Raw genomic sequence first — 57,671 nt, forward strand, 5'->3', positions numbered from 1 at the left:
TGGTTTCGATAAGAGCCCGGGTGAATCTGCATAACTAAACCATCTTCTAAGCTCATTTTAGCCATCTCGGTCAACATTTGAGCCCTGAAGAGTTCGGCCTCGGCAGCTGAAAACTCTCCACTTCGTACTTTTTGATATAAGCGCTCGCACTCCCTAGTAGCTAAATCGGCAGTAGCAGCACTTGGGTGTCCATGATCGGTGGAAGTCACTCCCGTGGACTTAAAAAATGCACGCCTAAGTTTCAGCGCCTCTAGATAACTTGAAAAACTCGCGCAATCAAGCTGGGTTATTTCGGCTAGTTTGGCTATGTTGGCGCTAAAGCCTTCAAACTCTGGGTCAACTACAGGATCGGGTCTAAAGGCAGAAATCACCCGACCTTGCCAATCACTGCTGAGTATTTTTTGATGATGACGCAAGTCATCCAAAGGCGATTCAGTCGTTGAAATAACTTCTATGTTGTTACGATCAAATAAAGCTCTGGGCCGAAAAGCCTCGGTTTGCAGAGCTTCGAACATAATGTCGTAATAATGATCGGCGCTGTCTGCGCCAAGTCGCACATCTATACCAAAGAGCTCGCAAAAAACATAGTCTAGCCACATACGAGATGGCGTACCGCGAAACAGGTGATAATGACTGGCGAAAGTTCGCCAGACTTTACGTGGGTCTTTTTCATACTCACCGCCGTCTCGCGGCGCAACGCCAAGAGCTTGCATCGAAATACCTTGGCTGTAAAGCATGCGTAAGACATAGTGATCAGGCGTTAATAACAAGTCTGATGGATTTGCAAAGCCCTGATTATCTGCAAACCACCTTGGATCTGTGTGTCCATGGGGACTAATGATTGGCAGTGATTTAACGCTCGCGTATAGCTGCTCACATATTCCTCTTGCATTGCTATCAGTAGGAAACAAACGATTTGGATTAAGATAAAGCGGCTTTGTCATAATAATATTTTCACTACCTTTAAAATGGCTAATTGTGCTGAGCCCTGTCACATACCAAGTGTTATTGCTAATTTACGGCTTTGGTCTTGTTCGATGAGTTCTTGAAAATCTTCGGCGCTATTAATCGAGGGTGTACCGACTTGCCACACTGAATAGAAATCGTATGAAAGCTCCTGTGCTAAGCTCATATTGTGCAAACTAAAATACGAATGCTCAATACCTTCAGGCGTCTCCCCCACGCTTCCAAAGCCGGTGTGTTGCGAGCGTTCAGAAACCACTGCCATACCCAATAAGGTCGCCTCTTCAGCCTGCTCGCCAAAGGTCGATAATATTGCATGGGTTTCGCTTAATGACTGCTTGGCTTCCAGTGAATGAAAATTAACAATTCCCACCCCTAAATCTGCATGCAGTGGCTGATCAATAGTGATGTGTGCGCTGTAATAATGCTGTCCGGCCCAAATACTTAAGCGCTGTGTTAACTGAATGCTTTGCGCTGCGACAGGAAGGTTTTGATAGTTAAGGCTGAAAATACTGCGAACCGGTCCCTCAGAGATGATATTTACTGCGGTAGATTCGGCGCCAGATAGCCGAATTAAGCTTTGCGCTTCGCCGTTTTGACTAGAGAAGGCTAAAGCCCCTGAACCTAATGAACGACCTACTTTAAGTATATCCATACCCCATGTTTGACGTTCGTGATAGTTTTGATTGATACCGACTCTACCAAGCACCATGTCGGTGCTTGTTTTACCAAAAATATCAAAGCCATTACGTTCGTCAAAATATAGCCTGAAACCGATATTATCGTTTTCCCACGCTGGCCCTTCCATTTGATACTGACGTGAAGATCCTTCTTCTAAGCCTTGTGAAAAACGTTGGAGCGAAGTGAGCTCCTCTATCGCATTTTTATCTTCATTAGTAAATTTTCCAATTTGGATATTGGTTCTAAACGCTTCTTTGCTCACAGGCTTTGCGTTTTCTGAGACCCTAAGTTCAACCACCTGCTGCGACGCTGCATCGATGTTGATTAAAAAAGCCAGTTCATCCCAGCTCCCATCTTGATCAAGGTCATCTAGTTGACTGCTCAAAAGAACAGAATTTGCCAACAAACTCAGATGCTCATTGTCGTTAAGCTTACCTAGTTTATTTTCAACTTGTTGGCGACTTAATACCAAGGGCACGTCAGTAAAGGCTTGGGTATGAGAATTTGAGACAGTAAATGTCTTTGCCACTGGCGCAGGTTGACTGCAAGCCATTAAACTTGAAAGGGCAACGAAGAGTGATACACAAACAATAGATTTAGATTTCATTAGCCGGTTTTCCTATAGTGGCGAGTATACCTCCATCAACATATAGCACTTGCCCATTTACAAAGTCAGATGCCTTAGCTGACAAAAATACTGCTGCACCTTGTAACTCACTAGGGTCACCCCATCTGCCGCTTGGCGTCCGGTTAATAATGAATTCATTAAAAGGATGACCATCAACACGAATTGGGGCGGTAATATCAGTGGCAAAATAGCCAGGGCCAATCGCATTAACTTGAATACCATCGCGCGCCCACTCTGTCGCCATATTGCGTGTCAACATTTTCAAACCGCCTTTTGCGGCGGCATAAGCGCCAACACCGTCACGGCCTAATTCGCTCATCATCGAACAAATATTAATGATTTTTCCGCTACCGCGCTTTCGCATATCAGCCACCACGGCCTGAGCAACCGCAAATGGTGCGGTCAAATCGGTTTCTACAATATTTCTGAAGTCACTCACGGGCATATCCGCAAGGGGCGAACGCTGAATGATGCCAGCATTATTAATTAAGATATCGATTTGGCCATGCTGTTGAATTAAATCTGAAATTTTTCCGTTTAGGGCTTCATAGTCGGTCACATCAAAAATAGCCGAATGTGCATTGATACCCTGTCCTTTGAGCTCCGATACTGCGCCATTTACGGATTGCTCATTGCGACCATTTAAGATAACAATTGCGCCCGCATTTCCAAGACCTGTTGCCATAGCAAGGCCTAAACCTTTATAGCCACCGGTTACTAGAGCGACCTTTCCATTTAAATTAAATAATTCAGCTGACATTAGCGCGCCCTATTTAAAGTCGTTTAAGTCAATAGCATCCATGTCATCAAAAGCTTGGTTTTCACCTGCCATTGCCCATATAAATCCATAGTTACGAGTTCCGGCACCACTATGAATTGACCAAGATGGAGAGAGTACCGCCTGATGGTTTTTCACGACAATATGACGGGTTTCGTTTGGTTCGCCCATCAAATGCATAACTCGGTCTTGCTCTTCTAAATTGAAGTAAAAATACACTTCCATTCGGCGGTCATGAGTATGCGCTGGAAAGGTATTCCACACGCTGCCGGTCTTGAGCAAAGTAAGTCCCATTACTAATTGGCAGCTCGCTACACCTTTTTCATGAATATATTGAAAAATCGTTCGCTCATTACTGGTTTCTAAGCTACCCAAATGGATTGGGTTGGCGTCAGCTTGGGTCGCTTTAGTAGTCGGATATTCTTTGTGTGCAGGGGTTGAAACAAAATAAAACAATGCTGGGTCATTAGCGGCATCGCTTTCAAAAATAGGATCGGCTTCGCCTCTACCAACATATAAGCAGTCTAATTTCTCTAGGCTATAGCGCTGCTGCCCAACTATCACGGTGCCATTTCCGCCCAAATTGATAATACCTAACTCGCGTCGTTGCAGAAAAGAACTCGCACGCAAAGCATCACCTGCGGCCAAAGTAAGTGCTTGGGCTGTCGGCACGGCTGTGCCAGTAATCACTCGGTCTATTTGCGAATACACCAGAGTTACTTCATTAGGCTGCATTAAAGACTCAATCAAATACTCATTGCGTAAGCGCTCAGTATCATAGTGTTTGGCATCTTTTGGGTTGCTTGAATGTCTTATTTGCATAGTCTATATCCGATATTTATTTTGTGAAAAAGCCACATAAAGGACTTTTGTAATTATTTAGCGTGTGCCAAATTTCGATTTAATGTGTTGTTCTAATCTATATCAATACAATAACGAGGCCCTGTTTTCCCGCTCATAATAAACTCTGAATTAGCATCTAATCAAAATCCACAAGTCGCGCTTGCACTCTAGACCAATAAGTCTTGTTTTTAATAATGTCTAATTGAAAATAAACGCTTTCACAATATCTTGACTGGCCTAGGCAAATTGCCCTTGAAATGATAATCCAATCGCCGATGCCAATTCTAGCTGTCCGCCGCTACCGAATAGCTAAGTGCCTGCTCGGTTCGACAATATAAGCGCCTGAATAGACCTATTTATTTTATTGTTTTTAGTTAAATATGCCACTCCATTTGGTAATGTGGCATTACCAATTAATAAGGTATACTGTCGGTTTTTCTGCGTAATTGCAAGTATAAGATTTAACAAGAAACATACATGTATGCAGTTTTACAAATAAGCGTGCGTGTATGAAGATCAATAATTTTTTTGACCATCAAGGGTCTGTTGCTGTTATGAATGAAAAACAAAGCGCTATGTTTATTAGTCTTGTCATCCTGCACTCAGATCGTAGTGCCGCTCGCGGTCATTTTGGCATGACCACTTGACATCATTACCAACGATCGAGCAATATACCTAGCATGTGTAAAAATATTAGTGGGGCGCTTGCTCCATTTAATTGATTATTAATTTAAACGTATTTTGGGGAATATTCGTGATAGAGACATGGCGCTGGTTTGGCCCAAGTGATTCAATTAGCCTCCAACGCATAAGGCAGGCTGGAGCAAGCGGTATCGTAACCTCCTTACATGAGGTTCCCACAGGGAATCTTTGGACAAAAGAAGCAATTCTTGAGCGTAAAGCATTAATCGAGTCCCATGGTTTAACCTGGGAAGTGATTGAGAGCATCCCCGTGCATAATAATATTAAAACTCGCACCGGCAACTATCAGCAACTTATTGAAAACTATAAACAGTCGGTAGTTAATGCCGCTGAATGCGGCGTACCCACCATTTGTTATAATTTCATGCCTGTAGTGGATTGGACGCGCACTAATCTTATGTACAAATTACCTAACAATAGTCATGCATTGCGCTTTGAAATGACTGATTTCGCTGCTTACGATATCTTTATGCTAGAGCGAGAAGGCGCTAAAACATCCTATTCCAAAGAAGTGATTGAAAAAGCTGAGCGCTCGTTTGCGGCAATGAGCGATGAGGCTAAAAATGCATTAGAAAAGAACATCATTGCGGGCTTACCGGGCGGTGAAGGTTCATATACCCGCGATTCCATTCGAAGCGCAATAGAAGAATTTATTGCCTTAGGCACTGAAGGCTTCCGAGACAATTTATTTGCTTTCTTAAACGAAGTGATCCCGCATGCTGAAAAAGCCGGCGCAAGAATGTGTATTCACCCGGATGATCCACCTTTTTCATTATTTGGACTACCAAGAGTGGTTTCTACAGCAGAAGATGCGCGTAAATTACTAGCGGCTTGTCCATCGCCGGCAAATGGCTTGACGATGTGCGCCGGCTCGTATGGCGCGCGCGGCGATAACGACCTAGTAGGCATGGTTAACGAGTTTGGTTCTCGAGTATACTTCGTGCATTTGCGTAACGTAATTCGTGAATCTGACGGTTCGTTTTACGAGTCAGACCATCTAGACGGTGATAATGATATGGTGGGCTTAGTGCAAGCCATACTGTCAGAGGAAAAGCGCCGTGAAACAGAGCAAGGTAGCGAAAATCTTATCCGCATACCAATGCGCCCTGATCATGGACACTTGCTTGACGATGAGTTAAATGACAAAAATGTGAAGCCAGGATATGGTTATACAGGACGGCTTAAAGGCTTAGCAGAGTTGCGTGGTGTGATTCACGCGGTGGGCGCATTTATGCAGGTTCGCTAAACTATTTAGCACCACCTAAAACGCTAAAGACTTCTCTAAATCTGTGTAGGTTGCCAGTGTTGTGTACTAAAAATTTGTAGTTTGACAGTCTCGGACATAGAATAACTGCCGAATAATGGGTAACGAACTTATTATTTGGTGTAATCTACACAACTATCCCTCAAGAGAAGAGTTCATGAAGTCCTTGCAACTAGAAGTGGTTAAAAACGATCGTCTGTATATGAAAGTTGCAGAACAATTACGCAAACTCATTGAAACAGATGTTATCAAACCAGGCGAAAGGTTTCCGTCAGAGCGTGAATTGGCCGATCAACTCGGCGTCAGCAGACCCACTGTAAGAGAAGCGATGATTGCGTTAGAGATGACTGGCGTGATTGAAATTCGCTCGGGCTCTGGCATATATGCACGCAAAGTCAAATCGATGAGCACTTTACTCAAGGATGATTCAGGCATTGGTCCTTTTGAGATCTTAGAAATACGTCAAATTATAGAAGCTGAGGCTTGCGCTTTAGCCGCAGAGCGCATCAGCGAGGAAGAATTAGTCCAGCTTAAACAGACCTTAAGAGAGATGAAAGAAGAGGAAAAACGAGAAGACTCTTCCGAAAAAGCAGACCAACGTTTTCACGAAATTATTGCACAATCTTCGCAAAATAGCGCTATTGAATCAGTGGTTAGCTGGTTGTGGAAGCTCAGAAACGAATCAATGTTAAGCACGGCTTTTTTAGCTCGTATTCGCAAAGAAGGGATCCATCCTTCCATAAGTGAACACCAAGCAATTTATGACGCCTTAGCAGCGCGCGATGCAGAGGCGGCGAGACAAGCAATGAAAAGACACTTAGAATCTGCGACCGAAAACGCAGCAAAACACTTTAACAAGTAATCTCTTGGCTCTCAGTTTACAATAGGTATAAACTTTTTTCTGTTTTAATCTTTGCATAATCTGGTAATCATACAAAGAGCTGATCACTGGTGTTTTGGAAATGTCGCGATAGTATGTATTGACGCCATATTGAATCTCAAACTCTCGATTGCTATGCACGCCTATCATGTTAAGTTCTTCTCCATCTAAAGAGCCCGAAAGCAAGAATTACTGAATGTGTATCGTCTAGGTAATCATTTGCAATCGCTCCATAATCGAGCACGTTAAATACTTTGCCGCTAGGTTGGGGGAGCTGCATTTCCGCATTTTTTGTATCCTGCGTAAGAATAATCTGGAATGTAACAGTCATCGGGCACTGGATTATTTGATGCATTGTTGGCTTCGCTAAGCAGCTGCACCCAAGCTTAAAGCAAGCCCTAATATTATGAAGATGCTTTCTACGCACATGTATTGCCTCAAAACATCACCTGCATTAAGCGTTTTCATATGCTTCAACTTGTTTAACATCGTTAATATATGCAATCTAGCGAGTATTTCTTGCTAAGTTATTTGGAGTGGTGGTAATGTGGCCTTACCAAAAAAGATGGTATATTGTTTAACAAAATTTGAACATGATGCGCTTTTTAGATCAGCCAAGCCTTGGCAAAATATTGCGCGAAGGATTTTTCATAGCACTTAATTTGGACACAATATGAAGGTAACAAATATTTTAATGACGGCATTAGGTGCTAGCCTGCTGTTTGGTTTGATGGCTTGTGACAAAGTGCAGACGCCTGAGTCGGCTGATACGGTAAACAGCCTTACTAGCGACTTGACGATGGTTATAATCAATAACGAGCGTCAGAAAATTTCTGAAAATTGGCTGTATCTTGAGAATGCCACAACAGTTATAACAGATGCTCGAGCAATGAACGATTGGCAAGCTGTAGACCTTCCCCATACCTGGAATGCCAACGACACCACCGATGTCATAACTGGCTATCGTCGCGATGGCTCATGGTATCGCAAAGCAATTTCACTCAGCCCTTCACCAGACAAACGATACTTTTTACACTTCGAAGCAGCCCAAATGAAAGCAAGCGTTTATGTAAACGGTGAGCGCGCTGGTGAGCACATTGGCGGCTACATAAGCTTTGATGTTGAGGTAAGCGAGTTTCTTCAATCCGGAAAAAATGAAATTTTAGTACGCGTAGATAACGGCGTAGATAAAGATTTAGTGCCCTCACAAAAAGCCGATTTTTTCCAATACGGCGGATTAACACGCGATGTATGGTTGATGAGCACACCACAACAACGCCTCAAGCAAGTACGTATCAGTACTCCAGAAGTTTCAAAACAAAGTGCAAGCGTGACCTTAGAGAATATCACCGACTTTGTCGGAGATTTTACTGCGGCTGGTTTTCGTACGAGCATCACAGCCCCTAACGGTGAAGTGGTTGTTAACACCGATGGACAAAGCTTTACTATAGATAATCCTTCACTATGGTCACCCGATACGCCTCAGCTATATACGCTAAAGACCGAAATGTTAGACGCCTCTGGCCGGGTTATTGACACTTTCGAAGATAACTTTGGTTTGCGTTGGTTTGAATTTAAAGCCAATGGCCCATTTTATTTTAACGGCGAGCGCCTACTACTCAGAGGCACACATTTGCATGAAGGTCATGCTGGTTATGGCTCTGCAATGACCGACGAACAACGTATTGCTGATTTGACAGCGATTAAAGAATTAGGCGCAAATTTTGTACGTTTGGGTCACTATTCCCATGACCCAGTGATCTATGATACGGCAGACCGACTCGGCATTATTTTATACGACGAAGTGCCATGGAATCGTGGCGGCATTGGTGGCGAGCAGTGGCGCAAAAATACCCAGCACATGACCCGTCGAATGATTGAGCAAAACTACAATCGCGCCAGCGTGATCTTATGGTCACTAGGAAACGAGATGTATTGGCTACCTGATGTTATAGGCGGGGGCGACAAAGCACGCGTAGCTGATGAGTTGCAACTGTTGCACAATATTGCCAAGGAGATTGACCCTGGGCGTTTAACCACCATACGTAAATTTCCTGAAGGCGCTGATATTGTCGACGTTTACTCCCCCTCAATTTGGGCAGGATGGTACGGTGGTGGTTATGTGCAATATCAAGAAGCTATTGAGATTGCGCGTGCTCAGCATCCCTACTTACTGCACATGGAATATGGGGGCAGCTCTCATGTTGGTCGTTTTTTAGACCAACCTTTTGGACGTTTCGGTACCTCAGATCCTGAAAATTTGGGTACGGTAGAGGAAGCGGTTAACCAAACCGGTGTAATTTCGGTGGCGAAATCTAAGGTTTGGGATATGAGCTACATGATTGATTTGTTTGATTGGTATTTACGTATATCCGAAACCGACCCCAATTTTGCCGGCAGCGCACAATGGGCGTTCAAAGATTTTGGCACGCCCATTCGCCCCGAGAACCCACTTCCCTTTGTTAATATGAAAGGCCTTGTGCAGCGCGATGGTATTAAAAAAGACGTTTACCATGTTTTTGCCAGTTACTGGAAAAAAGAGCCTGCGTGCTGGATTGAGAGTCCTCAGTGGAACTACAGGGTTGGCAATAAGGGAGAAACGAAAACTATATCGGTTTTCTGTAATACCCATAGTGCACAATTATCATTAAATGGCGAAGCCTTAGAAACCAAACAAAGGGACATCACTCAGTATCCAGCTTCTGGCCTAACTTGGGATCTGGTGTTTGCTGAGGGTGCTAACACGCTTTCTGTGGATGGTTTTGATACTTTGGGTCAGCTAGTAGCCGAACATAGCTACGACCTTACTTACAACACAAATCGAATCGGACGAATGGTAGATATTGTCCTTAGCACTTCAGCCAACAGTGATGGCTCTCTAACGCTATTGGCTGAAGCTCAAGATAAAGACGGCAACAGAGTGGTAAGTATGAATGACCGAGGCTATTTCACAATTGATGGCGGTGGACGTTTTTTACAAGACCATGGAACACCAACAGGAAGCCAAACCAGGGAATTTGCGAACGGTACATCTTCGATTATTGTTTACCCAGGTAAGACTGAGTCAGTTGTAAATATACAAACCCAAGATTACCGCGGTTATTACATCACTATTCCTGCAACACAAAATTAAATCTATATCAGTCTAAGAATGGCGGCAAGGTGAGCGTTCACCTTATCGTTATTGGTCTTTGTTAAGCATTTTCAATCGTCAAAGATTGCAGTAAACCTGGTAAAAAGGTACTCATTGATGAGAAGTTCGTGACTATAATTAAAACTAAAATCACGCCAAACTACAGTGACAACATCACTCTACGTGGGTTTTTCGCTCACAATAGGGATCTTATGCTAGTTCGTTAACATCTTCCCGCATACTTCTTTATATAGCTTCATAGCCACCATCGCAGTGATATTGTTAACATCCCTAACGGGGTTATATTCCACTATATCTGCGCCGATAATTGGTGCCTCAATACTTTGGATTACCGCAAGCATTTGCCTAACGCTCAAACCACCTGGCTCTTGATGAGACACGCCTGGTGCATATGCGGGGTCGAGCGCATCGATATCTATCGAGATATACACTGGGCCAGTGAGCTTAACTTGTTCAGGCCCTTGCCAATGCCTCATTTCATGGATTTCAACATTAAAGCGCTCGGCTTGTTCACGCTGATGTTTGTTTAAAGTACGGATACCTACCTGCACCAAACGAGAGGCCAAGCCATTTTCCATGATTCGAGCAAAGGGCGATGCATGCGAATGAGGGTTGCCTGCAAAATTATCATACAAGTCAGGATGCGCATCAAAGTGTAAAATTGTGATCTTGTCATGGTCTTTTGCTAAAGATTTGATGATCGGATAGGTGATGGAATGATCGCCACCAAGCACCAGGGGTTTAGCTCCCTTAATAGATATTGCCGCTATGGCCTTTTGAATGGCAGGAAAAGCATCGTCGTCTTGGCACCACACTATATCGCCTAGATTTTTGATGTGCGGATGCGCTTTTAAATCCACACCTAATTCCGTTGTGGCATTAGCAAAGCCACCAAAAATGGTATCTCGAATAAGCTTAGGCGCAAGCGCCGCGCCTTTTAATTGCGAAGAATACGCATCAAAGGGCACGCCTATTAGCGCAACGTCATTGGCAACTACACCGCTAAAATCCACACCCATTCTTAAGCCTTTATTGTTATTGCTTACAATCAAATATGCCCGACCAGCAGGGCTTAATCGTCTTTTTCGCTAACCACTAAATCGCTGATGCCGCCTAGATTGGTCACATTAGTAAAACCTTGCGCTTCTAAAAAATCTTTCGCGCGCTCGGCTCTGCCACCAGAACGACAATACAATACGACGGGCTTATTTTTATCTAAACCTGCAAAGCCCTCACCTTCTAAAATTGTAGTATGCGGAAGATGCATGGCTGCAGGATGATGACCTTCTTTCCACTCTGCGTCTGAACGCACATCAATCACTTGTACATCACTGTCAAAAGCTTGGTACTGCACTTTATCTTCTGCCGACACACACATGCTTAACAGCATTGCCATCGCTATCATTACTTTAAAGAATTTGTTCATAAACTTACCTTCCAATTATTTTATTCAGCAAAATTTCAATATACCTTAAAACTCAACAGCCACAATAAAGATCAATATAATGACGCAAACTGTCTGGGTAATCATATAGCCTACATCATCATGCCCGAAAACGCCCTCGCTACTTTAGCATATTGAATAGATCAACTATGTCAGCTATTCTTCGAACACGGTAATATGCACCAAAACACGAGTTTGGTAATCCTCACATTCTACGAATGATGACCCTGCCAATTAAAGACCGTTTTTCTGCACATTTTTCGGACATATCATAATCCGCTGCAAAGTATCAAACCACAAATAGCGATTGACCCTAAACAAGGTACACAGAACTATGTCTACATCATCTAATAATAAAGGCTTTACCAATGCCCTTGTCGTCGCATTAGGCGGGTTCTTGATGGGCTTCGATGCCTCTGTGATATCGGGCGTGGTATCGTTTATCGAAGAAGACTTTCAGTTAGACAAAATTCAGGTTGGCTGGGCGGTTGCATCGCTAACCCTAACTGCCTCGTTAGCCATGCTAGCGGCAGGCCCTTTGAGTCAGCGCTTTGGTCGTGTTCAGGTGCTAAAATTCGCCGCCGCTCTGTTTGCTATCTCGGCTATTTTGTCGGCCTTTGCGCCTAGCTATTTTTGGCTAGTTGCAGCACGTATGCTTGGCGGATTTGGCGTGGGTGCAGCGCTGATCATTGCGCCTATGTACATAGCAGAATCTTCACCTGCAGAACTGCGAGGGCGCAGAGTATCACTCAATCAACTCAATATTGTGATTGGGATCTCAGCCGCATTCTTTAGTAATTACCTTATATTGTTGTTGGCGCAATCAGACGTCGCGAGCATTAACCTTGAAAACGCTTGGCGTTGGATGTTGGGCATAGAAGCAGTGCCAGCCTTGCTGTATTTGTTCGGGCTGTTTTCGGTGCCTGAAAGTCCTCGTTGGTTAATGCTCAAAGGCCAGCCTGAAAAAGCTGAAGAAGTATTGGCTCAACTGATTGGGCAAGACAAAGCAAGAGCCGAAATTACCTCGATTGCGGTAGATTTAGCGCGCCCAAACAGCATTGCGCCTATTAAAGAGCTTTGGCAAAAACCTATGCGACTGGCACTTTTGCTGGGCCTTACGATTGCTATCACTCAACAAATAACCGGCATCAATGCGGTGTTTTTCTATGCACCTATGATTTTTGAGCAATCGGGCATTGGCACCAACGCTTCATTCGTTCAAGCCATTTTGGTTGGACTCGTTAATTTAGTCTTTACGCTGTTAGCCATTGCCTTTATTGATAAAATTGGGCGTAAACCATTATTGGTATTTGGCTTAAGCGGCATCACCTTTTTTATGATGCTGTTGGCCTATCAATTCTCTAACGCCACTTATGTATTAAATGCCGTAGACCTGCAAGGGCTGGACGCACCGATAGTGGCACAACTACAAAGCCTGCAAGCACAGGTATTTAATTCTGACATCGCCTTTAAAGAGGCGCTTTCATCAAGCTTAGGTTTACCAGATGCATTGCGCCTAGAAGCGCAATTGCTCACTGCGGCAATAAGCATTAATGCCACATGGGTACTCATCGGCATATTGGGGTTTGTGGCCTGCTTTGCAATCTCAATAGGACCGGTGATGTGGGTACTATTTTCTGAGCTGTTCCCAAACCGCATTCGCGCGATTGCCGTATCTTGCGTAGGTTTAGTTAATTCAGCCGTGAGCTTTTTAGTGCAGCTTGTCTTCCCGTGGGAATTAGCCAACTTTGGTAGCGCTACTACCTTTGCAATCTATGGCGGGTTTTCGCTGATTGGCTTGTTAATTTTAGTACGCTATTTACCTGAAACCAAAGGGCAAAGCCTTGAATCTATCGAAGCACTCTTGCACACGCCTGCGACTAAGGCTTAGGGCGCATGAGCTTGCGACTATTTGCTTTACTCATATGTTGCAGCCTACTTGGACTTTTGGGAGCTTGCAGCATGGATAGTCAAGCGCAAAGCACAAACGCCATAAAAGTTGAAATCGCGAAAACTGCAACTGGCTATCAATTGCTTCGCGGTGGTGAGCCATATCAAATATTGGGTGCTGGACTCAACGACGCCGACCTTCAGGTATTGGCATCATATGGAGGAAACTCCATCAGAACTTGGTCAGTCAACAGTGGCACACAGCGTTTATTAGACCAAGCACATGCCCTCGGGATGACAGTATCATTAGGCATATGGATAAGGCCAGAGCGACATGGTTTTGATTACGATGATGCAAGGGCAGTAGCCAAACAGCTTGCATCGGCGCAGCAAAGTGTCCTCAAATATAAAGATCATCCTGCACTGCTGTCATGGTTTATTGGTAATGAGCTTAATCTTAATTTTACGAACTCTCGGGTTTACAACGCCGTCGAACAAATTGCCCAAATGATCCACCGGCTAGACCCTAACCACCCGGTAACGACCACCCTTGCAGGATTTGATACACGAGCGCTAGCGATCATCAACGAAAAGGCACCCTCCTTAGACTTTATAAGCTTTCAGCTTTACGCAGAAGTTGTAGACTTGCCTAGGTTTGTTGTGGAATACGGTTTTACGGCGCCTTACATGATCACTGAATGGGGCGCAATTGGGCATTGGGAAGTCGAGAAAACAAGCTGGGGGGCGCCAATAGAAGTCTCTAGCTCTGAAAAAGCCCGTCATTACGCTAAAAGTTACGCAAAAGCCATTGCTAATCAAGGTCAACAAGTGATTGGCAACTATGTGTTTTTTTGGGGACAAAAACAGGAGCGTACACCCACATGGTATGGGTTGTTTTTGGCATCAGGAGAACGCACCGAGTCTATAGATGTGATGTCTCATATTTGGACGGGTCAATGGCCGAACAATCGAACGCCTAGCGTGAGCCCCATTACCCTCGATGCACAGCTTGCATCTGATAATATTCACCTAACACCAAAGCAAATCTATCGGGCCACTATTAAAGCAAACGACCATGAACAAGATAGCCTTACCTATCATTGGGAGATAAGAAAAGAATCGAATGCTCTGCAAATTGGCGGCGACCGTGAAGATATACCCGACCTAATAGAAAATCTAATTAGCAATGCCAAGCTCGAAAGCATTTCATTTAAGGCACCGCCTCAAACTGGCGCGTACCGTTTATTTGTCTTCGTTTACGACGGCAACGGCAATGCTGGGCATGCTAACATCCCATTTTTTGTAAACTAAGATACTGCTAGACTAAGCAATCAAGGTTCTTAAAGAATACCTGATTTATTTGCCAATAATTGGCGAAATACACTACTCCTGCTTTTCACCCGAAATTTTTAATTCCCTATGTATATGTTTTTATGAGATTTATTAACTGGCATTCGAATTGCTAAGTGATTATCTGTAAAAGCTATGTTGAATATTATGCATGCTTAATCAATGGCAACTTGAGGAGAAAGGCAATGGAAGCAATATTGGGGATCTTGTTATTTATAATTGGCGCGGTGTTTTGGCTTATTCCGGTACTGGTAATCGTATGCTCAAGTCGCACTAGTGGTGGTGAAAAAGCCGCGTGGATATTGGCTGTTATCTTTATTTCATGGTTTGCATGGATATTTTATTTCTTACTTGCACCATTAAATGATAATCGGGTGCGCGGATAACATGCACTTACTGAAAAAATCTTTTATTACCTTGCTTGGCGGCCTACTTGTGCTGCTCGGCTTGGTATTTATCTTAGTCCCGGGCCCATCTCTATTATTTATTTTGCCCGGTTTGTTTATTCTTAGTTTCGAATACCCCACTGCTCAAATATGGCTTCGTAAATCTATGAAGCTGATGCAAAAATCTGCTCAATGGATAGACAGACAGCTTCGCGGTAGACACTATCACTAGTGGCAAAAACTAAGCTTATAGATGAATTAATGCAGGTGTTTTAGGCGCATGCATAAATAGTAGAGAGGCGATTGAATAAAAGCAGATTATCGACTTTCAATTTGGTCTATCAAACCCCGTCTAAATTGCGGCGTAACATTAAAATACCAGGTAAAGCTACGATTAGTTTCAGGAGTTTGAATACGAATTTTCTGAATGGGAATCTGCTGTAAATACACCAAATCTTGGCCTACCGCCACTAGTTGATGTAACTGTATAAATGCGTACAAATCGCTGCTGCTATTGATCATAAAAGCCGTCTGGGCCGACTGCCCATCACCTGTTCGCCAAATGGCTTCGATGAAATTATCCAGTACCCAATTATGAAATTGAGAACGGCTTAAATCGCCACTTAAACGCGCACACTCACTGGTGGCAAAGTGAGCGGTTAACGAAGTGTAGTTTACCGAAAGCATTTTATCTGCCACCTGCAAGCAGGCAGAGTAGTTTCCATCTTGCATGTATTGCTCACTGAGCAGCTTGCCTGCAGGCTCAATGTCGCTTTTCGGATCGTAAAATGAGCTCAAAGGGTAAATGTTTAAAATGCGATCAAAACTTGTCGTATCTGCTAGTTTGTTCACTATAGTTTGCTTGAGCGCCAGATAGTCTCTGTCACTTTTCGCATAGTTAACAAGGTCATTTTTAGCACCCGTACTGCTGCAGCCAGATAAGGCAAAGAGCAGTAATAAGTTAACAGTGAAAACAGCTTTTTTAAAACGCAAAATAAATCCCTCTATACTGAGATGCATTGCAAATAGGTATTGCGGGAAAGTGTATCAAAGCACGTAAAAAATGTCTTTTTTTGAGAAACGAAAGTTACTCTGAAATTTATCAAGCTAATCACAACTACGAGAATAAGCACGACCCTCGCGGCAAATGATATCACAAGGTCTGAAAATGATCTCCACGAGACCTTATACGGTGTAAGCAATGACCAAATAAACAGCCCAACCATCCTGAACTTGCCATGCAAAATCCACTAGGATTGGAATGTGCGTTAAAGGTGAGATTAATGCCATTTACAACCCAAATGGCAAGGGGATCATATTTATAGAGGAAGCAAAGGCGCAGTGTTAATAGCGCGTAAATTTCAAGCTAGTTGCACTTGATTACGACCTTGGTCTTTAGCCACATAAAGCGCTTTGTCAGCTCGCTCTATAATTTGGGTCAGCAATTCTTTACCTATTTTTGCAGCACAGCCGAATGAAGCAGTAACAGGTGGCAGTTTCGCACCAGTTTTTTTGTGATTAAACTGTGTTGTGGATAATTTAACGCGAATGTTCTCCGCCACATCCCTCGCTTCATCAATGCTGAAGTTTGGACAAAGCATCGCAAATTCTTCACCACCAAAGCGCACTGGAATAATGCTTTTCGGGCACTCTTTTTTAAGTAATTCACCCACAAACTTTAAGATTTGATCGCCTATTAAGTGGCCATGAGTATCATTAAACACTTTGAATTTATCAATATCCATTATGATCAGCGATAGCTCATCTTCTTTTTCATGGTCATCCATAAATTGGCGATAAATTGCGTCCAATACACGACGGTTAGATAGCCCCGTCAACGGATCGGTATTTGCCTCAACTCTGCTTTTTTCTAATTCCATTTTAAGCTGGTTAATTTCGCTTTGAGCAGAAGATAATTGGCCATGAAACTGCTGGTTGGCATCATAAATTGCGGTAGCATTTGCATTTAATTCAGATAGCACTGGGCGCATCGCTTCGTCGACGTCGTGATTCTCTAATGCTGAAATATTATCTTTTAAGGCGGCAGAGTAGCCGTCAGTTTGCTTGGCAGTGTGATCCAATGAATCAGATAAGTTGTTCACCAGATGCGAAATCGCTTTTTGAAAGTTCTCAAGCTGCTCTTCGTTCTTGTCATCAACCTGACTAATATGTTGAATAAACAGGGACTCACCAATTTTAGCCGGGCAAGTACCATAACGCTCAATGACTTGATCCAATTCTTGGTTCAAAGCGGGGAAGGTTTCAGAAAAGTAGCTATACCAAAGAGTGTAATTAAGAGGGTTGGGCACAATATTATGCTTTACCATAGTCGGTATAGCTTGGCGTAGATAGTTTGCTGCTTGGCCTGAGTCGTCAGAAAATTTCATGTATATTCTCTAAAATATCAATTAAAACATCCATTTTGCTTGATTTTACTGCCTTGTAAAATCCCGTTTGTCCGTGTCTAAGATGATAATTTTACTGTAAATATTTATTTATCATACCTACAGGTTTTCGACATAATAACGACATACTTTAATTATATTATGGGTTTACCCGCACAAACTAGCACGTGCAAAAACTACCCTTTATATCTTCTTTTAATACTAGGTACACTCTGCAATACTTATCGGTCGGATTTGGCTAAAAACAAATATTCCGTTGCCACTTTTTTAGGGTCAGAGCGACATGTATTTTACGCTAACAACCTTAGACTTTTCGGTGGCAATATTGCCTGCTCTGCCGCGAGCAAATACTGATCTACATTTAATTTAACGATAAATATGAATAGTGTGATAACGAGTATTTATTGCTTAAACCTATAGCTAGGCAAATCATCCGCCGACAAAGGTTTGCTAAAATAGAAGCCTTGAAAAATGTTGCAGCCCATCTCTTGAAGCAACTTAACCTGACTCTGCTCCTCAACACCTTCTGCACAGATATCTAAGTGCATGTGCTGACCTATCGCTATTATCGACTGCACTAGGTTACTACTGCCAGCATCAAGTTCATTTACAAAACAGCGGTCGATTTTTATGCAGTCCAGTGGCAAGTCTTTAAGATAAGAAAGCGAAGAGTAACCGGTACCAAAATCATCTAAGGAAACACTAAAGCCCAAACCTCTAAGCGCACTAAGCTTTTGAATGCTGTCATGAACATTTTTAAGCAGGCCTGATTCAGTGAGCTCTAAGTCAATTTGATTTGGCTTAACCTGAGCTTGGTCTAAAATACAAATAATCTGCTCAATGAATTTTTCGCTTTCTAATTGCTTGGCGCTTATATTTATTGCGATACGACCGTTTGGGGAATATCCAACTTCTTTCCATGAATTTATTTGTCGACATACTTGCTCAATGCACCAAAGTCCAAGCCGATGAATTTGACCGCTAGCCTCGGCAATTTCGATAAACTCGAGCGGTGAAATAAAACCATGCTCCTCACTTTGCCATCGACACAGAGCTTCTAAGCCCAGTAGTTTACCTTTGCTGTCGACTTTAGGCTGATAAACTAAAAACAACTCAGCTTTATCAAGCAAAGCGATTTCTAATGATTTTTCAAGTTGCTGCTTGCGATAAATGACTTCAAGTATTTGCATATCAAAAAATTTGAGCTGATTTCGGCCCGCTTTTTTGGCTTCCCTCATCGCAAACTCGGCGCAGCGTGACGCGATCATTTTTTCGGTAGTCTGTTTTGGAAATACAACCGCCCCCGCACTACACTTAAGTCGAATATCACTAAATTCAGTTTTAATTGGCTGCTGAGCCAACTCACTAATTGCATGCCAATGTTTTTCAATTTCTTTGCTGCAGTCGGGATCGACAGTGTTAATCAGAAAGCCAAATTCATCGCCACCGGTTCTCGCGACATAAATACTGTCAATATTGTCCTTTGCATATTGTTTAAAACGCTCCGCAATTGTTTTTAACACGAATTCAGCATTTTCAAACCCAAACTGCAGGTTCACTTGACCAAAGCGATCAAGATCTAAAATAATCAATCCTGACTGTTGCTTGTTAAAGGCATTAAACAATGCGCGCTGTTTTACTTCTTCATTGAAGCTCGTCAAATTAGGGAGCTGCGTTTTAAAGTCAGAATAAGCCATCAAACGAAGGTCAACTTCTAATTTATCTCGCAAACACTCAGTAGCGGCGCGCGATGCAAAGACACGTAGTGTTTTCAGTAGGGTTTCGTCAGGCTCAATGGGGCGCGAATAAATCAACACTATACCCCCCTCTAGAGTGCTATCGGTAGTGATCAAAGGTGCGCCTATAAACGCTTGAGCCTGCAAATTGGTAAACAGCTCAATGTCAGGAAACCTTTCATGAACACTGTGTTTAACAATCACCATCTCTTGTTCACTGATCAAATCTTCAGGGATTTCATCAAGAGAATACGAAAAATTGCTGATTGGCTTTTGGTGATATACCGCAGCTTTCGTTTGCATGTAGCGCTTGTCATTCACTTTTTCTAAAACTGCTAGATATGCCATGTCAGCGCCGCTTAAGCGCTGTATTTCAAGTAATATATCTTGGTAGTATTGGGAGCTCTCTGAGCCCTGCGTACCTTTTGCTAAACTAAATAAAACCCGCTCAAGATTTTCGCTTTTTTGAACCACCTTGAGCAACGACACCGAGCGCTTTTTCAATGATATCGCGATTGTGATGCAGGCGAGTACATTCAGCATCGTAAATGGCAAACCGCTTAGATATATAAAGTTGATGTACTGCAACTGCATGAGCAGACTTACTAAAGTGGCAGCCAATTGCAACACCAATGTAGTCAGTAAAATATATGCGACAACTCGCTGCCCGCGTTTCAGCAAACGCCGTACAATAAATACCAATGTGGTCAATACTAGGCACCCGAAGACATGAAAGCCTGACATGGCTAAACTAGCCTCTCCGCTTAAGCGGTAAAGGGTTTCATTGTTAAAAATGGTATAGCTGATGAGTTCTGGCGCAGAGCTAAAACGCAATCCAAAATCCATGCTCCAATTCACTAACATAAAGATTGAGCTTATTGCGGCTAACAAACTTCCGATAAAAATAGCATTTGGATATTTACTCCACTGCGCAAAAATTAAAAAGTATACGGGCACTGAAGCCAGTACAGCACTTGTCTGCAAAGTGCTCCAATAAAGGGCGCTTTCAAGAACCGCGGAAGAGTGATATTGCCAAGCTGAAAATTGATAGAAAATGGCCAAGGCACAGCCAATTGCAATTGTCGTGAAATGGGTTTTTTGAAGACGAATGCCAGAAAAAGCAATAATAATCGCGGCTAATAAATTAACGCCTATAGATGTTGCGAATATAAGTGCGATAAAAGAAATCATTGCCTTATGCAGAGTATCCTTTGGGTTAAATATGCTTGGCGGGTTTTCGCTTCTGTGCGACCGCCGCGTGCTAAATTATGTGTATATCCAGCACTATTTAACCGCAATAGTCATAAAAACTTGAGAAAATCATAGCGATGCAATAAGCATCTTTAGCACATGTTTACCAAAATAAGGGTTATTTAGTCCTTGTTCGACCCCGGCCGGCTGTCTTTCATAAGCCTATCTAGCGCCAATTGTGCACGCTTTGGGTGGGTTAAATCTGTAATTTCAATCATTTCACATTCGTCTCTAATCATCTCAGCAATGAGACTAGGATAATGTCGGCAGTCTTCTGGCCTATCTAAATAAATACTGCAGGTATATTTGAGGGGAGCGGTGGTGTTTATCGGAGGAATGGTCTCTAAGAAAGGGCATTGTGTTAATTGCAATCCAGAGTCAGGATCAAACCAAATTTCATTGCCTTTTACATACTGATAAATCTCGGGATTAAAGAGCTCCCATAGATCAATTTCTTCCTGCGTGGCACTAAGCGCACCATCGCCATACTTTATACAGCATTTGCCACATTGATTGCAGTCTTTCACAGTTCAGAACATCGTTTCTTCTACGCAACCGTCACTTTAGCAAATCGCAGACGTAAATCATAACTAGAGCGAATTAAGCATGCCCCCAAATTGATAAAAAATCCGGTATGTAAGACCTTAAGATACAAAAAATACTGAGCATAATCGAATAAAATGTAATGCAAATGTTAATGAATAGCCCTCGTAGTGAGTTAAAGGGGGCCTTAAGAACGGTAGAGCGGGTGTTTTGATGAAATCAGATGAGGCGCCGAATGAATTACACAAAGAATTACCATTTGACGCAAACAAAGTCCGACTTGTCTTTTTTAAGTTGTCTTAACACTTAGTTGCTTTATCTTTTCTCCATACTCGCGACATTTACATTTATTGGCTGCTCAAAAATACCTTTAATCACAAATAGATAAAGACTTTAGAGTACCAAATAGTTGAACCCGGTGTTTATTCGATAAGACATTTTCACCAAGCTTCAATCTCAAATACAAGGTTTTATATGACAGCGCATGAAGTCAAAGGTGAATTTTTAAAACGTGGCGACACCGAATATTATGTGATCCGCAATGTTGATCAAATCCCGCCGTTTTTTATTAGCATGGTGTCTGATCAAGACCATTGGCTATTTGCAGGCTCACAAGGCGGTATAAGCGCCGGTAGAGTTTCACCCGAAACTGCTTTGTTCCCATATTTATGCGTAGATAAACTGTACGATAATGCAATGTCCTCTGGCGCAAGAAGCTTGTTCAAAGGCACTCATTCAAATGGCAAGGCTTGGACATGGGAACCGTTTAACTATGAACAAGATGGTAAATATGCAGTAACTCGTAATTTATACAAAAGCGTATTAGGCAACGCGCTTTGTTACGAAGAAATTAACCACGACCTTGAGATTGCATTTGAATACACTTGGTATTTCTCAGACCAATTTGGTCTTTGCCGTATCGCGAAAGCGACCAACTTAAGCGAACAAGAACAAGTCATCGAAGTGCTCGATGGTGTGCAAAATATCTTACCTGCTGGCACTCCTCGATTTACTCAAACGCAGTCTAGCAATCTTGTTGATGCATATAAGTGGACTGAGCTCGAGCAAGGCAACAAGCTTGCCTTATTTACGCTCTATTCAGCAATTACAGACCGCGCCGAACCTGTTGAGGCACTGCGTGCGAGCACCGTATTTTCGTTTGCAGATGATCACAACAAAGCAATAATAGATCCGCTGTGCGTAAGGAAATTTAAACGCAATGAAGCCTTAGACTATCGCGTTGATACACGCGGCGTCAGGGGGGTCTATTTCAATCACCTCACTCGTACATTAGGACCAAAACAGCATAGCTCATGGGGTCTTGCTGCAAATACTGAACAAGATCAAGGACAAATAAGTCAACTGCGTAAGCTATTAGAGCAACCTGAAAAACTCCACCAAGATATTATGAAATCTATTGCGGAAGGCTCTAATCATTTAGCCTGTATCATGGCAAAAGCAGACGGCTTTCAACTTACCGCGGAAAAAGAAGTCAGTGTGCATCACTACGCAAACACTCTGTTTAATGTATTGAGAGGCGGTATTTTTGCCAATCAGTATCAGATTTCTAAGACTGACTTTATTGCCACCGTGCGCCACTTCAACCAAAATATTGCCGACACTTGCCTAAGCTCTTTAAATGCACTCGGCGATTGGATAACATTGGAGCAATTGCAAAGTCTAGCGCAAAGCAATAACAACATGCAGTTGCTACGCTTAGTAAATGAGTACTTGCCAATCACTTTTGGCCGGCGCCATGGCGACCCAAGCCGTCCGTGGAATCAATTCGCAATAGAGCTCAAAGATGGTCAAGGTAATGCATTGCTGTCGTATCAGGGAAATTGGCGTGATATTTTCCAAAATTGGGAAGCGCTAGCACTGAGCTATCCAAAGTTTATCGATTCTATGATCGCAAAGTTTGTTAATGCTTCTACCATGGATGGTTACAACCCCTATCGAATAACCAAAAAAGGGATCGATTGGGAAGTTGAAGAGCCTGATGACCCATGGAGCTATATAGGCTATTGGGGTGATCATCAAATCATCTACTTATTAAAACTACTTGAGGTGTCGCAGAAATTTTCACCAGCGACCTTAACTAAGCAACTTACGACGCCGTGTTACAGCTATGCAAACGTGCCATATCGTATTCGCTCTTATCAGGCCACCCTGGCAAACCCCAAGCAAACCGTTGATTACGACTGGCACGCATCCGAACAAATTGAAAAGCGTGTCGAAAGCTTGGGGGCGGACGGTAAATTAGTCCTCAATCAGCAAGGTCAGGTCTACCAAGTGACGCTATTGGAAAAACTGCTAGTACCTTTAATTACTAAACTAAACAACTTAGTTATTGATGGAGGCATTTGGCTTAATACACAACGGCCAGAATGGAATGATGCGAATAACGCCTTGGTGGGTCAGGGTTTATCGATGGTTACACTTTACTACATGCATCGTTACCTTAAATTTTTACAAGACATATTAGCGCAAGCAAAAGCTTCTGGACTCGAGCAATTTGAGATAACCAATGAGGTTGCTGAATGGCTCGTATCAAGCTTAGAGTGTATGCAAACAACCAATACAAAACTATCACCAGCACGCGCAGAAACTCACTTAATAAAAGCGTTTATGGATACAATGGGTAATGCAGGACAGCGCTATCGCGATGCCATTTATAGTCACGATGGCAGCTTTAAAACTACAATCGTTACGCTAGCGCAAATAATGGACTTACTCAATCAAGCAATGGCACTAGTGCGTCACAGCATCGCTCACAATAGAGATACTGATGGTTTGTATCATTCATACAATACGCTGAAAGTAACCGAACAAACACTCACCGTGAGTAAGCTCTATCCAATGTTAGAGGGGCAGGTGTCAGCTCTGAGTTCCGGAGCACTGTCACCAAGTGAAAGCCTCGGAGTATTAAAAACCTTATTTAACAGCGACATGTATCGCTCTGATATTAATACCTTTTTGCTATATGCAGATCGCACGCAAACTCGTTTTATGAATAAAAACCAGCTTGCCTCAGAAGATATCCAAGAAATTCCTGTCATCGCTCAAATGATTAGGCAAGGGGATGCGCGCATTATTTACCAAGATACCGATGGGATAGCACGTTTTAACAGCCACGTTGTGAATGCAGACGCACTCGCAACATTATGCAATGAGGCACAATCAGATTATTCTGATTTAGCAGATGAGAATGTACAAAAACGCTTATTAAATTTATTCGAATCGACCTTTAATCATAGTCAGTTTACCGGCCGAAGCGGCGGGATGTTCGGCTTTGAGGGACTCGGATGCGTATATTGGCATATGATATCAAAACTCTTACTGGCCGTGTTAGAAGTGACGCAGCAAGCTCATGCTGACAATGATCCTGCGCTAGACAAGCTAATTGCTTACTACTATAAAATACGCGAGGGAATTGGGTACAACAAAACACCAGAACAATACGGCGCATTCCCAACCGACCCATACTCTCATACACCAAAGCATGCAGGCGCTCAACAGCCGGGAATGACAGGACAGGTGAAAGAAGAGATCATTACCCGCTTTGGAGAACTTGGTTGCCAAGTACAAAATGGCTGTATTCAATTCGCTCCGTTTTTATTGCGCGCGCAAGAATTTATGACGCAAGGTTCAGAATTTACTTATCTCAACGTGAATGACAAATGGCAGACACTGGATGTTCCACACAATTCGATTGCATTTACGTGGTGCCAAGTACCTATTATTTATTGTTTAGATGACTCAATTGATGAGCTACAGGCAAGCGTAGAGCACGCTGATCATACTATTTCATTTTCTAAAGATGGCCAACTTGATACGGCTACCAGCCAGCATATTTTTGACCGCGATTCAGAAGTGACCTTGATTATAGTGCGAATTCCAAGCAAAACCCTGTATCAACAATAAAGGCTTATCGTGTGTTGAAATCACTTTTACAGACAGAGAATGAACAAAATGAAATGCACCGACTATCTTGACCAATATTTTTACATGGGATATACAGGAGCGTAACCCATGTATTTTTCTTCCTTAGAAAAACAAATATTAGGTCAAAATATGTTTAAAAGCTTACGCGACAAGCACCAGTTTTTATCAAACTATGCCAGCATGCGCTATTGGCAGGTTGCCTTCTGGGGGTTTTTGTTCGTTGTTAACTTTTTCACCCTCACATTGTGGTACAGCCAAGCGAGCGTCAACTATGTTGTTCCGGTGCTGGTGCAATCTGTGCTTGGTTTGTTATTCTCACTTATCCTGCAGTACGCAATTATTCATTTTTGGCAAACCGAACTCTGGTTAAAATCAGTCATCAATTTAGTCTTAGTGGCAACGGTTTCATTGGCTTGGACCGTGGCTCGAATGTATGTTTTTGAACTTACCACCGGCGAAGCGCATATTTGGACAGATTTTGGCGGTTGGTTTTTCAGTAGCATCTTTATTTTTATTAGTTGGTGCTCGCTATTTTATGGGATTCAGTACTACCGCTTACTGCAAGAAAAAAACAAAGATATGCTTAATGCTGAAGCGAATGCTCGTGAGGCAAAATTTAAGCGTATGGAGGCACAAGCGACTGCTCGAGATGCACAGCTTGAGATGCTCAGATATCAACTTAATCCCCATTTTTTATGTAACACACTCAATGCGATCAATGCATTAATTGAAGTACAAGAAAATGAAAAAGCACAAAAGATGAGCGTAAATCTTAGTCAATTTTTACGATATTCATTAGACAATATACCCGATGGTAAAATTAAGCTTGAGAAAGAACTTGAAACCTTGACCTTATATCTGGAAATAGAAAAAACCCGATTTGAAGACCGTCTGAAACTTGAATATGACATCCAAAAAACCGCCGAAGGTGCCTTGGTACCGAGTTTGATACTGCAGCCTATTATTGAAAATTCCATGAAACACGCCATCGCAAAATGCGAACACGGTGGAAAAATAAGAATTTCTGCTGAAGTAAGAGATGAAAAGATCCATTTATTCGTAGAAGATAGTGGTGGGCCGGACGCATGCAAGAATGGCAAGGTCGTTGATATCTTTAACAATGGAGTAGGTTTAAAAAATACAGAGCAACGATTAAAGATATTGTACGACACCGATTATTCTATGACGGTATCGGCTTCTGACTTAGGTGGTATAAGAACACAAATTATCATGCCGTTGGAATATCCAGAGCAGAAAGGCAAGACTGCGCAACGAAGTTTCGCTAGAGCATAAATATGCAACTCTCTGCTGTTATCGTTGACGACGAGCCCCTTGCACTAGGTTTGTTGCGCTCAAAGCTTATAAAAACCGGTTTAATTAATATTGTTGCTGAATGCAAAAATGGCCGGGAGGCAATAGAAGCGACACTGAACCTTTCTCCTGACATTATGTTTTTAGATATTCAGATGCCGGGTCTCGATGGCTTAAGTGTTGTTAAACGCCTGCAAGACGACGCCGTTCCCTTAATTGTATTTACAACCGCATTTGAACAATACGCTATCGATGCCTTTGACGTTTATGCCGTTGACTATATCTTAAAGCCTATCGACCAAGAGCGTATCGATAGGTCTATTGAGCGAGCAATATTTAGGTTGTCTGAAAGAATATTCCGCTCAAATAAATCTAACATCGTCGGCGCCATAGGCGCAATGCGCAAACACCTAGGCCGAGCCGACACAGAGTCCTCGACTGTGTGGGGTGTTAACCATTCTCAGAAAAAAATAGTAATCAAAGAAAAGAACGAAATTATTCTCTTAGAACAGTCTGATATTGTCTGGTTAGATGCAGCCGGAGACTACGTCTGTATTCACTCCAATGACGAAACTTACATTAAACGCAGTACCTTAAAAGAGCTACTTAGCCAACTCGAGCCGGAATGGTTTAAACGGGTTCATCGCTCTACCATTGTAAATTTGCATTATGTGGTAAATGTAATACCGCACACCAAAGGTGAGTTCTTTTTGGAGTTGAATTCAGATCAAAAAATAAAAGTCAGTCGAAACTACAGAGACGTGGTTAAAGCCTTTTTAGCAGACGGCATTTAAGCCTACCGAAAGTCTCAACCGTATGAGATTTTCAGTGTCTTAAACCAAAAAGCTGCCGTATCAAATTACACCTTATTATGTTTAATGATACTCATATATCGCGCACGTATTGCCGATATGCCTAATAACCGTTGTGACTTAGCGATGTAATTTGAATCTATTAGCCAATCAAAAAACGAGCTCTATTATTGGACTGCTAAGTGTAGTGGTCTTGTTTTTTGGTGCATTGGCGATTCTCCCGTTAAAGATTTCTCAAGAGAGCAACGAGCACGCAAAGCAACTTTCCATAAGCTACTTTGAGGACCAACTGCAGGTCGCAACCATACCTAGCATTCTGACCTTGCAAAATGACGCTTGGCAAGATATCCATGCTCCTGAATTTGGACTATCCGACTCGGCCTTCTGGTTAAGGGCTATTATTTCGCGAGATACCAATGAACGCCAGCGTATTTTGAGGATCAGTTACTCGGCAATCGATACCGTTGAAATTTGGTTTTTCAAGCATGCAGATTTAACTGCAGGGGAACACTCCCCTTCTCCACTTTCCTATCATATCCTAGGTGATCAGCGAGCATTTAGTGAGCGACCTGTGGATCATGAACAACTGATTGTTGACATTCCATTGCTAAAAGAAGATGTCTTTGTGCTGCTCAAGGCCAGCAGCGACGGTTCGTTAAAAGTCCCAATTGAAAAATGGGACAAATTAGAATTTGTTGAATTCTCTGCCCTGTATAAAGGGTTTATGGGTTTATTTTTTGGCTATATTTTGGCGATGATCTTAAGTAACTTTGCAATCTTTGCAATCACCAAAAACGTCAACTTTTTGATTTACACTTGTTACTCTTTGAGCGTTATCTTGGGTGTGGCAAGTCTACATGGTTTTGGCTTTCAATTTTTGTGGCCCAACAACTTATGGCTACAAGAATATAGCGTGGTGCTATTTGTTAGCTTGACGATGATGTCTATTTTAAGTCTGTCGGTTGGTTTACTAAACCTTAAAGAAAAATCACTACGTCTTTACAAGCTTCACAAATCCATCATTGTCGTTTTTGGATTGATTGTGCTTGCTTGTTTTGTCCTACCATATTCAATAGTACTTCCTAGCTTTCTGCTGATACTTATTGTTGCAGCACCGATTGTATTTCTTAGCGGTCTATACATCGCGTTTTCCGGCACCTTAGTCCACAAACTTTATTGCAGTTCATGGGCGGTACTGCTGTTTGCGGGCATGATGGTAGCGCTGCAATCTGCGGGGATCTTAAATACCGATATCAACGGTGCATACATGCTTGCAGTAGGCGGGATTCTAGAGGCGCTATTATTGTCATTTTCTTTAGCGGTTAAATACAACGAACAAACGACCAACGTTACCAACGCAAAGATACTGGCTATGGCAAAACAAGAAGAAGCGATTAGCGCTCGAGATGAACTCATCGTTCAACAAACTGAAAACGAACTCGACCTGAAAAACCGCATTGCCGAGCGCAAAATAGAATTAAGTAAAACCCTCTATAAGCTGGCAGAAAGGAATCAAGTACTCACAGCACTCAGTTCACAAGATACCCTAACTGGACTGATGAACCGGCATTATTTTGATGAACACTACCATAACGAAGCATCAAGAAGCGCTCGAGAAAAAGTACCTTTAGCAGTTGCGGTGATAGACATTGATTTCTTTAAACGGGTAAATGACAACTACGGTCATTTATGCGGTGATCATTGCTTAACAAGCTTCGCTGCGACCCTCAAACAATTAGTAAAGCGCCCTACCGATATTATATGCCGCTATGGGGGCGAGGAATTTGTATTAGTATTGCCAAATACCGATGCCCAAGGTTTATCGAAAATTTTAGAAAGCGTCAGGCTTGCCGCAGAGCGCAAAATTATTCGCTTTGAAGGCCAGAAACTGTCTTTTACTGTGAGCGCAGGAGGTTGCTCCGGCATTATTAGCCAAAGCACTAGTGCATCTAGCCTATTCGCCTGTGCAGATAAAATGCTGTATCAAGCAAAAAATGATGGCCGAAATTTAGTGAGGGTAGATGAATGCTAAGGGCATCTAAGCCGCTACAAAAGAGCCGCTATAGTTCCACAAGAAACTGGCTAATTTATGCTATCGCGTTAACAAGCACATTTATGTCCTGCTATGCTATTTATCATATAAGCTTGCAATCCACAGGTTCATTTGTCGTCGAGCAATACTATCAACTACAGTTACCCGGCCGTAATATTGATTTTGAGCAAGCAATTAATGCCGCCGACCGTGACTGGGTGCCGACCAATACATTGGTGTTCCCCGGCTCAACTGAACAAGTATGGATTAAATTCAAACCACCCATTGAGGCGTCTTTTCAAGACAGTCTCATCAGAGTAAACGACCCACTACTCGATAGTTTTGTTGTGTACTTTGTGCATAAAGAAGGTTCAGAAAAAGTCATTACCGACCCAATCGCGGTTGGCGACGCTGTTTCATTTAGCAACAGACCCGTTTCGCTGCCAAGCGCAATTATTCCATTACCGCCGAATATCAGCGATTACACAGTGTATATTCAGGGTAGCTCAAATATAAGCATTAATCTGGAAATGAGTTTATGGACGGTAAACGATTTTCTCAATTTTAATGACACAGTAGTGCTGTTTATCGCAATATTACTGGGGTATGTATTTGCACTAACGTGCTACAGCATTTTAATGTATTCGACGACACGCCAGCGAGGCGCATTTTGGTTTGCTTGTTTTCTGATCAGCTTTTCCTTTCACATCGTCTCTTTGACCAGCCTTGGATATCAGATGCTGTGGACAGATAACATCGGCTTCCAGTCTGTTTCTGCCACAATATCGGCATGCCTGAGCCTTGGGATATTGGCCAAATTTACCCTATCGATTTTCAATACTATCCCCAAAAACTATGCCCAAGTAGTAACTGGGCTAATTTATCTTTTCGGCATAACCATCCTGGCCCTGCTTATTACCCGCGATGTCAGCATTATAAAATTTGCAATATTGCTTATTTCTGTGTGCGGCGTGGTCATGTTTCTATTAATGCTAACGCTGACCATCAAAAAAATTGAAAACGCCAAAATTTCAACACTTATCTGGGCCGTTATATTTGTATCAGTGTGTGTTGCTGTATTAGATAGACTTAATTTTTTTACCTTACCAATCCAGCCCATTTTTCCAATCATTATCGGCTTTTATTTACAAACACAAATTATGGCAGTCGCATTGATATATCGACATAAGGCAAATATTGATGCGGAATCAAATCATCGAAAAATCGCAATTGCAGAACAAGCAGCAGCCATTAAATCAAAAGATGAAGTGGTTGCGTTAAAAAAGAACGCTCAAATTGAGCTTGAAAAAGAGGTCAAGGCACAGACCATTCAACTCGAAGAAGTTTTAGTACTTCTTGACAAAACCGGGCGTGAGCTAGAGCAAAAAACGAATGTCGACGGACTAACAGGCTTACCAAATCGCTATGCTTTTGAAAATAAACTAGACGATTTTATTGATATTGCAAATACAAAAAATATCGAATTACATTTAGCCCTCATTGATCTGGACAACTTCAAAAAAGTGAATGATACCTATGGGCATATGGCAGGAGACGACTGCCTTAAAGCCTTTGCAAAAATTTTAGCCGAAAAGTTTAAAAACCCTGAGTACATAGTTTGTCGCTACGGAGGCGAAGAGTTTGCTTTAGCTAGTATCGATTCACATAGCAATGTTGCTTTAGCACTGCATCAACTAAAAGATGCCGTACAAGCCTTAAAAGTGCAAAGCCACGAGCATACTATTTCATTTACGACTTCCATTGGTTTGTCAGGCGCCTTAGTTAGCGATCAAGACGAAGCAAAACGTCTATTAGCAAAAGCGGACGAAAACCTATATCAAGCTAAAGAAGACGGTAGAAATCTGATAGTGGCAAAAAATTAAATTGGATACGATACAATACCGCAAAACATACTTAACGTTACTTTTGCGGAGAATAATATGAGGCTTGTATCTTGGAACGTTAATGGCATTCGAGCGGCCATCAAAAAAGACTTTTTTGCGTCGCTTAGGGCATTAGATTGTGATGTGTTATGCCTACAAGAAACCAAAGCACAAGATGACCAGGTAGCCGAGGCTTTAGAAGAGCTTGATGGATACCATATTTATACTAATTCGGCGGTCAAAAAAGGCTATTCAGGCACGAGCATCATTTCACGGGTGAAGCCGACCAATGTAACGCTTGATATCAACATTGCAGAGCATGATCAAGAGGGCCGCGTCACTTGTGCTGAGTTCACCGACTTTTATTTAGTGACTGTGTATACACCTAACTCGGGCAATGATTTGAGACGTTTAACTTATCGCCAGCAGTGGGATACAGACTTTTTAGCCTATATCAAAGACCTCGAGCTGCAAAAGCCCGTGATAGTGTGCGGTGATTTAAACGTCGCTCACAAAGACATCGACTTAGCCCGCCCAAAAGCCAACTACAATAAAAGCGCAGGGTATACGCAACAAGAAATAGACGGCATTGATAAGCTCACCGCTGCCGGCTACATCGATGCCTTTAGACATATGCACCCCGATACCGTTAAATACAGCTGGTGGAGCTACAGGGCCGGTGCACGTGAGCGTAATGTAGGATGGAGAATAGATTACTTTTTAGTTTCACCGCAGTTGAGTACACAAATATCTGGGGCAGGCATTCATAACGACATTCATGGCTCAGATCATTGTCCAGTGAGCGTCGAATTATCTGCTACTTTGCGCTAAGAGGAGACAAATTTTGCTTATCCAATTGAGTTCTGATCAAGCCCGTGTGATTGGTGTGTTGATAGAAAAAGAAATCACCACGCCAGACCAATATCCACTATCGCTAAATGCATTGACCTTAGGCTGCAACCAAAAAAGTAGCCGAGAGCCCATCATGCAATTAACTGAAAGCGATGTGCAAAACATCCTTGATGAACTGGCTGATAAAAACCTGCTGTTTGAACACCAAAGCAGCGGCAGTCGGGTAGTCAAATATAAGCACCGCTTTTGTAATACCGAATTTAGTTCCTTAAAGTTCAGTCCTCAGCAGCTCGGCATTATATGCGTACTTTTACTGCGTGGGCCGCAAACACCTGGGGAGCTGCGCACACGCACCAATCGGCTTGCTGACTTTACCAACGTTAATGAGCTTGAAGCATGTTTAAGCGAGTTAAGTAATTTCAATGGTGACACTCTGGTCGTGAAGCTCCCGCGTGAGCCCGGCAAGCGTGAAGCACGATATGCGCATTTATTCTGCGGTAACGAAGGTTTGCAAGCATCTGGGGGAACAAACAGCTCGTTGCCCGCTCAAAGCGCCGGATTGCCTAATGGCGCTGTCATTGGCTTAGAGGAAGCGCTAAACAGAATCAAGCGCTTAGAAGAGCAAATCGATGCCTTGACTAAACGTCTTGATGATATGCAAGAAACCCTCGATATTTTGTCAAGTTAGTACAATCCTGTTGAGCGCCCTAGATGCTGATAGGGCAGCTTAACAGTAAATTTAACGCGATTAGCCCTCTTATACTCTCCCATTAGATACGAAAACCTGTGCTGACTGCAGACCTTAAGCAAGGTAAAGGACCTTGTTTTAAGTCCAAACAGTGCGGCTATTAAGCTCTTTTATGTTAGCCTAAGTAGTGAATATAACTTTAGCATCGGCAAAAATAATTTAGCCGGCTGCCCTTTTACCTCGCTACTCAATTAATAAGGATTTTACCCATGTGGTTACGCACGAGTTGCGAATTAACGTTCGACATATATGTACCAACTCCTTTCATTTTAATGTTGCGACCTCGCAGTGGTTATCATCAGTGGATAGCGCGCGAAGAATATAAAATAAAACCCAGTGTACCGGTGTATGAATTTACCGATATCTACGGCAATCTTTGTCAGCGTTTAGTGGCGCCACCCGGTCCTTTTTCGGTGCATACAAGTGCCGATGTGATGACCGCAGACTATATTGATCGCTCTCCCGGCGCACCTTTTGTTGAGGTTCAAAATTTACCCGATACCGTGCTAAGTTACTTATTACCAAGCCGCTATTGTGAATCAGAAAAATTTACCGACATGGCTAGCGCTATTACCTCCGGTTATCAGATGGGTTACGACCAAGTTTGGGCTATTGAAACTTGGTTACGCGCGTCTATTAGCTACATTCCTGGGAGTAGCGAAATTCCAATTTCTGCGGTGGAAGTAAATCAAAGACAGTCAGGGGTGTGCCGAGATCTTTCGCATCTAGGTATCGCCTTATGCCGCAGCTTAAGCATTCCGGCTCGACTCGTAGTTGGCTACCTATATGAATTGAGCCCGATGGATTTACATGCGTGGTTTGAAGCATATGTGGGTGGCCGTTGGTATACATTTGATGCCACCCAAACTGAACTTACCGGTGGATATGTGGCAATTGGTTATGGTCGTGATGCTGCTGATGTTGCGGTGAGCAACCAATTTGGCCCGCCGGTTTATCCTATATCCCAGCATATCGAAGTACAACTAATTGAGCAGGAGCCTGACTAACGCAACCTTTAACTATCAGCTTTGATAGGGTGTAATATGAAGAGGACACCGCAATACATAGATAACGGTGCCTTGTTCATTAGAGGAGCGACAGTCTTGCAAAAAAATTTAAGGCGCAAGCAAGCCCGGTAGATAGGTACTAATTGATGGAAACGTCGTGACCATTATTAACACTACTATCATGCCGACATATAAGGGCAACATCGGCTTAACCATCTTCTCAATTTTAGTATTGGAAACTGCACAACTTACAAACAGGATTGCGCCCACCGGTGGAGTGCACAGGCCAATACATAAATTCAAGATCATCATTATACCAAACTGCAGTGGATCAATACCGAGTGACACCGCAATGGGTAAAAATATCGGAGTAAAGATTAAGACCGCCGGCGTCATATCCATAAATGCGCCAATCAGCAGCAAGATTAAATTGATAATGAGCAGAATCATCAATGGGTTTTCGCTAATGGTAAGCAAGGCGTTGGTGAGTTCTTGTGGAATATTCTCATAGGACAAGACCCACGATAATGCTGATGAGGTAGCTATCAAAAATAGCACTATTGCTGTTGTTTCAACTGTTTTAGTCAGGATCACACTGAACTTAGCCATGTCTACCTCTCGATAGACTCCCGCCGCTAAAGCAAGGGCATAAAGCACCGCGATAGCACCGGCTTCGGTAGGCGTAAACACACCGCTAATGATACCACCCATCACAATAAATATCAGCGCCAAGCTCGGCACAGCTTGCCAAACATGCATCGCCACAACCTTCAAAGGTAGGCGCTCTGACGCAGAGAATCCTTTGTGTTTTGCATAAATAACGCAGAATATCATCAAGACTAAAGCAACCAGTAAACCTGGGATGTAGCCCGCTAAGAATAGGGCTGATATAGACACTCCACCACTTGCAATCGCATATATGATCAAAATATTACTGGGTGGAATTAATAAACCAGTAGTTGAAGCTGCAGCGGTAATAGATGCTGAAAACTCAGGACTATAGCCCGCCTTTTTCATCTGCGGCACCATAAAACTGCCAATAGCCGAGGTAGCCGCAACCGCCGAACCTGAAATCGCCCCGAATAGGGTGCAAGACAATACATTGACCAGCGCCAAACCACCGGGCAAAGCACCGAGCAGAGCCATCGCGCAATTAATTAATCTTTTTGCTATTCCGCCCTGAGCCATAATTTGACCCGACAAAATAAAAAATGGGATGGCCATTAGCGCAAAACTATTAACGCCGTTGGTCATGCGTTGAGCGACGGTGGCAACTGCCGGGAAAAAGTCAATTGCAGTGACCATAAACAAGAGCGTTGACAATCCAATCGCGAATGAAATAGGTACATTTAAAAAGAGTAGTAAAAAGAAAATGCACAGTAAAAATATAACGGTCATTGTTTCTACTCCTCTAGAGCGTCGGGAATGGATTGCGGAAAAATAAGCGCGTTCAGCGAATATATCAAAATTAAGACTCCACTCAGCGGTACTACGGAGTAAACCCAGCTAATCTCTATGCCCATCACAGGAGACGATTGCCCAAGTTTGTCGGTCATATTCATTAACAGATACCCACCTATGATCATTACGCACACCGCAAATAACCCTACACAACCATGAATAATAAAATACATTACTTTGCGATAAGGCTCACTGGCTTGGCTGTAGATCATGTCTAGACCAAGATGGTTGTTATGGCGATAGGCCAGCACACAGCCTAATAAGGTAATCCAAATAAGCAGAAATCGTGCGAGCTCTTCCGTAAATGAACTAGGATCGTTTAACACGTATCGAGAAAAAACCTGCCATGTCACTGCAACAGTAACGGTGATTAACAAAAATTGTAAAAAACGGTTTAACAACGCGTCTAATACATTCAAAGCTCGATTAAAAGCACTCATCGTTTTGCCTCGATTTTATCTAAGATGTCGCCGACGGGAGTTCCAGAAAAACTGTCTTTAAACTCTTGCACACGCTCTTGAAACGGCGCCTTATCAGGATAAATAATGTTAATCCCAGCGGCTTTTAAAGCGTCTAAAGCGACCTGCGTGTCACTTGCCCATAATTTGCGTTGAAATATTACCGTTTTCTTAATGGCCGCTTTCAGCAAGTTTTGTTGCTCGGCGCTTAAACCAGACCAAACCTTTTCGCTGAACATCACAATACCCGGAATAGTATTGTGCTCGTCTAAGGTAAAGTTTTTACAAATTTCGTAGTGACGAGCCTTATAGTAAGTAATTGGGCTATTCTCAGCACCATCTACCACACCTTGCTGCAATGCGGTGTAAAGCTCACCAAATGAAATGGGGGTCGCAGAAGCACCTAGCTCTCTCATCAAGGCAACCGCCGATTGACTCTTCATAGTGCGAATTTTCATACCGGCTAAATCGTCTGGAGAGCTAATTGGCTTTGGACAGGTATAAAAGCTTCGACTGCCGGCGTCAAAAAATGCAAGTCCACGCAAATCTACCGCCAATGGTGACAATAAAAGTTCGTTTCCTAAGTCGCTGTTAATGGTGTTCCAAAAGTGCGCTTCATCATCAAAAACATACGGCAAGCTAAATACTTTCATCTCGGGAACAAATGCTTCAAGTGGACCCACGGAGACTTTGGCCATTGCTAAGCTGCCAATCTGCAGCAATTCGATGAGATCGCGCTCTGTGCCTAGTTGGCCGCTGGCGTATATTTCTAGCTCGATTTGACCATCAGACATTTCATTCAATTGCTGTTGAAAATATACCAATGATTTATGCACTGCGTGTTCCAAATCGACTGCATGCCCCAAGCGAAGTGTTAGTTTTGAATCAACTTGAGACGTTGATAGCAAAACAGCGCTTGAGACTAGGGTCCCCAATAAGAGTATGGATAGTAGGATCTTATAATGAACTGGCATCTTATGACTCTTTTAGCTGTAGATAAGTTGGCAACGCTAAGGATATATAGATTATTTCCAATTTATAATCTTGTTGTTACCAAAAAGTAAATTTGATATTACCAATCAATGTTTAAAAATACAATGAAGTATTCAACAGAATAGAAAGTAAGCGGTTTATTCTTAGTAGCTAACACCGCGCTTATCAAAATTTGCACATTAGCGTATAAACCGAGACAAGCAGTCAATAACAAAAGAAAAGCTTCAGAGTGGTTTATTTGAGAGAAAGTCTGGAAACAACAAGGCATTTGTGTGCACAAAAGCTTGCACAAACAACAAATTAATTAAATGCCCGCAAAAATGCGGGCATTAGAATCGCTTCAAATAAAAATTAAGCGCTAACCAACCAAATGCTTTAATGAATATAGGTCGCGGGTTTGGTTTGATTTTTTACGAACTTCTTCTAGGGCATTGGCTTCGCTCATTGCAAACAATGAGTTAATTAAGCGATGAAAATGCGCATGCATGGCAACTCTTGCAGCCTGCGTATCGTGTGCTTTAAGAGCGCAGTATATCGCTCGATGCTCTTCAAGGCGATCCTTGTCTGATTGGCTACACACACTGGAATACGCTATTTTTATATGCGCCTGAGAGTCTCTTAAATGCCAAAACTTTTCTACCGCAATTAAGATTGCATTGTTTCTGGTGGCCTTCGAAATAATAAGATGGAATTCTCTGTCTGCTTTTTCAGCATCGATACCACTTTCCATGGCATCTAAGGTTTTTTGCAAGGCATCTAACTCTGGCTCAGTAATCGACATAGCAGCGAGCGCTGCAGCCTCACCCTCAACCAACGCGCGAGCCTGCGTGAGTTCAAAAGCGCTCACATTTGCTGCGCTTTCTTTTTCTTTTTCATTGACGCTCTCAAGCACATAAACACCAGAGCTTGTTTTAACCTCAACGCGCTGCATTACTTCTAGCGCAATAATCGCTTCTCTGATGGTTGGCCGACTAACATTAAAGGTTTCTGCTAACTCTCGCTCTGGGGGCAAGCGACTGCCAGGAGGATACAAGCCTGATTCAATTAAACCTTCTATTTTTTCAGCTATCTGCCAAAACATCCGACGATTCTTCATTTTGTTACCCTTGCTCTAACTACGCGCAATTATGTGGCGCGTTTTGAATAAAATTTAGCTAAACGTAAAAACAGTATAATTACTTGTCTGATGATAACACCAATTGAGTTTGCTTTGTTTTACATCTGATATAGCCAAACCTGATGATACAATTAAAACTGCAATTATTAAACGCCGTGCATAGACCATTTTAGTTTAATATTACCAATTCTTATGCTTTTGGTAATGTCATTTGGTAAAAATGGTTTGACACTCATCCTAAATATTGATTACATATGCGTCTATTTTTTGCTTGTAAGTAGGCTTGACCTCTTAACGCTAATTAAGTGTTATGTGCAAGATGCTTGAGTTTACACCCAATAATCAAAAAGTAAATTAACTACGCAGAGTTTGGAGCGGCAGCTGAGCACTCGTTTTTTCAAACCATTCAAATAAGGCAACGCTATGACTAAACGTGAGAATTTGCTTTTCATTGGTGAACCAATGTTAGAGCTAGTATCCACACACAGTGGTTCATTAAAAACCTCTTTCGCTGGCGATGTCTACAATACGAGCGTTTACATAAAAAGAGCATTCCCAAGCAATCGGGTGCACTTTATGACCGCCATTGGGCAAGACAAGCTCAGCAACGACTTTATCTCTCAAGTGAAAAGTGAAGATATAGACACCTCTTACATCGGTTTGTCGTCAAATAAGCATATGGGCGCTTACATGGTCCTTAATGATGAAGATGGTGAGCGTTCTTTCATTTACTGGCGCAATGATAGTGCCGCAAAGCGCATGATGAGCTCACTTCCAGATATAGTAAAAGAAGATAGCGACTATCCATTTGCTTACATATTTTTTTCGGGCATCACGCTTGCAATCTTAGATAATGTTGAAAGAGAGAAGTTTTGGCAGTTTATAGCGTCCGCAAAAGCCAAAGGCGTAAGCTTAATTTTTGACCCTAACTATCGCCCCTTACTTTGGGGTGATGCGAGCGAGGCCAAAGCACAGTTTGAAATTGCCTATCAACAAAGCGACTGGTTGTTGCCGGGATTAGACGACTTTAAAGCTTTATATGGCATTGATTCTATAGAGGCCTGCATCGACTTTTGTCGAGATTATGACTTTACAGAATTAGTCATTAAACAAGGGCATGACCCTGTCCACGTTATTTCGCCAGAGGGCGCTAAAGTTATTGAGATAGAGCGCAGCTCAAATGTGGTTGATACCACTTCCGCGGGAGATGCGTTTAACGGTGTCTATATTGGCGCAAGGCTCAGCGGAAAGACGCCAAAAGAGTCGGTTCTTATGGCCAACTATGCGGCAATGAAAGTGATCGAAACACGCGGAGCCATAATGCCCAAGCCACTGTTTATGCAAGCAATATCTAGTTACAGCCCCAAATAGCAGTGTGGTTTTATGCATTAACAATACTAAGCGCGATAGTGTTGCACACGCTTCAATTGTATCAAGCTGTGCAAGCGCAAAGCTCTCCTGATTAGGCGTAGTTGCTGCGAATTAATCAAAACGAATTAAGTAAAATCATTATAAAAATAGAAAACGGAAAAAGCATGCAATCATTAGAAACAATAAAAGGTATTTTCTCTGAGCAGCGCCTGCTGCCGATCATTCAAGCTGAATCGATAGCAGATGGCCTAGAAGTAACCCGAGCAATGCAAAAAAGCGGTTTAAATGTGGTAGAGGTAGTCCTAAGAAACCAACAGGCCCTTAATTTAGCCATCGAAATTAAGCGCAACTTCCCTGAGTTAGTGCTAGGAATCGGCACGGTTTACAACACAGCGCGGCTTGATGACGCCTTACAAGCGGGTGCTGACTTTATCGTGACGCCTGCGGTAACGCCGACCTTAAGCGCCGCCCTAGCTAACTGCGGCAAACCCTGTCTACCCGGGGTATCGAGCTTGAGTGATATTGCGTGCTTGCTTGAATTAGGGTTTGAACAAATGAAGTTGTTCCCTGCAGAAATTTCGGGGGGCGTTGGTATGTTGAAAGCCGTGTCTTCCTTGTTCGGTGATTTATCGTTTTGTCCGACCGGCGGAATAAATGCCGACAATCAAGCCGCGTATCTTGCGCAACCAAATGTATTCGCTGTTGGCGGCACTTGGATGGTGCCAAAGTCGGCGGTAGAGAACAAGCAGTGGGATGCGATCACAAGAGCTTGTCAGCAGGCGATAGCGATATCCTAAGCGTTTTTATTTAACGCTATAAAAAGGCTTGCTCTGATAATCAGGCAAGCCTTTTTAGTATGTGTTGCTGCAAGACTAAGGCCTTGCTTACGCTACGCCTTGACCACTTTTAGTTTGCAAGCTGCAACAGCTCCGCATTACCCGTGATAACATGATTGCTTCCGGCATATTCAAAGGTCATTTTACTTTGTTCATTGGCTGCGTTTGCATTGATTGCCAACACATATTGTTCAGCCTCACCAAAGCTAATCTTGATCAACGTTAATCCCTCAGAAGTTTCGTTGCTCACATCTCTTAACTCAGTGATTTGGCTTGCGGCATCTCGCGTGAACTCTTTTGCGCCATTGTATTCACCGTGTGCTTCTAACACGCTTAAAAACTGATGATCCCCCGCGCCTTTAACGCGATTAATTAGGGCTTGATTAGCAATTAAGTTGAAGTTGGGATCATTGGCACCAATGCGCACCATCAGTAATTCTTGCCCATTTTCAACTACCGTAGAATGACTGTAAAAAGTACTGTCTTTCAGCCATGTCACTCGCGCTAGCTCATCTACTGGCTTACCTTGGGCTTGCAACCATAAGTACTGATAGCCATTTTGACTGCCTAAGGGCGACTGCGTTGTAGTATTGGCATTCATCGCAACATTGCTGTCTATATACTGCCCGTAAAAATGTACTGGCAAGTCATATTGATGCTGCCCTTGTGAATCAACATTAAGAATATCTATCACAAATATTTTACCTGATGGTGCATTCACCAATGCCATCGTTCTATCAAACACAATATTGTCGTAAGCATTACTCATGCTCGCTGAAGATATTTGTAGATGCTCATCAAGCTCCGTAAACAGCATATCTGGATGATATTTATTACCGGTAGATGTGTTGCCATCAAAATGACTCGTCTCATCTACTATTAGAGTATTGTGCGCAATGGTTTGCTTAGCATAAGCGTTGTTTTCTGGCAGGTAATGGCCACCATACTTCGCTTCTATGTTTAAAAAGCGAGCTGCACCATAGTCATAGACAATCTCTTTGCCTTGGTTATAAAACATGTAATGGAGCTTATCGAAGTGCCCGTGACCAAGACCCTGTGAAGTTGCCTTAAACACTAAGGTTTGGTGCGCTTCACTTTGATTTTGTCTCAACACTACCAATGCCCCTTCGTCACCATTGAGCCCATCAGAGAAGACGATTGACTCAAAAGGGTAAGCCGTTTGCTTTTGCTCGTCTAGCGCCTGCGCTACCGATAGGCCATAACCTGTTAGCAAAATTGTATCTTGCTCCTCGGCAATCTTAAGTAAACCACTTTGCGGATCAAGATTATAGGCAATCGCAATTCCGTGAACCAATTCGATGGTGTTGATACCTTTATCTTTTATTGCGTCGTTAATCCCAAAAAACAAACCGCCATAGCTTAACTGAACGGTCGCGTTCGTGGCTTTAGTCAGGATCTCATCTCTATGTTCAAAAATTTTACGCTCAGGCTCGTTGTTGTCGATCGCCTGCGCAAAAATGACAAAGGGAAGTAAGGCAAAACGCTGGTAGTAAGGCCCTTCGTTGTAATAACCTTGTGGTGAAAATAGCTCATCTAGCTGACGCATAAAACCGCCTTTACCAGACAAGTCTAAACCATATAAGGACTTTTCAACCCACTCAGGTTTGTCTAACACGTAACCTGACATACCGACTGCAGCGGTTGCCCACGTGCCGTGATTGTGTACTTTGTTAAAAGTGTCAGGTGATTGCTCAGATAAATAGTCGACCATCGGTTCAAAAAGCTGTGTTTCTATGTATTGCTGCTCTTGTGCACTGAGCGAGTCTTTCACGGCGTCATAGGCTTGAATAACGTGCACTAGCCACATCGCTTCATTTAAGCTTTGCCAAAATAACTTACCCGGTGTTTGCTCTTTCTTTTTAGGATGCAAAGGCAAGCTTGGGTACATGGCGGCATAGCCATTAAGATGACTTTTTACATAATTCAGGTATTTGTCATCTTGCGTAAGCAAATACAAACGACCAGCCATTCTCATATTTACATAATTTTGCTTATGCACTTCATGTGTATAACCGCCTCCCGCATCTGCAGGGACCGGTATGTTTATGAGCGCATCTAAGATCGCATCTATGCGTTGACGTTGCTTGTTAAACTCATCTGTAAAACGTCCAGGCGAGGCAATAGCAAGCTGCATTGCAGCAACTTGGTCGGCACTCTCTAAAAGATAAGCCGATTCCGCTGCAACTGCCGAACTAAATGAAGCAACGCTGCACGATACAAACACGATGCCAATAACTTTCCTAATAAGACTCATAAACTTTCCTCAATATTATCAATCAATACAGCTGTCGACTCACCCTTGGTGAATACTTCGGTCACGAGCGGCAATTTCACATCATTAAAGCGATTATTTTGAATTAATGTCTGTGGCTCACCCACCGTATGCTCGATAATGATGTCTGCACTGCTATTAAAAGTGTTATCAATCATGTCAGTATCTTGAACGCCATGCAGATAGATAGAAGCACCCGACTTATTACGCTTACCCAATCCAATGTTGCTCAAGGTGTTATTCGTAAACAAGAAATGGGGGCCGAAGGTGCTTTCATCAGTGCCACCGCGATATATTTTTGCTATGGCGCCTTGCACATTATCAAAGCTCGAATTTTGGAAAGTGACGTATTCCGCGTTGTAAATGCCGAGGTCGTCTTGCTCTTTATTCAAACGTAAAATATCACCGGTGATATTTGTAAAGGTACTGTCCTTGATGAGGATATCATCCGCTAAGCTCCTGTAGCCGGAATCAAAAACATGCGCGGAATGATTCACGTCAAGATTGCTAATGTTTACACCAATAATGGCCAAACGATAGTTTAACAAGGTAGGCGTACGAGAATTTCGAATGAGTACATTACCGGCCGAGTCGGGAGATTTTTCGCCATTAATATCAAGATTTTCTAAAGATAAGCTACCGCCATCGACAATTTCGAACGTTAAGGAGCGCATTGGGAATAAAGTTACATCACTATTTTCCGCACCTGCAATCGTAACCATAGTGCTAATTTGCAACTGCTTATTTAAAGAGTAGTTGCCCGATTCAAGCTCTATTCGATCACCTGAGCTTGCTTCACTTAGTGCATCCATTAATGCTTGGCTTGTAGCAACTTTCACCACATCACCTGAATTAAACTCTGCCACCGGGCCTGGCTTTGGATACCAACTTACGCCGACGTCGTCTTTGTTAACTGGCAAGGCCAACAAGCTAGCACCGATTTGCTTTGAGAGCGCAATATCACTTGTCAATAAACCATTTGCGTTGCGGGTGAGCTGAACATCTTGCACATCAAAACCATATGCAATTGTATCTGGCACGGCCAAGGTACTTATGTTTTCAGCAAACACAATCCCTGAAACATCGTCAAATATTTTAAATGGGTGGCTAGATTCGTTTACTACCAAGTTGCGTTTAAAGGTACTATTAATAGGCACCGCACTGCGCTCTGCATCACTACCAGCGGCTAGATTGATGTTACTTACGCCAACGATGGTGTTGTTTTCAATGATTGCACCATCTACTTGATGATAGCGATTAATACTCGAATTAGGCACACCGTTTAAAATGACAAAGCCGCCACCGAATCTTATCCCCGTGAGACCTTCCATATAATTGTTGCGAATAGTTTGCTGAGCATTGATTACGCGTATACCACCAGTGTGACTTTTCCCGTTACCCAGAAAGACATTCCCTTCAACTAAGTTATTGTTGCCATGGCGCAAGGTTAAGGTGCCGCGAGATTCAAAAAAAACGTTATTTTTAAAGCTATTGCTGCCCGATTTGTTAGAAATTATTTCAACTTCGCCATTTGCTCGGTCAAAGTAGTTGTTTTCTACGGTAGTAAATGAGTTGCTTAGTGAATATTTGCTGGTTCCGATACGCAAGGTTTCGCCGCCATTAGAGCCCAAAATCGGCCTTGGCCCAAAATAGTTATAATCAATTCTATGGTAGTTTTCTTGGCTTTCCAATGAGTTGAGCCTAACTGCCATGGTGACGCCGGCATTGCTTTTACCCACTAAATGATTATGGTCAAAACGGTTATGTTTGCCAAACAGAGCAACCCAAGAATCTGAATTAAACTTATCAGGGTTCGAAAAGCCATCAATAACAGTACGTGTCACCCTTGAGTGATAGGCGTATTTAGAGGACTCTCCCCTAAAAGCAATCACCACACCGGTCGGACTGTAACCGTCCTTGAATACCAGCCCAGATACTTCTAAATATCGCCCTTGTAAACTCAAGCTGGATTGACCTGATAAAATTACTTTACCCTCGGTTTGCGCCATCAATCTAATTGGCTTACCTTCAGTCCCCTCACCTTTGAGCAAAATTTCAGCATCGCGCCATACGCCGTTTGCCATGACTATGGTGTCGCCGGGGCCTAAGTTACTCGCTGCACTTTCATACTCTTCAATTGTTTTGACTAGCACGCCGTTAGTATCGGCAGAATAATCGCCGGAGTCGAGCAGAGCATTAGACGTTTGTTTGCAGCCAAAAAGCACTGTAGACATAGTGATTGCAAGCACAAAACTCGCGAAGTAGAACGACACAATACGTGTAAGCTTTTTCATGCAAATAGCCTTTGTAATTGAAAAGAAAAAATAGCATCCATGCTTTTTGTAATGTCCTTTTGGGAGCAATGATGGTGATTTAGGCCTAAATTCTGATCACGAGAACAGTAAGCCACCATTAATATCTATATTCGTGCCGGTCATATATGAAGAATTTGGACTGGTCAAAAACGCAACCAACTTAGCAACTTCTTCGGCTTTACCTTCTCGCTTTAAAGCGGTTGCAGCCGCCACGTTTGTTCTAACTGAATCATTGGTAAAGGTATCGTGGAAGCCGGTGCTAATCATGCCAGGACAAACGCTATTGACTCGTACCGATGAACCTAGCTCTTTTGCTAAAGCGCGAGTAAAAGTCATCACCGCACCTTTTGACGTCGCATATGCAACGGCTCCAGGACCGCCGCCGTCTCTCGCTGCTTGCGACGCGAATGTTACGATGCTGCCACCTTCAGACAAATGCGGGATCACGGCATGCGTCATAAGATAAAGGGAAGTTAGGTTGACTTCTAAGACCTTGTTCCAGTGGCTCAAATCCATTTCGGATATGGTCTTGCGTGCAATTAAACCGCCAGAAACATGCACTAGAGAATCAATTTTACCAAAAGTGTCGAGAGCAGTACTGACCGTCAAATTGACATCATCGGGCTTAGTCAGATCAGCCTGCACGGCTATAGCAGTGCCGCCTGCGGCACTGATTTTTGCAACAACTGCATTTGCACCATCAGCACTGGAATGGTAGGTAAGCAAAACTGAAGCGCCTTGCTCAGCGAGTTCAATTGCACAGGCAGCGCCGATATCTCGGCCACCACCAGCAACAATTACTACTTTACCGGTCATCAACATCTATGGTCTCCATAAAATCAAAGGCTAGAGTGTTTTAGCAATCTCATGCTTTGATTTGTTATCAAATTGTGAATTCTAACCAGATGGTAACCAATTGTTGCGCTTTAAGTCAACCAATTAATGCCTGTTGATATTACCAATTTAAAATTGCGCATAGCATGCTATAAATCGTCGACAAAGTCTTCGCGGGCAGGGCTAAAGGTGTCGATTAAGATGCCGCCTGTAGGTGATACTGCGCCATGATCAACATGTGGCGGCACAAAAAAACTGTCGCCAGCTTTTAAAACTTTGATCACACCATCTACATTGACATGAAACTCGCCCTCAACAACATGAGAAACTTGCGAGTGCCGATGGGCGTGAACATAGCCTTCTGCGCCTTTATCAAACCAGATTTTCACGGCCATTAACTCGTGGTTATAACCAAGCATTTGTCGTTTTAAGCCACCACCAATATCTTCAATTTCGGTTTCATTGCCAAATGAAAAGTGTTTACTTTGACTCATTATAAGTACCTTTTAGACGAAAACAGAGGCGTAAGCCTCAGATTTGTGAGTAATGTTCGCCCGCAGTTTCAGACTACGGGCTCAATATTTATTTATTCAGAGAAAGAAAATAATCGAAAATTTCAGGTACGTTACCGTTACCCATACCGGCATCTACCGCAGCATTTAGGTTGGCTGACGTGCCTTCTGCGATTTCTGCTCGAGTGCCAAGATCTTTTACCATTTCTAAGAAGTAACCTAAATCTTTATTCGCATTTGCAATTGAAAAGCCTAAGTCGCTCACCCCATCAACGGCGTAATTTTTACAAAACTGCATGAATGGTGAGCTCGATGGGCCAGTAGACATAATGTCAAATAATTGCTGACGGTCTACCCCAGCACGATCAGCAACTGCAAAGGCTTGCGACATAGCAGCAACAGTGGTCATACCCATGAAATTATTAATCAGTTTAGTAGTATGTCCGGCCCCTAGGGCACCAAGGTAAAACACATTTTCGCCTTGCTGATCTAGCACCGGCTTAACCTTATTAAAGGTCGCCTGGTCGCCGGCAGCCATGATGTTTAAGAGGCCGTCTTTAGCATGAGCTGGGGTGCGTCCGAGCGGAGCATCAATCATACCCGCGCCTTTCTTGGCTAAGTCTGCACCTATTTTACGAGTAGAGGCTGGAATAGAAGTACCAAAGTCAATCAATACTGCACCGGCTTTAATACCGCTTAAAATACCTTTCTCTGCATAGACGATACTTTCGACGACCTTAGAGGTGGTGACGCTGAGCATAATAATATCGCTGGCGGCTGCCAACTCTGCCGCTGATGCGGCTTCTGTAGCACCGTTGGCAACGGCCGCGGCCACTGCTTCTTTATTAAGATCCATTACAAAAAGCTCAAAGCCCTTGTTTAATAGATTCTCAACCATATTTCCGCCCATGAGACCTAGGCCTATAAAGCCAATAGTAGGTTTTGTCATGTCTAACTCCTAAATATTTTGAGGTGTGTCATTGTGATTATGAAAGGCGCTCATCCAAGTGTTCAGCTAATGCAGGCTGTCCTATTACACAATTACTTGTGATGCGAGCTTACCTTTACCAACGAATTTGTCACGATTTTGACTTTAGCAGAGCTTTCTTTCGAAAAATCAATACTAACCAATTAGAATCTATTTGTCAGCCAATTTTGTTAAAATTGGACAACCAATAAGTTAATTTTTTAATGCCAATAAAAAACCAATTTATAAAATAAATTTATGCCATTGAAATATATACCATTTTTATTATTTTAGATTTCATTTTTAAGTAAAAAAATATGAGGTGACTTTCTATACCTTAGCCAATTATTAGTCATAAGTGAGAAATCATGAATGCTAAATCAAGTAAGCACATGTAAGCGAGGCAATAAATGAATATAAAAAAATGCCTCTACTGTCGGAAGAGGCATTTTAAATGAGTTTTAAAAATGTGTTCAATATGACTTATTTTTTGACCTGGCGGTAAATAAACAGCAGTAGCAATGCACCAACAATTGCAGTGGCCATGCTTCCTAGACTAAATGTACCGACGGTTCCAAGACCGAACATTGAGCCCACCCAACCGCCTACAAAGGCACCTGCAATTCCCAATAAGGTAGTGATAATAAATCCACCGCCGTCTTTACCGGGCATGATCATCTTAGCAATAACACCCGCGATCAAACCAAATACAATCCACGAAATAATACCCATGCTAGTTCCTTTTTTATTGTTATGGCGAGTCTAGGTTTCCAGTTAAAGAGATAAATGTCAAGAAACCCCCCTCTTAGACTCTAATCTTTATGCTATTGAAGCTAACATTTGCTCACTCAATATTCTCGACATTACTATTATGCGGGAGAGGCGCAATGCGTTTGTTGATCTGTGTTCACTGGGAAAGATGCAAAATTATTTGTGAGCCGTTAAACATGTATTCCATATGCAATGACTGAGGGTTGTCCATTTTTAGCACCAGATTACTTGGGCCTTGCGGCACAAAGCTAGGATCATTGCTTCTTTGCGTGTCAATGACATACCCACCCGGCACAGATTGAATCAAACCGGCGTATTGATAATTAATGACATTGCCCCATCCATCTACCGTCATCAAGCTCGCCGACCAGTTTTGCTGCCCACCCGTTACCCCAGAAAACTGCATGCTGCCCTCTAGTGTGCCAGACAAATCAATCCCATTTTCTTCGTATTGATACAGGTACCACATCCCCATCGGGAAAAATACGTTAGAGGAAGCAGGTGCCGGCGCTGGAGTGTTTTGAGGGTTTGGATTTTGCGCAACCTGCGTGTTGCCTGTCTGGGAATCTTTAAGCTGTGGAGTGTCTGCGAGATTGACAATCGCTGTATTATTTGGCATCAAACGCGGAAACAAAACCATGCCAATACCAAATACAATAAGAATGATAGAAGGGTTACTGACATTCAGTTTTATCCCAAAACCTTCTACTTGGTTACCGCTTTGTGATTCACGTTTGCCGGCAATAAATAACAGCAAACCAATAATGATTAATGCAACTCCTAGGGCAACAATCACGTAGTCAAACGTATCCATGCTTAGTCCTTAGCGTTATTTTTTAATTAATATAGACTGAAAAATACACAAATGCACTTCAAATATCGGCTCCCTGCCTCACTTTATAGCTTTAACATTTGTTTATTTATTGTACGACTCGCCGGCCATCACACTTGTTTTCGTATATCAAATTCACCAAATTAATTAATAAAACAAATAGAAGGTATCAGGACGCATGGAAAACTGTGCGCGAGGAATAAATCAGAGTTACTCACACAGGCAGGTTGATTGCTATATGAGCAATATTGGTTCAGACAATTAAAACTAATTAGACCCTGTCAATCGACGCGCGTTACATACTATATTCGGATCGACTTCCCCAATAATCTCGGAGTCCTTATTCTCATAGTTAATAAGACTCAGCAAGTATTTTATACTGTGTATTCTTGCTCTACGTTTGTCGTCAGAACGGACAATAGTCCATGGTGCACTATCGGTGTCGGTAGTCGTTAACATATGCAGTTTAGCTTGCTGATACTCGTCCCATAAACCAATTGCAACCTCGTCGATAGCGCTTAGCTTCCAACGTTTAAGGGGATCGTTCCGTCTCGCTTCAAAACGTTCCTTTTGCACGTCTTGGGACACATCAAACCAAAATTTTACTAAGGTGATATCTGAGCGCACCAGCATCGACTCGAATTGCGGCGCCTGCAGCATAAACTCTTGATACTCATTGTCGCTGCAAAAACCCATGACTTTCTCTACGCCGGCTCGATTATACCAACTGCGATCAAACAGCACGATTTCGCCACCGGCAGGTAAATGCTCAACATATCGTTGAAAATACCATTGTTTACGCTCGGTATCAGAGGGTTTATTTAGGGCGACAATACGCGCCCCTCGAGGGTTTAAGTGATCGGTGAAACGCTTGATTGTGCCACCTTTGCCGGCAGCATCGATGCCTTCAAACACAATGACGATTTTATGCTCTGTAGCTTTGACCCAGTGCTGCAGTTTTAGAAGCTCTATTTGTAGATTTCTGAGTGTAGGTCGGTAGACATCATCTGCCAACTTCTCTGGATAAGGGAATAGACCCATCAACTTGAGTTCCTCGCTTCTGGTGTTGCTTTGAGTCAATCTGCTTTAATTGCGTTTTTCATGCTTCATGAACCTTGCCACGGCCCAGCACTATAGACTACCCGTTTTATCTTTTTCAATTGCCACATCTAAGATGGTTAGTAATTCAGCTCTGGCTTTTAATTTTGTATTGCGGTGTGCCTTCATATCTAGCTTAGTCATTGCCTGAGCAATATGACTCACCGAGGCAGGAAACTCTTGGACACTTACCACTTTATCCAAAAAACCCATAGTTACTGCATCTTTTGGCGAGACCATCTCAGCTAAAATTACACTTCGGTTAAAAAACACCGGAGCCAGTCGCCCGCGAGCTAACTCGACGCCTGCGTCATGCATACTCATGCCAATTGCGACTTCGTTAAGCCCTATTTTAAAATCACCATCCACACCAATTCGATAATCTGCCGAAAGCAGCAGGAAAGCCCCTTTTGCAACCGCATGTCCAGAGCAAGCCACCACCACAGGGTAAGGAAAAGATAGCAAACGACGAGACAATGTCGAACCTTTCTGAACAAGCTCCATCGCTTTATCCATGCTTTCTTTCATCACCTTTAGATCGTAACCTGCCGACAACATACCCGGAGTTCCGGTGATCACGACAACCGCTTTGGCTTGTTCAGCTTGGTCGAGCGCTTGATTAATATGGTCAATGACTTCATGCGAAATAGCATTTACTTTGCCGTTTTGAATGGTAATGGTAGCGACGTTATTTTCTATTTTAATGGCAACAACTTCCGACACAAGACTCTCCTATTGATAATGATGCTGCGTTTAAAACACGCAATTGTCTTAGTCTAATCTATTTGGATGGACTTCGGAAAATTTTAAACTGTTTGCGTAAAAGCAGATCTAAGTTTTCAAACTTAAATCAAAGATGAACAGATTTGATTGCGGCCATTTTGCTTAGCTTGATAAAGCATAACATCGGCTTTCTTAATTGCGATGTCGATAGTGCTACTCTTATCGAGTAAGGCAAGCCCTCCAGATAAAGTCACATTCGCCTTGATACCTTGAGCCTCAAACGGTTTTTTAGCAATGACCCGTCTAATATTATCAGCAAACTTCACGGCAGCACCGAGATCTTTTACCCTCAGCAAAAGAATAAACTCTTCTCCGCCCCAGCGACCGAACACGTCATCGGCGCCCAGCTCCGATTCAATTTTAGCGGCAACCGAGACCAAAACTTCATCTCCTACATCATGGCCAAAACCATCATTAATTCGCTTAAAATAATCTAAATCAAAGAGCACTATACAAAACGCGCTATCACCGCTACCCGCATTTTTGAGATACTTTTTAGCCTCATAGGTAAAACCTCGACGATTGAAAATTTGAGTAAGCGGATCAAGGTTTGATAACAGGCGTAGTTTATCATTCGCTTTTTTTAGGTCTTTAGTTTTGATGGCAACTTCTGCTGCAAGTTGCTCTGCGCGATAATATAGGGAACGTGAGCGCCATCTGGCATATGTGTATATCGCAAGAGCCGCCAAGAGCAACCAAAATACCACTGCAAATTTAGTGAAGTACCACGGCGGTGCAACAACAATGTTCAGTCTTACCGCTTCACTCAACCATTGACCATAGCGATTACTGGCCTTTATTTCTAAAATGTATTCACCGGTATTTAAAGAGGTGTAGGTGATCGAACGTTTGTCACTCTCTAGCCCTTGCCACTGATCATTAAAGCCAATTAAACGATAGGTATATTCGATCTTTTCTGGGCTAAATAGCTCAATAGCGGCAACCTCAAAAGATAATATAATATCGCTATGGCTGAGCATTAGTGTCTGTTCTTTTATCGGCGTCAGCGCATGGCTGTCGGCATTAATCTCTCGTCTGCCGGTATCTTCATTTAAAATTTCAATGGCAGTTATATGCAAAGGCGGCTTTGTAACTGGCCGCTTGACCTCTGAAGGGTGGAAATGCGTTATGCCATCAGATCCTGCAAAAAATATTCTGCCTGATGAGTTCACTGAAGGCGGACCAATAAAGTACCCTCCAGAACTGGTGCCATCATATTTATCATAGAACTCAATATTTGAAAGCGTTTGGTCAATTTTGATAATACCCCTGGTAGTCGTGATCCAATAGTTACCAAGTTGACCTTCAACCACTGTGCCCATCGAAATTGAACTGATTTCAGTATCAGGAAATAGCGCCTCAAAAGACAACTCGTTGCTAAGTGGGTCTTCCGTCATCAGGTAGAGACCTTTTGCCTGCGTCGCTACAAAGTATTGATTTTCGCGATATGCTGACACCCAGGTTAAAATGTTGTGAGCCAGAGATTTCGGGTCATCGGGGTCATTCACGTAAACATGATGAGTCTTCAATATAGGGTCTATTTTGACCAAGCCTTCTAAAGTGGCCACCCACACTTTGTTCTCGCTGCTAACGTGAAAGCTAATTGGACGTCCAACTTTGTAATGAGAAAGCACCTCGCCGCTTTGTGGATTGTAATGATAGACACCGTTGGTAACCGTCCCTATAAACAGATTGCCTTGCTCGTCACTATCAATTGCATAAATCGGCACTCCTGAAAATCCAACCGAAACTAGCGAGTCTTTTGCCTCGTTTAGTCTCGCTAAGCCCGCTCTCGTTCCAATCCAAAGCATATCATCGGCTTTTACATGATGAATACTCATTAAAGTATTGGTCGAGCCAGCATTCTCGTCGCCTGCTTCAAAGTCCAAGAGCCCCAATACGGTCATGTCGGAACCTACTTTCCACAGACCCTCTGGCGCCGTGACCCAGAGCACCTCATCAGTGTCTAAGGCTGACGAGTAGGTGGTTTTACTTTCAGGAATATGCACTCGGCTGAACAACAAAGCATTTGGGGCAACCGTGCTAAAGCCGTTGGTTAAGGTGCCATAAATAATCGTATCAGCTTCAGTCACGTAAAGGGAGTTAACAATTGACTTACTATCTGAATCATCCTTACGCATAGAGGTAGGCAGCAAAATTTTTGGGTCTTCAAATATTGATAAACCTGATGATGTTGCTACCCACAAGCGGCCAGATGAATCTTGCTCGATGTCGTAAATAGTATTATTGGCTAATCCCTGCTCGATAGCTACGTGTTGCTGGCTAACAAGCGCATCATTGTCAACAACAAACTGATATAGCCCTCGACCATTGCTTCCTGCCCATACAGCGCCATTTGCATCGATAAAGACTGAAAACATAAAAGTGCCGATTTGCAGAGGGCTAAGCCATTGATCACTATCAGAGTGATAACGGTATATGCCATTATTAGTGGCAATATAAACAATATTGTTTGCATCAGAGCTAAGTTCAAATATTTCTGTCTGCTGTTCAGCATTTTGGTTATTTATCTGCTCAATGGTACCTGTACTCGCGCGCCTTACAAACAGCTCGCCATCGGCCGCTATCCACATATTTTCTTGTTGGTCAAAATGGATGGCACTAAAGCGTTTATGCTTACCGCCCTCTTGCGAGGATAGAGATATCTCTTGAATTTCTGCGGTATCGGCGTCAACTAGGTTTAAGCCTCCGGCAGTACCCACCCATAAATCACCGGTAGATTGCTCTAATTCGATATCCAGGACGCGTAAGCTGCTTAACCCTTGTTTGTCTTTTGACACTAGGCCAAAATTTACAAAAGAATAACCATCAAAGCGGTCTAGTCCGCTCTGTGTTGCAAGCCAAATATACCCATTTAAATCTTGTTCGATGTCATAAACGGTGGCTTGAGATAAACCATCTGCCTGGGTGTAGGTACGCTTATATGACAAAGCATCTGCAATACTCGCAGAGTGGGCGAATGCAGCCACCCAAAATGTCAAAACTACGCCTAGCCATATTCTCAAGCCAATCACCTTTAAAATGTGTAATTTTCTGCAATGTAAAAAACACCAAAACCATCAAAAGCAAGCATCGATAATTGATGAGGAGTCATTGGCTGTTTACGCTTATTATCAAGCACACGCATCATAATTATATATCGCGTTTTTTCCTAAAATCATGAGCGTATATGCAAATTTTAAGGAAAATTCAAAGAGCTTGTTAAAACATCAAAATTGCTTCAATATGCTGGCGTCATAATCATCGGCGTTGATCGTTACTTGATACTTCGCTGTCAAACTATCGAGTTCGGCTTGTGCAATAGCAAGCTCTTCCATAATGATCGTGTTATCGTCTAACTGCCATAATAAGCGCGAACCTGCGTAGCTATATTGCATAGCCAACAAAGCATCTATATTCCCTTCTTGGCCGGCCGCTTTTATTTTGAGCATTTTGCGGTTAATTTTGTTAAGCGCTTGCTTTAAATCCCAAACATAAACCACTTCGGTCATAAATGGATGCCCGCGGTATTTATTCAGTAAAAATCCTATAATGGCACTGGTGATAACAACCCCTGTTAAATTCCAGTGAAAATGGCTGCCGCTTTCATCTGGAAAAAGGGCAATCAGCAATTGCGCTATCACTAAGCTGCCGACTGCCAATCCTGCGATACACCCAACTATCACTCTGTTTAAATGGCGTCTGTAGCGCGCTTTATCTATCTTAATTAGTTGCATAGAAACCTAAAATATAAGGAGTAAATGAGAAGTTCTGCGGGCTATGTGCCGACGCAAAAATATTACCGTTTGATAATAGGTTCTGTTGAGTATCATAGCAATAGACACTTAATAAGAGAGGGATTTATCTGAGGTAAAGCGAACTACAAACCTTTACACCAGAAACTAAAAAGCGCCCACTTTACAGTGAACGCCTTTGATGAAATATCATAGCCTTAGGCAGTGCTAACCTTCTCTAGTTATTCGCTCAATAAGCTCAGCTTTTACCGAAAAGGCCTTATCATTGTCTACCTGACAGGTTCCGGCCGCGTGATGCCCACCGCCGCCAAAGCGCAAGCATAGTTCGCCGACATTAGTTTTTGAGCCTCTATCTAAAATGGATTTACCAATCGCAAATACAGTATTTTGCTGTTGGAAACCCCACATCTGATGAATCGAAATATTGCACTGAGGAAACAAGGCGTAAATCATAAAGCGGTTGCCTGCATAAATTACCGGCTCATCTTGAAGATTTAGCACCACTAAATTGCCATGCACGGTTGAGCAATCAAGCAGCTGTTGCTTAAATTTTTCGCTGTGCTGATTGTACATCTCTACGCGCTCTTGCACGTCTGGCAGAGCAATAATTTGCTCGATAGTGTGGTTTCTGCAATATCCAATCAACGCCATCATCAGTTGATAGTTTGAAATCCTGAATTCTCTAAATCGACCTAAGCCTGTGCGGCTGTCCATAAGATAATTAAGCAATACCCAGCCGGTAGGATTTAAAATTTCATCCTTTGAAAACTGTGCTGAGTCGGCCTTGTCTACGGCTTCCATCATGCCATCCCAAGCATTTGGGAAAATACTGCGACCGCCGTAATAATCATAAACCACTCTTGCCGCCGAGGGCGCATTCGGGTCTATTACATGATTGGACTTGGCATTATCACCACGACGCGTCATCTCACTGGCATGATGGTCAAAGGCTATGTGACAGCCCGCAACGTATGGCAGGTTAGTTGTAATATCATTAGGGGTAATTTCAATGGTTCCGTCCTGCATGTCTTTTGGATGCACGAATTTGATATCGTCTATCAGACCAATTTCTTTTAACAAGACGGCGCACACTAATCCATCAAAATCGCTGCGAGTGACTAATCTAAATTTACTTTCTACCGGTTGAAGCATGGAAGACAAAGGCTTCTCCTAGTTAACATGGTTTGGTGAGAACAAAGAGTACGACAAAATAAGAAAGTGCTGGGTATCGAGTGAGATACTTAAGTGCAATACGAGATATTTTTGGCTGCTTTACACCAGGATTTGTTGGTCTTTGTTGGATGATTTTGCAGGAGTAAGCGGGCACGAATGCCGCAAACAAGTTTAGTCCAGACTTCGTTTGAGCAAAGAGGACATCTTTAGAATTTTTCGGGTCTTAAAATTTTTATATCTTCGAGATAAGTAATACCCGAATAATTTTTAAAATAGGTCTTTTTGACACTGTCCATAATCGCTTCGGCCATTTCGTAATTGTTTACAATGATCTCAATTTTAATATTGGCAAAATCGTCAACAACAGAGGCTCGCTCAGTCGTCGACCGAATATTTCGACTTCCTTTTCCGCCGGCTGCAACAATCGTATAACCGGTTGCGCCGCAAGACTCAATGATTTTACAAACACCTTTTGAGATGATTTTTTCGGTGATTATGACCACCTTTTCTGCAGTATGAAGCGTCATATTACTTTTTTCCTACACTGTGAACCCAAAATAACCTGCTATTCAAACACAAGCTTCGCTAAAACTATAAACAAAGGAATACAAATGGCAATTGCGACTGGTGTGCCGACGCTGGTAGACGCCCCAATGTAAGCTGAAGGATTGGCAGAAGGAATGCCGCTTCGTAAGGTTGGGGGCCCTGAAATGTCTGAACTAGAGGCTGCCATTACTGATAATAAAATCACTCCGCCAGGACTAAAGTCGACAAGATGATGGGCAATATAACCTAAACCAAATGCCATTAAACCATGAGCAATCGGCCCAAAAAAAGCATATACCACATACCAATGTGCCACCCGCCGTAACTCATTAATTCTAGCATATGCTTCCATGCCCATAATCAGCATTAATATCGATAAGAACCCTCGAAATAATGGCTCATAAAAACTATCAAACACACGATCAGGTGTGGTTAGTAAGCCCAACGCCAAACCAAGAATGAGCGCTGAAAGTGCTGAGCCCTGTAGGCTGTCTTTGACAATACCCCACACATCAACGTCTGTTTGATCGCCGTCTTTTTGTTTTTTAATGTAAATATTTGCCAAGACTATCGCCAGTACCAGCGCGGGAATATCCATGAAAGGGTAGAGCGCAGGAACCCATGCTTCGTAGCTGATTGACTCCTCTTCCATTACTACCATCACTGCAGCAAAGGTTGAGGCACTTACCGCGCCAAATAAACCGGCGGTTGCGTAACCATCCTCTTTTTTTACGCTAGGAAGGAATGAAAATACAAAGATGCCAAACAATACAATCACTATCCCTATGACCATCGCAAAAACTGCCGGCAATATCATCTCAGCCAAATTTGCGTCGCGTATCTCCATGCCACCTTTAATACCGATTTTCATCAGTAACATAAATACGATAAATTTATAAATAGCGTCGGGAATAGTCAGTTTACTACCAAGCGCAGCGATAAGCATGCCACCTATCAGAAACCCAAGTGTCGGTGATTGAAACTGCGTGAGTAAACGCATTAAAAAATCATACAAAAAATCCATGGACACTACCTTCTTATATGCAAATTTATGCTATCAACGTAATTAAATCCATGGCGATAACAATGTCAGGGGTTTATCATTTATCTTTATATGCTGGTACATTACGACCGAAATCATTAAAAAACAACTGTTAGGTGATGCACCCAGATAATATAGTGTTCAGGCGCCAAGCATGATATTTTTAACACTCCGATGCCGTCATGCTGTATATGAAAGCTATCTCTACCCTTATATGGAACGAACAATATGAAACAAGCTTGCATGGTGTTATTCATTACCCTTAGCTTTTCGGCTATCTCAGATATACGCAGCGTGCATTGTCCATTAGGGTGTCCTAGCCTCAATATAGAAAACAACGACGTAGTGTTTAATCATACCTATGCGCTTAGCAACAACCCCACAACAAAATTTGCCGACTGGGTTGCATACGAGGTAAACGTGCTCAATTTTGGCGATAGTCCTGGCAGAGATTGGGGCAATGATCCATTAATAGACGATGATGAGTCTTTAGAAGAGCCTGATTATAAGGGTGCGTTCAAAGAACTGAAAACCGACCGAGGACACCAAGCACCGCTTGCCAGTTTTGCGGGTCACAGAAATTGGCGTGAGCTCAACTACTTATCAAACATTACTCCACAAAAGTCAGCCTTAAATCAAGGCGCGTGGGTCGAATTAGAATCGGCGATTCGCAGCGCAGTTAGTTACAGGCAGTCTTTATTTGTGATTACCGGTACGCTTTATGCTGAGGGCCAAGCAAAGCTGCCTTCGGCAGACGAGACCCATATGGTACCCGCGTCTTTTTTTAAAGTCATATACGACTTAAAAGGTAACTCTGCGAGTTTCTTGTTTGATCAAGACTTGCAAAAGTCAGCAGCGTACTGCGATCAGCAAGTAACTAACGCCATTATGAATCTGAAAATTCCTTATTTGATGCCTATATTCAACGATTCAGTGGCTTTGATGACGAGATTAGGCTGCGAGACTACAACACCTTTACCATAAACAGACACCATAAAGCGACACCATAGATTTACTGTAAAGCTT

Annotated in this window: 46 protein-coding genes (1 of these 46 cut by a window edge); 18 read left to right on the forward strand and 28 right to left on the reverse strand. The window is 42.7% G+C overall.

Going from position 1 to position 57,671, the window contains the following annotated elements:
• The 4 genes in view from uxaC to kduI are tightly spaced (at most 47 nt apart) and all read right to left on the reverse strand, a layout consistent with a single transcriptional unit that may run on beyond the window.
• Positions 1 to 944, reverse strand: the 5' portion of a protein-coding gene (gene uxaC, locus AB9H30_RS10960) for a glucuronate isomerase (RefSeq protein ID WP_371194706.1). Its footprint begins 472 nt before the window's first position; the window shows 944 of its 1,416 coding nt (coding positions 1–944); its start codon is at positions 942 to 944; the stop codon falls past the left edge of the window.
• Between the two features lie 47 nt (positions 945 to 991).
• Positions 992 to 2,251, reverse strand: coding sequence for a DUF4861 family protein (locus tag AB9H30_RS10965; protein WP_371194707.1), 1,260 nt, complete (start codon positions 2,249 to 2,251; stop codon positions 992 to 994).
• Positions 2,241 to 3,032 carry a gluconate 5-dehydrogenase gene (locus AB9H30_RS10970; protein ID WP_371194708.1) on the reverse strand — a complete coding sequence of 264 codons (792 nt, stop codon included), beginning with the start codon at positions 3,030 to 3,032 and terminating at the stop codon, positions 2,241 to 2,243. Before AB9H30_RS10970 ends, AB9H30_RS10965 begins: the two co-directional genes overlap by 11 nt.
• Before the next feature lie 9 nt (positions 3,033 to 3,041).
• Positions 3,042 to 3,872, reverse strand: coding sequence for a 5-dehydro-4-deoxy-D-glucuronate isomerase (kduI, locus tag AB9H30_RS10975; RefSeq protein ID WP_371194709.1), 831 nt, complete (start codon positions 3,870 to 3,872; stop codon positions 3,042 to 3,044).
• A gap of 775 nt (positions 3,873 to 4,647) precedes the next feature.
• On the opposite strand from kduI, the gene uxuA reads away from it, so the two are divergent.
• The 3 genes from uxuA (at position 4,648) to AB9H30_RS10990 (ending at position 9,872) form a co-directional block, all read left to right on the forward strand.
• Positions 4,648 to 5,841 carry a mannonate dehydratase gene (gene uxuA / locus AB9H30_RS10980; RefSeq protein ID WP_371194710.1) on the forward strand — a complete coding sequence of 398 codons (1,194 nt, stop codon included), beginning with the start codon at positions 4,648 to 4,650 and terminating at the stop codon, positions 5,839 to 5,841.
• Positions 5,842 to 6,016: 175 nt separating this feature from the next.
• Complete coding sequence (locus AB9H30_RS10985; RefSeq protein WP_371194711.1) at positions 6,017 to 6,721, forward strand: FadR/GntR family transcriptional regulator; 705 nt, start codon at positions 6,017 to 6,019, stop codon at positions 6,719 to 6,721.
• A gap of 691 nt (positions 6,722 to 7,412) precedes the next feature.
• The gene (locus AB9H30_RS10990; protein WP_371194712.1) at positions 7,413 to 9,872 is read left to right on the forward strand and encodes a glycoside hydrolase family 2 protein; all 2,460 of its coding nucleotides are present in this window, start codon (positions 7,413 to 7,415) and stop codon (positions 9,870 to 9,872) included.
• 215 nt (positions 9,873 to 10,087) lie between these two features.
• Here AB9H30_RS10990 and speB read toward each other — a convergent pair whose 3' ends face one another.
• Together speB and AB9H30_RS11000 are read right to left on the reverse strand one after the other, a co-directional pair.
• Positions 10,088 to 10,912, reverse strand: coding sequence for an agmatinase (gene speB, locus AB9H30_RS10995; RefSeq protein ID WP_371194713.1), 825 nt, complete (start codon positions 10,910 to 10,912; stop codon positions 10,088 to 10,090).
• Positions 10,913 to 10,965: 53 nt separating this feature from the next.
• A complete protein-coding gene (locus AB9H30_RS11000) occupies positions 10,966 to 11,319 on the reverse strand; it encodes a rhodanese-like domain-containing protein (protein WP_371194714.1) in 354 nt (117 codons plus the stop codon).
• A gap of 352 nt (positions 11,320 to 11,671) precedes the next feature.
• Here AB9H30_RS11000 and AB9H30_RS11005 point away from each other — a divergent pair, with 352 nt between their 5' ends.
• The 4 genes from AB9H30_RS11005 to AB9H30_RS11020 all read left to right on the forward strand — a co-directional run bounded on the left by AB9H30_RS11005 (position 11,672) and on the right by AB9H30_RS11020 (position 15,195).
• Complete coding sequence (locus AB9H30_RS11005; RefSeq protein ID WP_371194715.1) at positions 11,672 to 13,228, forward strand: sugar porter family MFS transporter; 1,557 nt, start codon at positions 11,672 to 11,674, stop codon at positions 13,226 to 13,228.
• 71 nt (positions 13,229 to 13,299) lie between these two features.
• Complete coding sequence (locus AB9H30_RS11010) at positions 13,300 to 14,538, forward strand: hypothetical protein (RefSeq protein ID WP_371194716.1); 1,239 nt, start codon at positions 13,300 to 13,302, stop codon at positions 14,536 to 14,538.
• Positions 14,539 to 14,762: 224 nt separating this feature from the next.
• Positions 14,763 to 14,963 carry a PLDc N-terminal domain-containing protein gene (locus AB9H30_RS11015; RefSeq protein ID WP_371194717.1) on the forward strand — a complete coding sequence of 67 codons (201 nt, stop codon included), beginning with the start codon at positions 14,763 to 14,765 and terminating at the stop codon, positions 14,961 to 14,963.
• Position 14,964: 1 nt separating this feature from the next.
• Positions 14,965 to 15,195: a PGPGW domain-containing protein gene (locus tag AB9H30_RS11020; RefSeq protein ID WP_371194718.1), complete on the forward strand. Its 231-nt coding sequence runs from the start codon at positions 14,965 to 14,967 to the stop codon at positions 15,193 to 15,195.
• Positions 15,196 to 15,281: 86 nt separating this feature from the next.
• Here the strand turns inward: AB9H30_RS11020 and AB9H30_RS11025 are convergent, their stop codons facing one another.
• From AB9H30_RS11025 to AB9H30_RS11040, 4 genes are all read right to left on the reverse strand, one after another.
• A complete protein-coding gene (locus AB9H30_RS11025) occupies positions 15,282 to 15,956 on the reverse strand; it encodes a DUF4919 domain-containing protein (protein ID WP_371194719.1) in 675 nt (224 codons plus the stop codon).
• Between the two features lie 368 nt (positions 15,957 to 16,324).
• Complete coding sequence (locus AB9H30_RS11030; RefSeq protein ID WP_371194720.1) at positions 16,325 to 17,350, reverse strand: GGDEF domain-containing protein; 1,026 nt, start codon at positions 17,348 to 17,350, stop codon at positions 16,325 to 16,327.
• Between the two features lie 419 nt (positions 17,351 to 17,769).
• Positions 17,770 to 20,295: an EAL domain-containing protein gene (locus tag AB9H30_RS11035; RefSeq protein ID WP_371194721.1), complete on the reverse strand. Its 2,526-nt coding sequence runs from the start codon at positions 20,293 to 20,295 to the stop codon at positions 17,770 to 17,772.
• Positions 20,296 to 20,477: 182 nt separating this feature from the next.
• Positions 20,478 to 20,882, reverse strand: coding sequence for a YkgJ family cysteine cluster protein (locus AB9H30_RS11040; protein ID WP_371194722.1), 405 nt, complete (start codon positions 20,880 to 20,882; stop codon positions 20,478 to 20,480).
• A 490-nt stretch (positions 20,883 to 21,372) separates the two neighbouring features.
• Here AB9H30_RS11040 and AB9H30_RS11045 point away from each other — a divergent pair, with 490 nt between their 5' ends.
• The 8 genes from AB9H30_RS11045 (at position 21,373) to AB9H30_RS11080 (ending at position 33,488) form a co-directional block, all read left to right on the forward strand.
• Positions 21,373 to 24,822, forward strand: coding sequence for a hypothetical protein (locus AB9H30_RS11045; RefSeq protein ID WP_371194723.1), 3,450 nt, complete (start codon positions 21,373 to 21,375; stop codon positions 24,820 to 24,822).
• A gap of 108 nt (positions 24,823 to 24,930) precedes the next feature.
• Positions 24,931 to 26,136, forward strand: coding sequence for a sensor histidine kinase (locus AB9H30_RS11050; RefSeq protein WP_371194724.1), 1,206 nt, complete (start codon positions 24,931 to 24,933; stop codon positions 26,134 to 26,136).
• Positions 26,137 to 26,138: 2 nt separating this feature from the next.
• Positions 26,139 to 26,948: a LytR/AlgR family response regulator transcription factor gene (locus tag AB9H30_RS11055; RefSeq protein WP_371194725.1), complete on the forward strand. Its 810-nt coding sequence runs from the start codon at positions 26,139 to 26,141 to the stop codon at positions 26,946 to 26,948.
• A 151-nt stretch (positions 26,949 to 27,099) separates the two neighbouring features.
• Positions 27,100 to 28,998, forward strand: a complete 1,899-nt coding sequence (locus AB9H30_RS11060; RefSeq protein ID WP_371194726.1) for a diguanylate cyclase — start codon at positions 27,100 to 27,102, stop codon at positions 28,996 to 28,998.
• Entirely contained in the window at positions 28,992 to 30,881 is a 1,890-nt protein-coding gene (locus tag AB9H30_RS11065; RefSeq protein WP_371194727.1) for a diguanylate cyclase, read from the forward strand. Before AB9H30_RS11060 ends, AB9H30_RS11065 begins: the two co-directional genes overlap by 7 nt.
• Before the next feature lie 57 nt (positions 30,882 to 30,938).
• Positions 30,939 to 31,712 (forward strand): exodeoxyribonuclease III, encoded by a 774-nt coding sequence (locus AB9H30_RS11070; RefSeq protein ID WP_371194728.1) that lies wholly within the window; start codon positions 30,939 to 30,941, stop codon positions 31,710 to 31,712.
• Positions 31,713 to 31,725: 13 nt separating this feature from the next.
• On the forward strand, positions 31,726 to 32,421 hold the full coding sequence (locus tag AB9H30_RS11075) for a YceH family protein (RefSeq protein WP_371194729.1): 696 nt from the start codon (positions 31,726 to 31,728) through the stop codon (positions 32,419 to 32,421).
• 269 nt (positions 32,422 to 32,690) lie between these two features.
• Positions 32,691 to 33,488 (forward strand): transglutaminase family protein, encoded by a 798-nt coding sequence (locus AB9H30_RS11080; protein ID WP_371194730.1) that lies wholly within the window; start codon positions 32,691 to 32,693, stop codon positions 33,486 to 33,488.
• A 108-nt stretch (positions 33,489 to 33,596) separates the two neighbouring features.
• On the opposite strand, the gene AB9H30_RS11085 is transcribed toward AB9H30_RS11080, so the two are convergent.
• The 4 genes from AB9H30_RS11085 to AB9H30_RS11100 form a co-directional block, all read right to left on the reverse strand.
• Entirely contained in the window at positions 33,597 to 34,886 is a 1,290-nt protein-coding gene (locus AB9H30_RS11085) for a TRAP transporter large permease (RefSeq protein WP_371194731.1), read from the reverse strand.
• A gap of 5 nt (positions 34,887 to 34,891) precedes the next feature.
• Complete coding sequence (locus AB9H30_RS11090; protein ID WP_371194732.1) at positions 34,892 to 35,389, reverse strand: TRAP transporter small permease; 498 nt, start codon at positions 35,387 to 35,389, stop codon at positions 34,892 to 34,894.
• Positions 35,386 to 36,381 (reverse strand): TRAP transporter substrate-binding protein, encoded by a 996-nt coding sequence (locus AB9H30_RS11095; protein WP_371194733.1) that lies wholly within the window; start codon positions 36,379 to 36,381, stop codon positions 35,386 to 35,388. Before AB9H30_RS11095 ends, AB9H30_RS11090 begins: the two co-directional genes overlap by 4 nt.
• 377 nt (positions 36,382 to 36,758) lie before the next feature.
• A complete protein-coding gene (locus tag AB9H30_RS11100; protein WP_371194734.1) occupies positions 36,759 to 37,496 on the reverse strand; it encodes a FadR/GntR family transcriptional regulator in 738 nt (245 codons plus the stop codon).
• Positions 37,497 to 37,940: 444 nt separating this feature from the next.
• On the opposite strand from AB9H30_RS11100, the gene AB9H30_RS11105 reads away from it, so the two are divergent.
• Together AB9H30_RS11105 and eda are read left to right on the forward strand one after the other, a co-directional pair.
• Positions 37,941 to 38,888, forward strand: coding sequence for a sugar kinase (locus tag AB9H30_RS11105; RefSeq protein WP_371194735.1), 948 nt, complete (start codon positions 37,941 to 37,943; stop codon positions 38,886 to 38,888).
• Between the two features lie 164 nt (positions 38,889 to 39,052).
• On the forward strand, positions 39,053 to 39,685 hold the full coding sequence (gene eda, locus AB9H30_RS11110; RefSeq protein WP_371194736.1) for a bifunctional 4-hydroxy-2-oxoglutarate aldolase/2-dehydro-3-deoxy-phosphogluconate aldolase: 633 nt from the start codon (positions 39,053 to 39,055) through the stop codon (positions 39,683 to 39,685).
• A gap of 109 nt (positions 39,686 to 39,794) precedes the next feature.
• Here eda and AB9H30_RS11115 read toward each other — a convergent pair whose 3' ends face one another.
• The 14 genes from AB9H30_RS11115 to AB9H30_RS11180 all read right to left on the reverse strand — a co-directional run bounded on the left by AB9H30_RS11115 (position 39,795) and on the right by AB9H30_RS11180 (position 56,627).
• Positions 39,795 to 41,999, reverse strand: a complete 2,205-nt coding sequence (locus AB9H30_RS11115) for a heparinase II/III family protein (RefSeq protein ID WP_371194737.1) — start codon at positions 41,997 to 41,999, stop codon at positions 39,795 to 39,797.
• Positions 41,996 to 44,311, reverse strand: a complete 2,316-nt coding sequence (locus tag AB9H30_RS11120; protein WP_371194738.1) for a polysaccharide lyase 6 family protein — start codon at positions 44,309 to 44,311, stop codon at positions 41,996 to 41,998. The genes AB9H30_RS11115 and AB9H30_RS11120 overlap by 4 nt, the downstream gene beginning before the upstream one ends.
• Positions 44,312 to 44,407: 96 nt before the next feature.
• On the reverse strand, positions 44,408 to 45,154 hold the full coding sequence (locus AB9H30_RS11125) for an SDR family NAD(P)-dependent oxidoreductase (protein ID WP_371194739.1): 747 nt from the start codon (positions 45,152 to 45,154) through the stop codon (positions 44,408 to 44,410).
• A 161-nt stretch (positions 45,155 to 45,315) separates the two neighbouring features.
• Positions 45,316 to 45,660, reverse strand: a complete 345-nt coding sequence (locus tag AB9H30_RS11130; protein WP_371194740.1) for a cupin domain-containing protein — start codon at positions 45,658 to 45,660, stop codon at positions 45,316 to 45,318.
• A gap of 88 nt (positions 45,661 to 45,748) precedes the next feature.
• Positions 45,749 to 46,627 (reverse strand): NAD(P)-dependent oxidoreductase, encoded by an 879-nt coding sequence (locus tag AB9H30_RS11135; protein WP_371194741.1) that lies wholly within the window; start codon positions 46,625 to 46,627, stop codon positions 45,749 to 45,751.
• 501 nt (positions 46,628 to 47,128) lie between these two features.
• Positions 47,129 to 47,377: a GlsB/YeaQ/YmgE family stress response membrane protein gene (locus AB9H30_RS11140; RefSeq protein ID WP_371194742.1), complete on the reverse strand. Its 249-nt coding sequence runs from the start codon at positions 47,375 to 47,377 to the stop codon at positions 47,129 to 47,131.
• Positions 47,378 to 47,552: 175 nt separating this feature from the next.
• Complete coding sequence (locus AB9H30_RS11145) at positions 47,553 to 48,230, reverse strand: hypothetical protein (RefSeq protein WP_371194743.1); 678 nt, start codon at positions 48,228 to 48,230, stop codon at positions 47,553 to 47,555.
• 285 nt (positions 48,231 to 48,515) lie between these two features.
• Complete coding sequence (gene ppk2, locus AB9H30_RS11150; RefSeq protein WP_371194744.1) at positions 48,516 to 49,289, reverse strand: polyphosphate kinase 2; 774 nt, start codon at positions 49,287 to 49,289, stop codon at positions 48,516 to 48,518.
• Positions 49,290 to 49,379: 90 nt separating this feature from the next.
• Entirely contained in the window at positions 49,380 to 50,069 is a 690-nt protein-coding gene (locus AB9H30_RS11155; RefSeq protein WP_371194745.1) for a crotonase/enoyl-CoA hydratase family protein, read from the reverse strand.
• 122 nt (positions 50,070 to 50,191) lie between these two features.
• On the reverse strand, positions 50,192 to 53,155 hold the full coding sequence (locus tag AB9H30_RS11160; protein ID WP_371194746.1) for a diguanylate cyclase: 2,964 nt from the start codon (positions 53,153 to 53,155) through the stop codon (positions 50,192 to 50,194).
• Between the two features lie 204 nt (positions 53,156 to 53,359).
• Positions 53,360 to 53,866 (reverse strand): DUF3087 domain-containing protein, encoded by a 507-nt coding sequence (locus tag AB9H30_RS11165; RefSeq protein ID WP_371194747.1) that lies wholly within the window; start codon positions 53,864 to 53,866, stop codon positions 53,360 to 53,362.
• A 225-nt stretch (positions 53,867 to 54,091) separates the two neighbouring features.
• A complete protein-coding gene (locus AB9H30_RS11170; protein ID WP_371194757.1) occupies positions 54,092 to 55,036 on the reverse strand; it encodes an exopolyphosphatase in 945 nt (314 codons plus the stop codon).
• 227 nt (positions 55,037 to 55,263) lie between these two features.
• Positions 55,264 to 55,584, reverse strand: coding sequence for a P-II family nitrogen regulator (locus tag AB9H30_RS11175; RefSeq protein ID WP_371194748.1), 321 nt, complete (start codon positions 55,582 to 55,584; stop codon positions 55,264 to 55,266).
• A gap of 38 nt (positions 55,585 to 55,622) precedes the next feature.
• Positions 55,623 to 56,627: a sodium-dependent bicarbonate transport family permease gene (locus tag AB9H30_RS11180; RefSeq protein ID WP_371194749.1), complete on the reverse strand. Its 1,005-nt coding sequence runs from the start codon at positions 56,625 to 56,627 to the stop codon at positions 55,623 to 55,625.
• Between the two features lie 246 nt (positions 56,628 to 56,873).
• Here AB9H30_RS11180 and AB9H30_RS11185 point away from each other — a divergent pair, with 246 nt between their 5' ends.
• Positions 56,874 to 57,629: a DNA/RNA non-specific endonuclease gene (locus tag AB9H30_RS11185; RefSeq protein ID WP_371194750.1), complete on the forward strand. Its 756-nt coding sequence runs from the start codon at positions 56,874 to 56,876 to the stop codon at positions 57,627 to 57,629.
• Positions 57,630 to 57,671 lie beyond the last annotated feature (42 nt).

Source organism: Glaciecola sp. SC05, from assembly GCF_041380235.1.
In the GTDB taxonomy this organism is placed as follows: Bacteria; Pseudomonadota; Gammaproteobacteria; order Enterobacterales; family Alteromonadaceae; genus Glaciecola.

Excerpts from the sequence above, each read along its gene's own strand:
- AB9H30_RS11115 (WP_371194737.1), bottom strand. The coding sequence starts at position 41,999 with ATGAGTCTTATTAGGAAAGTTATTGGCATCGTGTTTGTATCGTGCAGC.
- AB9H30_RS11050 (WP_371194724.1), top strand. The coding sequence starts at position 24,931 with ATGTATTTTTCTTCCTTAGAAAAACAAATATTAGGTCAAAATATGTTT.
- AB9H30_RS11090 (WP_371194732.1), bottom strand. The coding sequence starts at position 35,389 with ATGAGTGCTTTTAATCGAGCTTTGAATGTATTAGACGCGTTGTTAAAC.
- AB9H30_RS11095 (WP_371194733.1), bottom strand. The coding sequence starts at position 36,381 with ATGCCAGTTCATTATAAGATCCTACTATCCATACTCTTATTGGGGACC.
- AB9H30_RS11065 (WP_371194727.1), top strand. The coding sequence starts at position 28,992 with ATGCTAAGGGCATCTAAGCCGCTACAAAAGAGCCGCTATAGTTCCACA.
- eda (WP_371194736.1), top strand. The coding sequence starts at position 39,053 with ATGCAATCATTAGAAACAATAAAAGGTATTTTCTCTGAGCAGCGCCTG.
- AB9H30_RS10990 (WP_371194712.1), top strand. The coding sequence starts at position 7,413 with ATGAAGGTAACAAATATTTTAATGACGGCATTAGGTGCTAGCCTGCTG.
- AB9H30_RS11015 (WP_371194717.1), top strand. The coding sequence starts at position 14,763 with ATGGAAGCAATATTGGGGATCTTGTTATTTATAATTGGCGCGGTGTTT.
- AB9H30_RS11145 (WP_371194743.1), bottom strand. The coding sequence starts at position 48,230 with ATGGATACGTTTGACTACGTGATTGTTGCCCTAGGAGTTGCATTAATC.
- AB9H30_RS10965 (WP_371194707.1), bottom strand. The coding sequence starts at position 2,251 with ATGAAATCTAAATCTATTGTTTGTGTATCACTCTTCGTTGCCCTTTCA.
- AB9H30_RS11000 (WP_371194714.1), bottom strand. The coding sequence starts at position 11,319 with ATGAACAAATTCTTTAAAGTAATGATAGCGATGGCAATGCTGTTAAGC.
- AB9H30_RS11080 (WP_371194730.1), top strand. The coding sequence starts at position 32,691 with ATGTGGTTACGCACGAGTTGCGAATTAACGTTCGACATATATGTACCA.
- AB9H30_RS11175 (WP_371194748.1), bottom strand. The coding sequence starts at position 55,584 with ATGACGCTTCATACTGCAGAAAAGGTGGTCATAATCACCGAAAAAATC.
- AB9H30_RS11070 (WP_371194728.1), top strand. The coding sequence starts at position 30,939 with ATGAGGCTTGTATCTTGGAACGTTAATGGCATTCGAGCGGCCATCAAA.
- AB9H30_RS11085 (WP_371194731.1), bottom strand. The coding sequence starts at position 34,886 with ATGACCGTTATATTTTTACTGTGCATTTTCTTTTTACTACTCTTTTTA.
- AB9H30_RS11140 (WP_371194742.1), bottom strand. The coding sequence starts at position 47,377 with ATGGGTATTATTTCGTGGATTGTATTTGGTTTGATCGCGGGTGTTATT.
- AB9H30_RS11180 (WP_371194749.1), bottom strand. The coding sequence starts at position 56,627 with ATGGATTTTTTGTATGATTTTTTAATGCGTTTACTCACGCAGTTTCAA.
- AB9H30_RS10985 (WP_371194711.1), top strand. The coding sequence starts at position 6,017 with ATGAAGTCCTTGCAACTAGAAGTGGTTAAAAACGATCGTCTGTATATG.
- kduI (WP_371194709.1), bottom strand. The coding sequence starts at position 3,872 with ATGCAAATAAGACATTCAAGCAACCCAAAAGATGCCAAACACTATGAT.
- AB9H30_RS11165 (WP_371194747.1), bottom strand. The coding sequence starts at position 53,866 with ATGCAACTAATTAAGATAGATAAAGCGCGCTACAGACGCCATTTAAAC.
- AB9H30_RS11135 (WP_371194741.1), bottom strand. The coding sequence starts at position 46,627 with ATGACAAAACCTACTATTGGCTTTATAGGCCTAGGTCTCATGGGCGGA.
- AB9H30_RS11005 (WP_371194715.1), top strand. The coding sequence starts at position 11,672 with ATGTCTACATCATCTAATAATAAAGGCTTTACCAATGCCCTTGTCGTC.
- AB9H30_RS11120 (WP_371194738.1), bottom strand. The coding sequence starts at position 44,311 with ATGAAAAAGCTTACACGTATTGTGTCGTTCTACTTCGCGAGTTTTGTG.
- AB9H30_RS11170 (WP_371194757.1), bottom strand. The coding sequence starts at position 55,036 with ATGCTTCAACCGGTAGAAAGTAAATTTAGATTAGTCACTCGCAGCGAT.
- AB9H30_RS11125 (WP_371194739.1), bottom strand. The coding sequence starts at position 45,154 with ATGTTGATGACCGGTAAAGTAGTAATTGTTGCTGGTGGTGGCCGAGAT.
- AB9H30_RS11035 (WP_371194721.1), bottom strand. The coding sequence starts at position 20,295 with ATGATTTCTTTTATCGCACTTATATTCGCAACATCTATAGGCGTTAAT.
- AB9H30_RS11055 (WP_371194725.1), top strand. The coding sequence starts at position 26,139 with ATGCAACTCTCTGCTGTTATCGTTGACGACGAGCCCCTTGCACTAGGT.
- AB9H30_RS11010 (WP_371194716.1), top strand. The coding sequence starts at position 13,300 with ATGGATAGTCAAGCGCAAAGCACAAACGCCATAAAAGTTGAAATCGCG.
- AB9H30_RS11100 (WP_371194734.1), bottom strand. The coding sequence starts at position 37,496 with ATGAAGAATCGTCGGATGTTTTGGCAGATAGCTGAAAAAATAGAAGGT.
- AB9H30_RS11105 (WP_371194735.1), top strand. The coding sequence starts at position 37,941 with ATGACTAAACGTGAGAATTTGCTTTTCATTGGTGAACCAATGTTAGAG.
- AB9H30_RS11185 (WP_371194750.1), top strand. The coding sequence starts at position 56,874 with ATGAAACAAGCTTGCATGGTGTTATTCATTACCCTTAGCTTTTCGGCT.
- AB9H30_RS10970 (WP_371194708.1), bottom strand. The coding sequence starts at position 3,032 with ATGTCAGCTGAATTATTTAATTTAAATGGAAAGGTCGCTCTAGTAACC.
- AB9H30_RS11045 (WP_371194723.1), top strand. The coding sequence starts at position 21,373 with ATGACAGCGCATGAAGTCAAAGGTGAATTTTTAAAACGTGGCGACACC.
- ppk2 (WP_371194744.1), bottom strand. The coding sequence starts at position 49,289 with ATGGGTCTATTCCCTTATCCAGAGAAGTTGGCAGATGATGTCTACCGA.
- AB9H30_RS11030 (WP_371194720.1), bottom strand. The coding sequence starts at position 17,350 with ATGAAATTTTCTGACGACTCAGGCCAAGCAGCAAACTATCTACGCCAA.
- AB9H30_RS11020 (WP_371194718.1), top strand. The coding sequence starts at position 14,965 with ATGCACTTACTGAAAAAATCTTTTATTACCTTGCTTGGCGGCCTACTT.
- speB (WP_371194713.1), bottom strand. The coding sequence starts at position 10,912 with ATGGGTGTGGATTTTAGCGGTGTAGTTGCCAATGACGTTGCGCTAATA.
- AB9H30_RS11130 (WP_371194740.1), bottom strand. The coding sequence starts at position 45,660 with ATGAGTCAAAGTAAACACTTTTCATTTGGCAATGAAACCGAAATTGAA.